The organism is Pseudoalteromonas sp. 2CM28B (genome assembly GCF_023161935.1).
The window spans coordinates 1-45,691 of the sequence record NZ_JALNTH010000050.1; the positions used below are offsets into that span (position 1 = coordinate 1).

Consider the following 45,691-nt stretch of genomic DNA (forward strand, 5'->3'; position numbering starts at 1 on the left):
TGGCTGGGATACCAGGATTTGAACCTGGGAATGCCAGGATCAAAACCTGGTGCCTTACCGCTTGGCGATATCCCAACAGAAAACAATTGATAGTTTAGTTCATATCAGAACATGGTGCGGAAGGAGAGACTTGAACTCTCACATCCTAAGATACTGGAACCTAAATCCAGCGCGTCTACCAATTCCGCCACTCCCGCATTTTCACTTTGAATAATCAAAGGAAGGTAGTTATTTTAAACTCTTCATTGAGCAACAAAAGAAAAATGGTGGCTAAGACGGGATTTGAACCTGTGACCCCATCATTATGAGTGATGTGCTCTAACCAGCTGAGCTACTTAGCCATCTCTTTTGTTATCACTTCATCGCTGAGTGCGGGGCGTATTATGCTGATATGACCCAAATCCGTCAACACCTTTTTTGCAAAAAAACACTTAACAGGGTTTGTTTGCAGGAAAATTAAGCTAAGAGGCTAAATTTTAATAAATTTGCTGTTTTTTTAACTGTAAATCAACTGTCAAAGTACACTAAGTAATAACAACTTAAAACCGTTAATATAAAAACTGCTGAGTATTTCAGCAGTCGCTTTGCGATCAAGTTGTATTAAAACCGAGTTTATTGAGTATTTTAGCTATTGAATGAAGTTATGATACTTAACAACCAGGCTATGTAATTATTTTAAGTAGGCATAACTTGCACTAGTTGCGTTAAAAATTACATATTAATCATCGGGTGGGGGTAGTTGGTAGGGCAATTTGCTTATTAATGATGCGTATTTCTTATGTTAAATAAAGTATTTAACTTAGCTCGTGAGTATAATACCAATTCGTAATAATACTTATATCATTTTGCGGGACTAAACGTGTCGCTATTTGTGTTAAAAAATTCTCTTTTAGAACAACTAAATAGCGAGTTTTTTCTAGCTATCAACAGGTTTTTACATCAACAAAATAGATCGCTTAATTATTCTAATTGCTATAAAAAGCCAAAAGTGATTAAGGCCATTTATCTTTTAGGATAAAACTTACCTGGTTAAAGGCATAAAAAAACCCGCATTAAGCGGGCTTTTATAAACAGATTGTTTAGGCGTAATTATACGTTGAACAAGAAGTTCATTACATCGCCATCTTTAACAATGTACTCTTTACCTTCTTGACGCATTTTACCGGCTTCTTTAGCGCCACTTTCGCCATTAAAGGCAATGTAGTCGTCATAAGCAATGGTTTGTGCGCGAATAAAGCCACGTTCAAAGTCGGTGTGAATTTTACCAGCCGCTTGCGGCGCAGTTGCACCTACTGGAATAGTCCACGCGCGTACTTCTTTTACACCTGCTGTGAAGTAGGTTTGTAAATGCAATAGCTCGTAACCACCGCGAATAACACGGTTTAGGCCTGGTTCTTCTAAACCTAGGTCTGCCATAAATTCAAGCTTGTCTTCTTCATCTAGTTCAGAAAGCTCAGATTCGATTGCAGCACACACCGGAATTACTACAGCATCTTCAGACTCTGCAATAGCACGTACACGGTCAAGGTGTGGGTTATTTTCAAAGCCATCTTCTGCTACGTTAGCAATGTACATAGTTGGCTTAATAGTTAAGAAGTTTATTGAGCTAATAGCTGCTTTTTCTTCTTTAGTAAGCTCTAAAGAGCGAAGTGTTAACCCTTCGTCTAAGTGTGCTTTTACTTTTTCAAGTACTGCATTTTGCTCTTTAGCGTCTTTATCGCCGCCTTTCGCTTTTTTAGCGTTACGGAAAATTGCTTTATCAGCGCTGTCCATATCGGCAAGTACTAATTCGGTATTGATAACGTCAATATCGTCAGCAGGGTCAATAGTACCTGCAACGTGAATTACGTTTTCGTCTTCAAAACAGCGAACTACATGGCCAATTGCATCCGTTTCACGAATGTTTGCTAAAAATTGGTTTCCTAAACCTTCACCTTTTGATGCGCCTTTTACTAAACCAGCAATATCAACAAACTCCATACTGGTAGGTAGAATACGTTGAGGATTTACAATTTTTGCTAGCTCGTCTAAGCGAGGATCGGGTACCGGTACTACACCTGTGTTAGGTTCGATGGTACAAAAAGGAAAGTTAGCGGCTTCAATACCCGCTTTAGTTAGTGCATTAAAAAGCGTTGATTTACCAACATTAGGCAAGCCAACGATGCCACATTTAAAACCCATAGTAAGATACCTTGTTAAGATTCGTTTAAACGATTATGGTTTAAAAGAATGTAGTCTGTTTTGTGCTTTTAACACACCATCTTTTGCAAGTATTTCCATACAACGAACTGCTTCATCAACCGCTGCATCCATTTTTTCTTGGTCTTCTTTGGCTGCTTTTCCAAGCACCCAACCGGTAACCATTTCACGATGCCCTGGATGACCGATACCTATGCGTAAACGCATAAAATCTTTTTGGTTTGCCATTTTTGCAATAATGTCTTTTAAGCCATTATGACCGCCATGACCGCCACCTTTTTTAAGTTTGGCAACGCCTGGGTCTAAATCCATTTCGTCATGGGCAACAAGTATGTTTTCCACGGGGATTTTGAAAAAATTGGCTAAACTACCGACCGCTTTACCACTTAAGTTCATGTAGGTGGTGGGGATCAATAATTTGAATTCTTGGCCTTGGATGATCACTTTGCCAGTTAGGCCGTGATATTTAGGATCGTGTTTGAGCGTGCAGTTGTAGCGTGCTGCGAGTTCTTCAATGAACCAAGCACCTGCATTGTGGCGTGTGTTTGCGTATTCGGGGCCTGGATTAGCCAGGCCCACAAGCATTTGAATAGAATTCAAGGTGCAAGACCTTAAATATTATTCAGCAGCGTCTGAAGCTTCTTCTTCAGTAGGAGCTGCTTTGTTAGCTTTGATTGTAACTACTGACAGGTCGTGGCCTTCGCCTTTACCTAGTTCAACAGACTGAACACCTGAAGGAAGTTCAAGGTCAGAAATGTGAACTGAATCACCAACTACTAAATTAGAAACGTTAACTTCAACGAATTCTGGAAGTGCTTTAGGAAGACAAGAAATCTCAACTTCAGTTAACTGGTGAACAACAGTTGCGCCAGCTTTAGTAACTGCTTCTTCACCGATGAAGTGAAGAGGAACTTTAGTTACTAATTTGTGAGTTGCATCTACACGTTGGAAATCAAGGTGAGTGATTTTTGGCTTGAATGGGTGACGTTGAATATCTTTTAAGATAGCTTCAACAGACTCGCCGCCAACATTTAGCGTAAGAATGTGCGTGTAAAAACCTTCGCTTTCTTGTGCTTTGATCATGTCTTTATGAGCAAGAGTAAGCGATACCGCTTCTTTATCTGCACCGTAAAGGATAGCAGGTACTTTGTCTTCGCGACGTAGGCGGCGGCTCGCACCAGTACCAGTTTCTACGCGAAGTTCAGCGTTGTAAGTATAAGTTTCGTTAGACATAATGTCTCCAATAATTAAAAGTGTTAGGGCCTTTGCGACCAAGGTCCCTACCCAAAAGGCGCGCTATCATAACACCGCCCCCCGATAAAATAAACAACACATACAAAAAAAGCGCCAAAAGGCGCTTATATGTTCCAACGAATGTGTGATTTTAGTGTTCAAACATCGCTGAAATAGATTCTTCATTGCTGATGCGACGAATTGTTTCGGCTAACATGTCAGCAAGAGTCAGTACTTTTACTTTATCAAGCGCTTTTAATTCATCAGATAACGGAATTGAGTCAGTTACAATTACTTCATCAATTACTGAGTTACGAATGTTCTCTGCAGCTTTGCCAGATAAAATAGGGTGCGTTGCATAGGCAAATACGCGTTTAGCACCGTGTTCTTTAAGTGCTTCTGCGGCTTTACATAAAGTACCACCGGTATCAATCATATCATCTACGATAATACAGTCGCGGCCTTCAACATCACCAATAATATGCATTACTTGAGAAACGTTTGCTTGAGGGCGACGTTTATCAATAATAGCAAGGTCTGTGTCGTGAAGTAGTTTTGCAATAGCACGGGCACGTACTACACCACCAATATCTGGTGATACTACAACAACGTCTTCAAACTCACGCTCTTCCATATCTTCAAGTAATACAGGGCTACCAAATACGTTATCTACTGGTACGTCAAAGAAACCTTGTATTTGCTCAGCGTGTAAATCAACCGTAAGAACGCGGTCAACACCTACACTTGATAAGAAATCGGCAACAACTTTAGCGGTAATTGGAACGCGCGCAGAACGTACTCGACGGTCTTGACGTGCATAACCAAAATAAGGAATGACGGCAGTAATACGACCTGCTGATGCACGACGTAGAGCATCAACCATAACGATAAGTTCCATTAGGTTATCGTTAGTAGGGGCACAGGTTGATTGCAAGATAAAAACATCCGAGCCACGAACATTTTCATTTATTTGAACACTGATCTCACCGTCGCTAAAACGGCCAACAACAGCATCGCCTAATTCAATATACAAACGTTTTGCAACTTTTTGAGCTAACTCAGGTGTTGCGTTACCAGCGAAGAGCTTCATGTCAGGCACGGTAGGGTTCCTCAGGCACTGAATTTTTGGACTAACGGGTAAATAGGTAAAACCCACTACGCGTTAACTTATGATTACTTGTACGTTACTTCATTGATCGAATATGGCGGCAAGCTCCGTATGAGCAGGTGAGACATTTGCGCTAGAAGCAACAAAACCCTGCCAAGTATGGGGGAGGTTATCAAGTACATCTTGTGCTTGAACTTGGCTAGCAAATTCGACAAAACAACATGAACCTGTTCCGGTCATCTTCGACGGGGCGTATTTTAGCAACCACTGCAGGGTTTTTTCAACCTCGGGGCAGAGCTTTTTAACTAAAGGCTCACAATCGTTGGTTAATTTATGGGTTCGCCAATCACCTGAAATTTTTGGTGTATCGCGTTTTAAATCTGGGTGAGTGAATATTTTAGCGGTACTGACATGCTGATTAGGGTGCACAACGCAATACCATTTTTGTTCAAGCTCTACGTCAACCAATTGTTCGCCAATACCGTGTGCTATGGCGCTTTTACCACGAATAAATACCGGTACGTCGGCGCCTAATTGCAAGCCTAAGTTTGCTAATTCATCAATATCTAGTTGTGTATTCCACATTTTATTAAGTGCAAGTAACGTGGTGGCTGCATCAGATGAACCGCCTCCTACACCGCCACCCATAGGTAAACGTTTAGTGAGATTTATTTTTACACCTGATGAAATGCCACAGTGATTTTTAAGCAATAACGCGGCTTTATAGATGAGATTATCGCAATCTGCTATGCCTTTCGTATCACCCGTTATTAAAATAGTGGGCGCTTCGTTAACTGAAAAGTCGAGTGTGTCGCCAAAATTTAAAAAGGTAAATAAGGTTTCTAGTTCGTGATAACCGTCATCACGGCGCGCATTGATGTGTAAAAATAAGTTAAGTTTTGCCGGTGCAATGACCGAAAAAGCTGTTTTAGTATTCATACTTAATTAAATTGCCAATTGTAGAGTTGAATTTTGATTTTAATTTGCTGATGTTTTAGCGTGACATTGCCAGGAACCCAAAAGCCACCTTGCTGTTTATAGTTTGAATACGTTATTTGCCACTTTTTATTGCTGTTATCGTACCAAATAACTTGTTGTGCACGGCCAAGTTCGTCTACTTTTAATGTTTGTGACGTTAACGTGCCTTTTAACCAGTTATCGGCGTTATCAACTGGCAGGTCAAAACCGGTTAAGCGTTTTAATAATAACGCGGCGTTAGTATCTGTGTATGTTTTATCGTCGTAATCAAGTACCGCACCTGTGCGGGTTTGTTTAAGCGACAATATACGAGTACCAATAAACGTAGTGAGCACTAAGTTGTTTTGTTTTTCGTCTTGTTGCCAATTTAAGTTTGCAGATTGGCGCTCATCAGGGCTTATAAACGCTAATTTACCTTGTGCTTGCCAGGTTTTTTGCGCTGCTAAGCGTGGTTTCCAATCATCGTAAAGCGTTGTTTTTGTATCAATTTGGTGGGCGCAGCCCGCTAAAAACAAAAAAAGAGTGAATAAAATTAAATAATGTCGAATCAAATGTTGTTCCTTACTTTCCATATTCCGCTGATTTTTGGTAAAATTGCCGCCTTTAAAGTAGGGCGCAGCAATATTTGGCAAATATGACCATCATAGCACTTGGTATAAATCACAAAACCGCATCCGTAGAATTACGTGAAAAAGTGGCTTTTTCGCCTGAGCAAATGTCTGAGGCGCTCCAGCAATTAAGCGGTCATGCCGACTTTAACGAAGCCGTTATTGTATCTACCTGTAACCGTACCGAAATCTATTGTAGCCTTGAGCAGTCAAATTCCCAAGCACTGCTAGCATGGCTTGCCAGTTTCCATGGTTTGGATGAACACGAACTGAGCAAAAATATATATTGCCACCAAGGTGATGCAGCCATTAATCATTTAATGCGTGTTGCGTGCGGCTTAGATTCGTTGGTATTGGGCGAGCCGCAAATTTTAGGGCAAATTAAGCAAGCTTATCATAGCGCCAAAACACACGATGCTGTAGGCGTTAAGTTTGATAGGTTGTTTCAAAAAACCTTTTCGGTAGCTAAGCAGGTCCGTACAGACACTGATATTGGTGCCAGTGCTGTGTCGGTGGCGTTTGCTGCGGTTAATTTAGCAAAACATATTTATGGCAAGCTTGATAAAACCAATGTGTTATTAATTGGTGCCGGCGAAACAATAGAGCTTGTAGCTAAACATTTATATCAAAATGAGCCGCAACAAATTACGGTTGCCAATAGAACCATTGAGCGTGCACGCGGTTTAGCGCAGGAAGTGTCGGCCGATGTGATTGCGCTGGCACAACTACCTGAGCGTTTACACAAAGCGGATATTGTTATTAGCTCAACCGCCAGTACGTTACCAATAATAGGTAAAGGGGTGGTGGAGCAAGCATTAAAACAGCGCCGCCATAAACCTATGCTGTTTATTGATATTGCCGTACCGCGCGATATAGAAAGCCAAGTAGGCGAGCTTGACGCAGCCTATTTATATTCCGTTGATGACTTACAAGCCATTGTAAGCGAGAATATGGCCGCGCGTGAACAGGCGGCAGAGCAAGCACAATTAATAATAAGCGAGCGCGTAAAAGAATTTGAAATGTGGGTTCGCTCTCTCGATTCGGTTGATTTAATTCGCCACTACCGAAACGACGTACAAACCATTAAGTCAGAACTTGTTGAGCGGGCGGTTAGCCAGCTAAATACAGGTAAAGACGCAGAAAAAATTATATTAGAGTTGGCCAATAAATTAACCAACCGCTTAATGCACGCGCCTACCCGTGCAATTCAAGATGCGGCTAAAAAAGGTGAAGTGGCACAACTAACTCAGTTGAAAAAAATGTTAGGTATTGATCAGGAATAACAGTTAAATGAAAGAGTCTGTATATCGTAAATTAGAAACCTTAGTAGAGCGCTACGAAGAAGTACAAGCGCTACTGAGCGATCCGTCGGTCATTAGTGATCAAAACCGCTTTCGTGCTCTTTCAAAAGAATACTCTGAGCTTGAAGAAATTGTAAAAACATTTTTAGCATACCAACAAGCACAAGACGATGTAGCGACTGCTGAAGAAATGCTAAAAGATTCAGACCCAGATATGCGTGAAATGGCGCAAGAAGAATACAAAGAAGCTAAAGCGCAAATTTTATCATTAGAAGATGAGCTACAAGTGCTTATGCTTCCTAAAGATCCTAAAGATAACAACAATGTATTTTTAGAAGTACGTGCGGGTACCGGTGGTGACGAAGCGGCTATTTTTGCAGGCGATTTATTTAGAATGTACAGCCGTTACGCCGAAACACAAAAATGGAAAGTTGAAGTGGTGAGCACCAACGAAGGTGAACACGGCGGCTACAAAGAAGTTATAGCAAACATTAGCGGTGAAGGTGTGTACGGTAAGCTTAAGTTTGAATCGGGCGCTCACCGTGTACAACGTGTACCAGAGACTGAGTCGCAAGGGCGAGTACATACCTCTGCGTGTACGGTCGCAGTAATGGCCGAAATTCCTGAAGCTGAAGCCATTGAAATAAACACCGCCGATATAAAAGTAGATACCTTTAGAGCCTCTGGCGCTGGTGGTCAGCACGTAAATAAAACCGACTCGGCAATTCGTATTACTCATATTCCAACGGGTGTTGTGGTTGAGTGTCAGGATGAGCGTTCGCAACATAAAAACCGTGCTAAAGCGATGTCGGTACTTGCCGCGCGTTTACAGCAAGCCGAAGATGAAAAACGTCATGCGGCTGAGGCCTCTGAGCGCCGTAACCTAGTGGGCAGTGGCGATCGCTCTGAGCGTATTCGTACTTACAACTACCCGCAAGGGCGTATTACCGATCACCGTATTAATTTAACGCTTTATCGCTTAAACGAAGTGGTAACTGGTGATTTAGGCGCAATTATCGATCCATTAATGCAAGAGCATCAAGCTGATTTACTTGCCGCAATGGGCGATGAGTAATTGTGAGCCACACGCTTGAGCAGGCAATAGCGGTTGGTGCAACTAAACTTGCACCAACTAGCGACAGCGCTAAATTAGACGCACAAGTACTGCTGTTACATATTCTTCAAAAACCCCGCAGTTACTTATTTACCTGGCCAGATAACCTACTTAGCAGCGACGAACAGCGCCAATATGATGAATTTTGTGAACGGCGTTTAAATGGTGAACCCGTAGCGCATATTATTGGCCAGCGCGAATTTTGGAGCTTAGCGCTCGAGGTGAATGCCACGACGCTTATTCCTAGGCCTGATACCGAAACACTCGTTGAGCAAGCTTTAGCACTTACCGTGCCTGAGCAAGCAAAAGTGCTTGATTTAGGCACTGGCACCGGCGCTATTGCACTTGCACTTGGTAGTGAAATGCCAACATGGCAAATTACAGCAGTCGACAAAGTAGCAGATGCGGTGGCCTTAGCGACTCGGAATCAGCAGCGTTTAGCCATTAATAATGTGCAAGTTAAGCAAAGTAACTGGTTTAGCGCGCTGAAAAATGAGCAGTTTAATTTAATTGTGACCAACCCCCCGTACATTGAACACGACGATAAACATTTAAAAGAAGGGGATGTGCGCTTTGAACCTCTTTCTGCGTTAGTGGCCGATGAGGCAGGAATGGCTGATATAAAACAAATAATTACACAATCACGTGACTATTTGCTCCCTAGTGGCTATCTTTTAATAGAACATGGTTTTGAACAGGGTGAAGCTGTTCGGCATTTGTTTAAGCAAATGGCGTATATAAATATTAAAACAGTAAAAGACTTGGGAAATAACGATCGTGTAACGCTCGCACAGTGGCCTTAATTTGATAATAAACAGCCATGATTGTGTGTTCTATAAATGCATTAAGGAACCTTTAATATGATGGGTGATTTTTTATTTTCAGATGAGCCAGATGAGTTAGAAAGTGAAGTAGAGCTTGGCACTTGGAAAGTATTAATCGTTGATGACGAACCTGAAGTTCATGCTGTTACAAAGCTTGCGTTGAGTGATTTTGAATTTCAGAACAAACGTTTAGAATTTTTAAGCGCATACTCGGGCGCTGAAGCAAAAGAATTAATAAATGCGCACCCAGATGCCGCTATTGTACTGCTAGATGTGGTAATGGAAACAGATGACGCTGGGTTACAGGTTGCTAAATTTATTCGCGAAGAAGCTAATAATAATCATATTCGCATTATTTTAAGAACCGGTCAGCCCGGGCAGGCGCCTGAGCGCCAAGTCATTATTAATTACGATATTAACGACTATAAATCGAAAACAGAGCTAACAGCGCAAAAGCTGTTTACTGTGATTATGTCGAGCTTACGCTCGTATCGCGATATTATTTCTATAGAGCAATCTCGCGAAGGGCTTGAAAAAATTATTGTTGCCTCGCGCGATATATTTGCCACACGTTCAATAGAGCAGTTTATTGAAGGGGTGATGCAGCAACTTACCTCATTATTAGGCATTGCCGATCAAGCGGTGTATGCCACTACGTTAGTGGCGCAAAATACGCAAGAAAATAGTAATGATAAGCTAATAGTACGCTCTGGTACGGGTGAGTTTGAGCAAAGCGAGGGTAAAGAATTAGATGCTGTGCTGCAAAACGAGCAACTAGAGGCGTGTCATCAAGCACTTAAAGATAAAAGCATAATTTATAAAGATAACTATTTATTTGCTTATTGTAGTAGCGAGTACAATCACAATTCGATGTTATTTATATCGGGGATCCCTAAAAATATAACCGATACGCAACGTAATTTAATTGAGATTTTTTCGCAAAATGTACAACTAGCATTTGAGAACGTGCAACGACAACAACGTTAATCGTTACTATAAATTTAAAAAGCACATAGCCTTGCGACTATGTGCTTTTTAGTTTGTGAGGCATAATAGCCAAAGCAGTGCGTAGTACTTGGTATTATACCAAGCAGCAATAATACTTAATCATTTTGAGGGGGCTAAACGTGTTGCTATCAGCGTTAAAAAATTCTCATTTAGAACAACTAAATAGCAAATTTTTTGCCTAGCTATCAACACTTTTTTCCATCCTCAAAATAGATCACTTAATTAAGCGGATTGGTATTAAACGCACTTAACTAATTTTAACAAAACAAAAAGTACTGAGGCTTATGGATTATTTAGCAGTAAAACACTCACACATGGCAATTGCTATGCTAAGCGTTATCTTATTTTACATCCGCTCTTTTTCGCGTATGGGCAGTGGCAAGCTTGCCAAAAATAAACTGGTTTTTATTGGCAGTCACAGCATTGACACTTTATTACTTATTTCTGCAATAACATTGGTGTTCATGGCAAAAATAAACCCCTTTGAGCAACTATGGTTATTAGAAAAAATAGTGCTTGTAGTGATTTATATTGCGATAGGTATTATTAGTGCAAAACAAACTAATACGCTGCCAAAAATTATGTATGTGGTAGTTAACACGGTTGTGATTTTAGCGATAGGGTATTTGGCAACGGCAAAATCGCCGCTACTTTTATAATACCTACTCTGTTGCAAGTTAAGTGTCGGTGCGTGTATATAACTTTTTAAACACGCACGATACTTATAAGTAAGGGGCTTATACGTAAGGAACTTAAACCCCCAAGGAACTTAAGTAACAGTTAATACACCTCTGCACGCTTTATAGCCTTCACCATTTTTCAGCCAGGCTGGCCACTCCTTTTACTATAAAGTAACCCTATGGGGTATAATTACGGGTGGGAGCTTCGCTGTATTGGTAACTATCCGTAAAATTAGGTAAACTACGCCTTCGTTTTTTAATAAATGTTGTAGTATTGATGACCACCCTCGGGTATGACGAACACGACGAATCTTATTTAGATGATGCATATGATGAATTTACTCCACCGCCACTTTATCGGTGTATTAATGCAGAGTCGAAATGGGACCCTCAAATAGATTTAGCGCCAACTTTTTCTGTATTAACTGACTTTGAGCAGCAGATCACTGCTATGTGCGCAAAGCAAAAAGACCCACACGATAGATTAGAAGCCCTTCTTGATATTTTTTATAGCAAATGGCTATTTAGCGCCTCTGGGCTAAAGGTGCCAGAGCATAAAATAAATAGCTTAAGCTATACACTCACTATGCGCAGCGGCTCTATAACCACATTAGGTATTTTATTGAGTCATTTGCTTGAGCAAGCGCAATTAGATGCCAGTGTGTGTATTAATCAGGGCGATATTAGCGTGCATGTCGCAATAAGTGATGAAGAAGGCTACATTATTGAGCCTAGCAGTGGGCAACAAAGCTGGTACATCATTCCTGAAAATGCGGATGAAGAAAATGGCCAAGAGCAAGAGCCACTTGAACTTATTTATAACGATGAAGTTTATAAATTGTTTTTAGCGCAGCAAAAATGGTCGTTTATTAGCGAAAATAAATTTGGCCACGCGCTGGTATGTGTTGAGTTGCTAATGGAGCTATTAGGCGATGATCCGTACGAGAGACGCGACAGAGGTTACTTACTCAATCAGTTAGATTGTCCTAAAATGGCACGCGATGATTTACAGTTTTTTATTGATGAGTGCCCGGACGATCCGGCAATTGAAATTATTCAGCATCAACTAGAAGAACTTGAAGATAATAATAAAACACACCATTAATAATAGGAACAAATATGGCTGATACTCACACTGCATTAATTACTAATGATGCTGTTGTACTGGGTTTGCTTGCTGTAATTTTAGGGTTCATTTTTAAAACCTCTAGCAGCGAAAACCCCAAACTAAAAGCATTTTATAAATATGTACCAGCATTATTGCTGTGTTACTTTTTACCTTCTTTACTCAATACGTTTGGCATTGTAGATGGACATAGTTCAAATGTTTACTATGTTGCTTCGCGCTATTTGCTGCCAGCATGTTTAATCTTACTTACCATTAGTATTGATTTAAAAGCGATTATTAATTTAGGCCCCAAAGCGCTAATTATGTTTTTAGTGGGCACGCTGGGTATTGTGATTGGTGGGCCTTTATCTATTTTAGTGGTTAGTGTATTTAGCCCTGATTTAGTAGGCGGCCACGGCCCAGATGCTGTTTGGCGTGGTATGACAACGGTTGCCGGCAGCTGGATTGGCGGCGGCGCTAACCAAGCTTCAATGAAAGAAATGTTTGAAGTGGGCGGCGATATATTCTCGGTTATGGTGACCGTTGATGTGATTGTGGCGAATATTTGGATGGCTGTTTTATTACTCATGGCTGCAAACCATAAAAAAATTGATGCTGCAACAGGGGCTGATACAACCGCCATAGAAGATTTAAAAAACCGTGTTGAGCAATACCATGCAGAGCATGCCCGCATGCCGACACTCAATGACTACATGAGCATTATTGCCATAGCATTTGGTATAACGGGGCTTGCTCATTTTTGTGCTGACTTTTTAGGGCCGTTTTTTGCAAACAATTATGCGTGGGCTAAAGAGTACAGCTTAAACAGTAAATTCTTTTGGCTAATTGTTATTTCAACCACTATTGGTATTAGTTTATCATTTACTAAAGTAAGGCAAATAGAAGCGTTTGGCGCATCAAAAGTTGCTTCAAGCTTTTTATATATTTTAGTGGCATCAATTGGCTTACATATGAACGTAACCGCTATATTTAGTAACCCTGGGTTATTTTTAATTGGGGCTATTTGGATGCTAACACACGCAAGTTTAATGCTGATTGTAGCCAAAGTAATAAAAGCCCCGTTATTTTATATGGCGGTGGGCTCGCAAGCTAACGTTGGCGGCGCTGCGTCGGCGCCTGTGGTGGCTTCTGCGTTTCACCCTTCGCTTGCGCCAGTGGGCGTTTTATTAGCTGTACTAGGGTATGGTGTAGGTACATATATGGCCTACATTTGTGGATTAATGATGCAAGCAGTAGCACCTTAAGGAATTTAAATGAACAACCAAGTAATTAATATTAATAACATTGAGCTGGCAAACGACAAACCATTTGTATTATTCGGTGGTATGAATGTTTTAGAGTCGCGCGATTTAGCAATGCGTATTGCAGAGCACTATGTAGAAGTAACGTCTAAATTAAATATTCCTTATGTATTTAAAGCCTCGTTTGATAAAGCGAATCGCTCATCAATAAATTCATACCGCGGCCCTGGTATGGAAGAAGGCTTAAAAATATTTGAAGAGATTAAAAATACCTTTAATATTCCGCTTATAACCGATGTGCACGAACCACACCAAGCAGCGCCTGTTGCTGAAGTGGTTGATGTAATTCAGTTACCTGCATTTTTAGCACGCCAAACCGATTTAGTGGTAGCTATGGCTAAAACGGGTGCCATTATTAATGTGAAAAAACCACAGTTTTTAGCACCGCACGAAATGCGTCATATCATTACTAAATTTAATGAAGCAGGTAATGATAATGTTGCACTGTGTGAGCGCGGCTCAAGCTTTGGCTACAACAACTTAGTTGTTGATATGCTAGGTATGGATGACATGAAAGCCATGGCACCAGTTATTTTTGATGCCACTCATGCACTACAGCGCCCAGGCGGGCGAGCAGACTCTGCTGATGGACGCCGTGCACAAGCTGCCGAGCTTGCTCGCAGCGGCATGGCACTGGGCATTGCGGGCCTATTTATTGAAGCGCACCCTAACCCTAATGAAGCAAAGTGTGATGGTCCATGTGCATTAGCACTTAGCAAGCTGGAAGGGTACTTATCGCAAATGAAAGCGGTAGATGATTTAATTAAAAGCTTTGCACCACTTGATACAAGCGCAAGCGATTTATAATTTAACACCTATTTAGGTAATAGTTAAAAAGCGACTTAGGTCGCTTTTTTTATTCCATTAATATACACACACAACGATGCTGTATATAATCTTAAGCATAAGAAAAACTAATTCTAAGCTTGGTTACTATGTCAAGACGAGTTCCCCCATTAAACGCACTTAAAGCTTTTGAAGCCGCGGCACGCCATTTAAGCTTTACTAAAGCAGCGGAAGAGCTGTATGTAACGCAAGCGGCAGTGAGCCATCAAATTAAAACACTTGAAGAGCATTTAGGCTTAAAATTGTTTTTACGTAAAAATCGCTCGTTATTATTAACCGAAGAAGGCCAAGGCTACTTTTTAGATATTAAAGAGATTTTTACCCAGCTGATAGATGCCACCGAAAAGCTACTTGCTCGCGGTGCAAAAGGCTCACTTACCGTAAGTTTGACCCCGAGTTTTGCTATTCAGTGGTTGGTACCTCGATTAAGTTTATTTAACGAACTCCACCCCGAAATAGATGTGCGTATAAAAGCGCAAGACCAAGACGAAAACTCGTTAACCGATGATGTAGATATTGCCATTTACTACGGCCGAGGGCACTGGAGTGGGGTTCAAACTTACAAATTGCACACCGAGTATTTAGTGCCTTTATGTAGCCCACTGTTATTAAGCGGGCATAAACCGCTTAATCAACCGAGTGACTTAGCTCAGCACACTTTGTTGCACGATACCACGCGCCGTAACTGGAAAACCTGGATGAAAACGGCGGGTGTACGTAATGTACAAGTGAATCAAGGCCCTATATTTAGCCACTCATCAATGGTGCTCCAAGCCGCGGTACACGGCCAAGGTGTAGCAATAGGCAATAGTGTGCTTGCCAAACCCGATATTGACGCGGGCCGTTTAGTGATCCCATTTAGCCACAGCTTAGAGAGTAAAAACGCGTATTACTTAGTGATAAGAGAGTCGCAAACAGAGCTGGGTAAAATAGTTTCGTTTAAAGATTGGATGCTGAGCTTAGTTGAACAAGAACAAGAGTATTAATAATGATTGAATGGTTTAAAAGCGCAACGCAGCCGGCTATTGCACAGTTTATATTTGCACATGGTGCCGGAGCTGGATCAGATTCTGATTTTATGCAGCATATGGCTAAACTCATTAGTGCGCAGGGTATTGATGTAGGTTTATTTGATTTTGAATACATGCAGATTGCTAAACAAACACAAAAACGTAGGCCGCCAGAGCGAGCCCCTAAACTGTTAGCTTATTACGAGCAAGTACTAACAAATGCGCAACCTAATTTACCGTTATTTATTGGCGGCAAGTCGATGGGCGGGCGGATGGCATCTATGCTTGCTTGTAGCTCTACACAACCGATTGCAGGTGTATTAGCGTTTGGCTATCCGTTTCATCCGCCCGGTAAGCCAGAAAAACTACGCACCGATCATTTTGCAGACATACCTTGCCCGTTTTTAGTCTTACAAGGCGAACGAGATACCTTTGGCACCCGTGAAGAGCTTAAAACGCTTTCTATGCCAAAACAGCCAAGCTATGTGTGGCTTAGCGATGGCGACCATTCACTCAAACCACGCAAAAAAAGTGGTGTGAGCGAGCTGCAAAACCGTGAAACTGCAGCGCTTGAAGCAAGTAAATTTATAGCCAATAGAGTTGAGCAATTATGATTAAATTATTTTTACTCACGGGCAGCTTTTTTTGCATGCTGTCGGTTATGTTAGGGGCGTTTGCCGCGCATGGCTTAAAAAGCCGTTTAACGGAGTATTCACTCGGGGTATTTAAAACCGCAGCTGAGTATCAAATGGTGCATGGTTTAGCGCTTATAGCCGTGGCGATTCTTATTAAGTGGGGTATTAATTTAACCGTGGCGGGAGGTTTTTTTATTGCCGGTACACTGCTTTTTAGTGGCAGTTTATATTTACTAGCCCTAAGCGGCATGAAGTGGTTAGGCCCAATAACCCCATTAGGTGGGTTATGTTTTATAATTGGTTGGGTTGTTATTTTAGTGCAAGTTGCACGATTTAAGTTTTAAAGAGTTTAAGGGTTAATATGTCTAGTGTTGTGATTTATTGTCGTAGTGGTTTTGAAAACGATGCGGCTGCTGAAATAACGTTTCATGCTGCCGAGCAAGGTTTTGCCGGCTATGTAAAAGCCAAACCAAATACCGGCTACGTGATTTATGAATGTTTTGAAGCGCAACACAGCGACGAAATAATCAAAAAGGTCGACTTTAAAAATATGGTATTTGCGCGCCAGTGGTTTGCTGGCACGTTAATCGAAAATATGCCGGTAGAAGATAGGGTCACTGCATTAAAAGAAGCCGCAAAGGATTTTCCTTTGTGTAGTGAATTGCGCGTAGAAACTCCCGATACTAACGAAGGCAAAGAGCTACTGACCTTTTGTAAAAAAATATCAACGCCGTTAAAAAAAGCACTCGAAAAGCAAAACACGGTATTACGTGAGCCAAAGGCAAACCGCCCGGTAATGCATGTACTATTTTTAGCAAACAATGCCGCGTATGTAGGGTATTCGTATAGTTATAATAATTCGCCGTTTTTTATGGGCATTTTACGTTTACGTATGCCAAGTGACGGACCGAGCCGCTCAACGTTAAAACTTGACGAAGCCTTTAATGTTTTTATCCCTGAAAAAGAGCGAGAAGCGCGAGTACAACCAGGCATGCGAGGGGTTGATTTAGGCGCTTGCCCAGGCGGTTGGACCTATCAATTAGTACGCAGAGGCATGTTTGTTAGCGCAATAGATAATGGCCCAATGAACGATAGTTTGATGGAAACAGGCCAAGTTAAACACTTTAGAGCCGATGGTTTTAAATACCGCCCAGAAAAAAGAAATATTAACTGGTTAGTGTGCGATATGGTGGAAAAACCAACCAAAGTGACTAATCTAATGATTGACTGGGCAGTAAATGCATACGCCAAAGAGCTGATATTTAATTTAAAGCTGCCTATGAAAAAACGCTTTGATAGTGTTTATGAATGCCTAACGATGATCAAAGAAGAGCTTACTAAGTACGGTATAACCTATGAGTTGCAAGCTAAGCATTTGTATCATGATCGTGAGGAAATTACCGTTCATTTAAACGTTGTTAAGGTGCCCCAAAATTTGTATAGCTAAATCATAGAGGCATAAAAGTGGTATTAAATAATGTTTATAAATGGCTAGGATTACTTTTTTTATCACTTTTAATAGCCGGTTGCGGCGGCGGTGGCAGCGATAGTGACGCCACCGATAGTGGCTCAACTGGCAATACCGCCCCTACTGTGAGTGTTGATGTAAGCAGCAGCGTTATTGTTGCTAACCAAACCTTTACTATTACGGCTCAGGCAAGCGATAGTGACGGGCAGGTGTCTAGTTATCAATGGCAGCAGCTGTCGGGGCCTGAATTTACCTTTACTGCCAATGGCAACATACTCACAGCAACGGCCCCCAGTGTAGAGAGCGACACTGATTTTAGCTTTTCGGTGCTAGTAACCGATAATGACGGCGCCACTACAGAGCAAGTGTTCTCTGGGACTATCACGGTTCAAAACACTCCTCCCACAGTTAATATTACAGGCCCAAGCAGTGCACTGGCTAATACCCAAGTGAGTTTAATTGCTAACGCACAAGATATAGATGGCACAATTAGCACCATAGTGTGGGTACAATCTGCTGGCTCCTCCATCGAATTTAGCCAAACTGAAGGTGAATTAAGCTTTACCGCCCCAAATGTAAGTGAAAATGAAACGCTTGGTTTTAGTGTCACTGTAACCGACAATGCCGGGGGCACTGTACAAAGCAGTGCGACGGTACTTATTACGCAATTAAATAGCGCACCTAGTGTTACCTTAGCTGGGCCTGACGAGGCAATGCAAAATGAGTCAGTGACAATAACAGCTACAGCGCAGGACAGCGATGGCACCATTAGCGAGCTAAGCTGGCAGCAAACAAACGGCCCCGTGGTCGAATTTACGCAAACCGACTCCAGCATTACGTTTAATGCCCCAACGGTTGCTCAAAATACCAATATTACCTTTTTAGCCACCGTTAGAGATAACGACGATGCTACTAATAGCGCCCAAAAAACGGTGATTGTGGTGCCACTCAACAATCCGCCTGTGGCAGACGATGTAACCGTTGAGGTGCAATATAACTTAAGTGCTGAATTTAATTTGACGGTAAATGATGCCGATGGCGATACGGTACAAATTACTTTTCCAGATGACTTAGAAGGGGCGCAGGTGAGCGTTATTGATGCCCAAGCGCTGCGCTTTAGCTATACACCGCCTGTAAATAGTATTTCTGCAAAAAGCTATACACTGACTGCTAGTGATGGTGAAGACAGCACCAACTTTTTACTTAATACGACAATTATTGATACCAGCGCTGCAACGGTGACAGAAATAACGCCTAATGGGGCAGATGAACCGGTATTGGTTGACACCCCCATTAGCATTACGTTTTCTGATGTGATGCTGAGCAGTTCGTTAACCGTAAATAGTAGCGCGGGGAGCTGTGAAGGCAGTGTTCAGGTATCAAGTGATGATTTTTCAAGCTGTGTTGCACTTAATGTAGAGAGCTTATCTGGAGCGCCTGATGAGACGAGTGACTATTTTAAAAACGTTAACTTAAGCGCTGATTTTTCAGAAAACACGCTTTACAAAGTGCGTGTAAATGATCAATTAGTTAATTTTTCTGGTACTGCTGCGACAGCAGGCCAAGTGAGTGAATTTACCACCTCAACCCAAGATTTAAAAATAACCGAACTCATATCGGTGCAATTTACTAATGATACGCCCTGGGTAGAGATTTATAACGGCACTGGAGAGGCTGTTAATTTACAAAACTATTCATTAAAAACGCGCGCAATTAATATGCTTGATAGCTCAGTGAGCGCAGAGCAAGTATTTACATTACCCAACAAAGTATTAGAAAACGGCAGTTATATTTTACTGCAAAGTCGTTTTGGTGATGAGTTTTTAGCAAGTGCGGCACTTAATAACCCTAAAATTGTGCTGGTGGGTAACCAAAGCGATGCGCTACGTCCTTACTGGTATATAAATGGCTTTGCAGAGTTATTAAATAGCGCCGCCACACAAACAATCGACTTTGTTAAATTTGGTAATTCTACCCAGCAACCGGTTAGTGCCACGCAATGGCAAGGCGATAACGCACCTCAAATGCAGGCCGAACAAGGCTCAAGCTTAAAACGTGCGCTTAATGCAACAGATACTAATCAAGCAAGTGATTGGGTTTACTCAGTGTTTAATACGCCGGCAGGGCAAAATGATATTAGCTGTGATACCGATACAGATTTAGATGGGATCCCTGATTGCAGTGAGCAAGAAGGCGCAACGTTTGGCGGGCTGCCTTTATATGAATGGGGCGCACGGGTAAATCAAAAAGATATATTTATAGAAATTGATTATATGGACAGTACCGATATAGGTATTACGCCACAGCGTACAGCATTAGAAAAAGTAGTAAGCGTATTTGCAAGTAACGGCTACACAGTGCATTTTGATGTAGGCGATTTGTTTGACCAAAGCACGGGTATTTCCACCGCTAACTTTGATTTAGGAGGCGGTACAACCGTACCGTTTAACAGCTACACGCCCTTTGAATATGACCAAGGTACTGCTAATTTATTTTCCTATAAAATGGAATATGCCGATACAACGCGCCGCCCAATTTTTCATTATTTATTAATGGCAAACAGTGGTAACGAAGATGGCAGCATTAGTGGCTCAGGTATTGCCGAAATAAATGGTAATGACCTAATGCTGACTATGGGCGGATGGGGGTTATCGGTTGATGATCAAACATCACAAAATGTGACGAATAATTACCAAGCGTCTACTATTTTTCATGAGTTGGGGCATAATTTAGGGCTTTATCATGGCGGCGACGAAGAAGTGAACTTTAAGCCAAATCATTTAAGCTCAATGAATTATCTATATCAATTAACGGGGCTTGCAAGCATAGGTAATAACGAAGGTGACCGTTATTACGACCGGTTTTATACCAACAACATTAACTGCGACCTTGTGCCAAATACCAATAATCAAACAGGATCAACGGATGATTTTATCATTGATTATTCAAACGGCAGCGCTGCAAATATAAATGAAAGTGCTATTGATGAAAGCGCAGGATTAAACAGGCCTGGCTCTGAAGCGGTCGATTATAATTGTAATGCAATTTTAGGCGATACATTAACTAACTTTGATGCAAACCAAGACTCGCAAATTACTGTATTAACGGATACCGATGAGTGGAGCATGATTAACTTACAGTTTTACTCACAAAGTGCAGGTAACCGATTTGGTGTGGCAAATACAATGAGCCATAAGCTGTATCAACAGCAGCGTGCTCAAGCTGTTTCTACTTCATTGCCTAGCTATATAAAAGAAGCAGCGCCAAGCGAGGCTATAATTAATCAAATTAAAGCAATTAAAGAGCGCTAAATGAGCTACCGATTTATAAAAGCTGCACTTTTACAAGGAGCTATTATTTGTTTAGTTGCTGCCTGTAGCCAAGGTGCTATTAATAAAGCCAGTAGTAGCCATAGTAGTGAATGGTTACTAACTGATGCGCTTTATTATAATAACAAGCCAGTAAATTGGCAGCAAAGGCGTGTAAACGGGTGCAGCACGTGTTTAATACAAAACGACTCTGTACTTCAGCCCGAGGGCATAACGCGTTTTAATACGCTTTATAAAGATGGGGAGTGGGTTGCAGTACAGGAGCAAAGCAGTTTAAATGTTATAAGGTTAAAACTGCCTTTGCACACCCCCTATTTGTATGTTGAGCAATTAGCAAACGGTGAACTTAAACTGTTTAATCAGCAACACACTTATAAAACTAAAATAGGCGAAGTCATTAACATTACTTTTAAAAAGCAGTTATTCTCGATAGTGATCACAGCGTTTACTTTACAAGATGAAAAAAGTGCAACACTGCCACGGCGCGCAAGACTAAATTACACTGCACTTAAGTTGATATAGATAAAATAAAAGCACCAAAAGGTGCTTTTATTATTTGCTATAGTGTTTGTTAGCCCGCTCGGTATTTAGAGCGATAATTATCTACCCACAAACGAGTAGCGCCACACACAGCAACGGGCATAACAATTAGGTTAATAAATGGGATTGCAGTGAGCAGCATAACAGCAAAGCCAAAACCATAAGATAAACCTTGTTTAGACTTTAAATCGTCTTTCATTTGCTTAAAGCCTACTTTATGGTTATCGAAGGCAAAATCTTTGTATTGCACAGCATACATCCAACATGTAAATAAAACCCATAACACTTGTCCAATAACGGGTAAAATCCACAACAAAATAAAAAAGCCAATAGCGCGGGGTAAGTAATAGCAAAGCTTTGTCCACTCTCTGCCTACCATGCGTGGAATGTCTTTTACTAAATCAGCAAAACCGTCGTCATTTATTTTTTGACCCGTTAAATAAAGCTCTACTTTTTCGCTGAGTAGTCCGTTAAAAGGGGCTGCAATAAAGTTGGTTATTACCGTAAATAGCATGCTGTAACTAAATAGCACCACAAGCACGGCAATGGGCCACATTAACCATTCAAGCCAGCTTAGCCACTCAGGTAACATGTTGTTTATATAATTAAAGCTGTCGCTTAACCAACCAAATAAAAAGAATAATGAACTACCAAACAATAAAATATTAAGTAAAAGTGGAATAAGCACAAAGCGCTTAAGGCCTTTTTGGCTAATTAATTTAAAGCCTGAAAAAAAATATTCCATACCTTGTATGATCTGCACAGTAACCTCAAAAAAGACTCATATCTGCATGCAGTATAATTAGACTGATAATTTTGAACAGCCTTTTTAAGTAACAAAGTGTTAAACCTGCAAAATTTTTAAAAAGTTTTAGAGTGTGTTGGCTGGATTGTTTTTGTTATGGATGTTTATTTTTTGTTGCAAAATAATGTAGGCTTAACGCATACTAAAGTTGTTTTTTTACCTATTTTATTAAAAAACAATTTCCATAATCGTAATAATAAAACTCGCGCTGTAAGTTTATTAACTATACTCATTTTAAATATATGAACTAAGAGCAGGAATTTGTTGATGCACTGCACTTTTTTAAAGTGCGTAGCAACATAAAAGTACCTAGATGCATGGTGAAGTATGAATACTGCAAAACTAAAACAATTGTTATCTCACCAGCAGGATATATTATCTAAAATCGCGTTAGGCATTGCCTTAGACGATATTTTACAAGATATTTGTTTAGCTATAGAGCAAGTTATTGAAGACAGCTCTGCAAGATGCTCAATACTGTCTTTAACAGGTAATCAGTTATTTCATCGTGCTGCCCCAAATATTGACGATGAATATTTAAAGGCCATTAATGGTGTGTTTATAGGCCCTAATGTAGGGTCTTGTGGCACCGCGGCTTATAAAAATGAGCAAGTTATTGTGCAAAATATTGACCTTTCGCCCTTGTGGGAAGGTTACAAAGATTTAGCGCACAGCTACGGTTTATATTCTTGTTGGTCAACCCCGATTATTTCAACCACCAGTGAAATATTAGGCACTTTTGCTATTTACCACGGCGCCCCTAAAGCGCCTACACAGCAAGATTTAGAACTCATTGACTATTTTGTACACTTTTCTAGCATAGCACTTGAAAAAAGCGCAGAGTCGCTCAAAGCTAGGCAGCTAGTGGCAGACCTGCAAAAAAGTAATGAAAAATTTAAAGCATTTACGCAAGTGATGCCCGATCTTATTTTGATTTTGAACGAAGAGGGCGTCTATACCGATATTTACGGAACCTCGAGTGACTTATTACTTGAATCGCCCACCGATTTAATTGGTCAAAATGTGCAAGACTTGTTCCCAGTTAAAGATGCCGACATGATCATGGGGATTATTAAAAAAACCATTCGCACCAATGAAATGCAAATATTTGAGTACGATTTAGCCGTGCCCAAAGGCCACATAACCTTTGAAGGAAGAGCGGCTGCACTTACTAACTATCAGCCAGAAAAACCAGAACTTAAGCACGTAGTGTGGATGGCAAGAGATGTGACCCTTCGCAAAAAAGCCGAGCAAGAAGTTCAACGGCTTGCGTTTTTTGATCCGCTAACAGGGCTCCCTAATAGACGAATGCTCAGCGACAGCCTAGCAAAGTGTGTGGAGCGTATTAAACGCACCAAAAAAACGGGCGCATTGCTGTTTTTAGATGTTGATAACTTTAAAAGAATAAATGATTCATTAGGCCACGGCGCCGGAGATCAAGTATTAATAGAATTAGCAAAACGCTTAGGTGGCGTAATACGATCATCTGATACTTTAGCTAGAGTGGGCGGTGACGAATTTATTATTTTACTCGAATACATTGGCGAGCATAACCACCAAGCCTGTATTGAATCTGAAATAGTCGCTAAAAAAGTACAAGGCGTGTTTAATGATAAGTTTGCAATAGGGGAGCTGGCATTTCAAGTTAGTTGCAGTATAGGTATTTGCTTAATTAATGAAGAGCACACAGCCACCGATAACATATTAAAATTTGCAGATACTGCCATGTACCGCTCTAAGGCAAAAGGCGGCAATAGCTGCAGCTTTTATGACCCTAAACTGCAAACTTTACTCGAAAACCAAGCCGAATTAGAAACGGATATTGTAAGAGCAATCGCAAATAACGAATTTTGTGCGTATTTTCAGCCGCAAATTAGTATGCAAGGAAAGATAGTAGGTGCAGAAGCCCTGATAAGGTGGATACACCCTAATAAAGGGGTTATTGCGCCTAATCAGTTCATTCCTATTGCAGAGCAATATGGCCTGATTCAAAAACTGCAAAACATAGTGCTTCGCAATATATGCAGCCTTATTAATCAACTTAATGAAAAAAAAATGATAGATGAGCACTTTAGCGTATCTATAAATATTAGTCATATACAGTTTAATTCTGCGCAGCTTACCCGTGAGCTCTGCTCTACAATTAAAGAGTTCAACATAAAACCGCAGCATATTAAACTTGAGATCACCGAAACCATGCTATCGGGCGATATTGACAGCACAATAAAGCAAATGACGGAGCTACAAGAACAAGGTTTTGTGTTTTCTATTGACGACTTTGGTACAGGGTATTCCTGTTTAGCCCATTTAAATGCTTTCCCCGTACAGGAAATAAAAATTGATAAAAGCTTTATCGATAAGATTTTAGATAAAGGCAAAGGCTTTAATATTGTTAATACGATTATAAGCCTGGGCAAAAGTTTAGACATTACTGTTGTTGCTGAAGGTGTAGAGCAAGAGGCGCAATTTGAGTTACTAAACTTGCTCAATGCAGATTGTATACAAGGCTATTTAGTCGCAAAACCTATGAATGCCAGTAATTATATTAAGTGGCATGCCCATCAATTAAAAAAGCAAAGCCTAAGTGCTTAGCAGGCTGTGCGTCGTTTTTGTAAATTAAGCTAACGTTTTAATAAAGCTATTTTTACCTTATTAAAACATTTTGTTTAAACAACACTAGGAACACGCGTATTAAGTATATATTATGAAGCCACTATAACGATTCAAAATAATAAAATGGACGACAAGAGATGCAGTTAGTCGAATTAACCCCTAAGGATCCTGATGTAGTTAATGTGTTTGCAGATATAGATAGACTGATAAACTCCTTATACCCCGTGGCTACAGCCCAATCTCTCAAATTAGAAGAATTAAGCAAAGACAACGTTTACGCAATTGGTTTAAAAAACGAAGATGGCATTATTGCCTGTGGCGCTATTGTTAAGCAAAATGACGGCGCGCTATATGGCGAAATAAGGCGTTTATACGTAAAACCAAGTTACCGTGGTAGAGGTTTTTCAAGACGCATAATGCAAAACCTCCTGCATTACGCCGGCGAAACAAAAATTCCACTTATCCGATTAGAAACAGGCCCAAAGCAAACCGAATCAATTAGTTTATATGAAGATTTAGGTTTTGCTCGCTGTGCAAGCTTTGGCTCGTATCAAGATAACCCACAAAGTGTATTTATGGAGCTTGCTCTGAGCCCTGAGCCAGAATAAATAAGCTATTTACTACTGTGTGCCTATAGCTGACTCTGTAGGCGCAAAAAATACTTCACTGTTTTTCACTGCTATCTTCGTATAAAATTCGCCACGTATATTTAATACCTGTGCACAGTAATACTTAATGATTTTAAGAGGCAAAACCTGGCTATAAACAAGCTTTTTTGCTTCAAAATAAATTACTTGATTAAGCAAACGGGTATAAACCTTTATTTAGCACTTCATAAGTGAGAATTTTATCTTTTTTAAAAGTAGCCCAAAACCAATGAGCGATTTAACAGTAGTAACCCACAGTGGTAATTTCCATGCCGATGACGTGTTTAGTATTGCGGTACTTAAGCATGTATTGCCTGCCTTTAACTTGGTACGAACCCGCGATAAAGCAGTAATAGAAAGTGCCGATATTGTTGTTGATGTAGGTGGTGAATACAACCCTGACACAGGACGCTTTGATCACCACCAACGCGGCGGCGCAGGCGAGCGCGAAAATGGCACGCCATACTCGTCATTTGGCTTAATTTGGAAAAAGTATGGTTTAGCACTGTGTGATAATAACCAAGCGGTGGCTGATAGAGTTGACGCTGGTTTAGTCTCTACAATTGATGCCATAGATTGTGGTTACGTTAAGGGTGTGGTTGAGGGCATAACGCTTAGCCAAACGCTATCTATGTTTAATCCAACATGGGAAGAGGAAGGCAATTTTGATGAATGCTTTGATGAAGCCGTTGAGTTGGCAGCGCGTTTATTAACCCGTTTTATTGCCTCAGCAAAAGGAAGCATTAACGCCAAAGATATTGTTGCAAAAGCAATAGAAGAGGCAAAAGATCCCCGCGTGATTATTTTAGAAAAATACACACCATGGAAAAAAACAGTACACCATTTATCAAGCGACGCTTTATTTATGGTTTACCCTTCGCAAAACGGCCAATGGATTATTCAAACTGTACCAGTAGAGCCCGGCTCGTTTGAAGACAGAAAGTCACTGCCTAAAGCGTGGGCTGGTTTATCTGACGAAGAGTTTCAAGCTGAAACAGGCTTAGACGACGCTGTATTTTGCCACAATGGTTTATTTATAGCCGGTACTAAATCGTTCGAAAGTACAATGAAGCTGGCCGACGCGGCCTTAGCTGAGTAACCTGTTTTACTTAAATATGGGTAAAAATTTTTTACCCAGAATTCGCACTATTTTAGCTAAGTAACTAGTTTGCAGTTACTTAGCTTTATTATGCTCTCGTTATTTAAATCACGTGAGGTTTTATGTTTGAAGTAAAAACTATCGCGCTATTTATTATTACCGCACTGGCAGAAATTATTGGCTGTTACTTACCTTATCTTTGGCTTAAAGAAGATAAATCCATATTCCTTTTAATACCTGCAGCAATCAGTTTAGCGCTATTCGCGTGGTTGCTTACGTTACACCCCGCAGCCGCTGGACGGGTGTATGCCGCGTATGGCGGTGTGTACATATGCGTGGCTTTACTGTGGTTATGGGCAGTTGATGGCGTAAAGCTTACAATGTGGGATGTAGTGGGCGGGGCGGTTGCCTTACTGGGCATGGCTATTATTATTTTTGCACCTAAAAGCGCTTAAAAAGTACGCCATATTAAAGGTAAAAAACGCCTTGCAGGCCACTGTTAACGCATATATCGCGCAATTAAATTGCCAACTACTTTTTTATAAGTAAGCGTTAAAGCTGGATTATCTATTAAGCTTGTTTGTACAACATGCCCGGTATATAAGCCATAAAACTCATACGCAAAAATGCTCGGCTCTTTGTCTTGGCTAAAGTAGCCTTGTGCTTGGCAGTTAACTGCAAGTTTAGTGAGGTAGTTAATCATTTTTAAGTGTTGGTCTTGCATAAACTGCCTTACCAAACAGTTGGGGCTTGCTTTAAACTCTACCGACGCTTTAATGAGCGGGCAACTTGCCTGCTTACCAGGCGATACCGTATCTAAAAAATTGAGCCACTCAAGCCAGCGTTGCTGAAAATTATTTAAATGAATTAACGCATCTTCATCAGCAGATATATCAACAACCTGTTTTCTAAACTCTTCTTCGGTGTAGGCCAAAATAGCCACTTGCATATCTTCTTTATTGGCAAAGTGTGAGATCACCCCAGTACGCGACATGTTAGTCACTGCCGCTATTTTTCCTATCGACAAGCTATAAAAACCATGTGCAGCCGCATAGGCCATTCCTTTGTGCAAAATATTGCGTTTTGTGCTCTCACTTTTTTTCATCGTTAATCCATAAAGCGTGTTATTTGGTCGTACACGTATTGGCTTTTTAAAATGCGCACGTGCCCCAGCTCTTGTGTGGCCACAAGTGTTGCGGGTGTGTTCTCAGTTAATAATTTTATTGCCTCAAAGCTTGCCACTGAGTCATTTTTATCATGAATAAACAACATGTTTTCGTTAATTTTATCTTTAGAATGATCAGGGTGAAGGTTTTGCCAGTTAATACCATATTTGTCTGACACCTTATTAAGCATATTTTCTAGCATGAGCTCAGAAATACCCACTTGCCTGACCTTAGCAAACATGGCTTCAAATATTTGTGCAGGGGCAGAGATCATCACAATTTTTTTATTCTCTAAATAATGAGGCGCTAAGTTTAACAAAGCAACACCGCCCATAGAGTGTGTAACGACTCTATTAATTGTAATATTTTGCCCATTAAAGTACTCAAAAGCCGCTGTTAGCCCCTGCATATACCCGTATAAGTGCGAGGTATTGCCGTGCGAATAGCCATGGCCTATGTGATCAATTGAGTAAACATTAAAGCCTTTTTCAAGCAATTCATCTATTCAAGCAGTAAACCGATTAGTGCTATCGGCCCAGCCATGAGATAAAAATACCGTTTTAGTGTTTTCGGCTTGGCTAAAATAGTACAGGTTTACAGCGCCAAGCTCGGTAGTAAGTTTAATATTAATTGGCTGTATACATGTTCTAAATTCGTATTGGCGTCGGCTATGCGGGTTACAAAATACCTTCATGGCAAGGCGGGCACTGAGTTTAGGAAATGTTTTGGTCAGACCAAAAGTGGCAGCCTTTGTTATTTTAGAAAATTTAGGTGGCTTGTTTTGATTAAAATAAATTTGTTTCATGCTTATACCAAATAAGTACAGTTGTTCTATTTTATCTTAAAAAAGTACAGCTGTACTTATTTTTTTAGCCGCATAACCAGCTTGCTTTACTAAAGGCGGTTAGCTGTAAAAGCTAAGGTGTAGGTGTTTTTTCTCTCAACACTAAAAATCACTCGTTACGAGTAAAAATACTTGTTGGACTTAAAAGTCTATTTTTCTTTTAATGCGCGCAACTAGCCGAACCGGCATTCATTAAATACAAGAGAAAGATAAATGAAAGAGACAACATCACTAGAACAAGCTCGCACGAGTTACAATGTTCGTCATTGGAGCCAAGGTTTTTTTGGAATTAATGATCAAGGTGATGTGTATGTTGCGCCAAAGGCTCACGCCCCAGAGCAAACTATTGCACTTACAGATATTGCAAAACAACTTCAAGAAAAAGGCTTAAGCTTACCGGCTTTAGTGCGCTTTCCACAAATTTTACATCATCGTGTGCACAGTTTATGTGGCGCGTTTAATACCGCGATTGAAAACTATGGTTATCCAAAAGATTACCTATTAGTTTACCCAATTAAAGTAAACCAACAACGCGAAGTAGTTGAAGAAATAGTAGCAAGCCAAGCCGAATTAGAAAAAAAACAATTAGGCCTTGAGGCGGGCAGCAAACCAGAGCTATTAACTGTTTTGGCAATGGCAGAAAAAACCAGTGCAGTAATTGTATGTAATGGCTACAAAGACAAAGAGTATGTGCGCTTAGCACTGATTGGCGAAAAGCTAGGCCACAAAGTATACATAGTGCTTGAAAAACTCTCTGAGCTCGACATGGTACTTAGCCAAGCAAAAGCGCTAAATGTTAAACCACGTATTGGTATTCGCGTTCGTTTAGCATCGCAAGGCAAAGGTAAGTGGCAAGCAAGTGGCGGCGAAAAATCTAAATTTGGTTTATCAGCGTCGCAAGTTTTACATGTAGTAAATCGTTTAAAAGAGGCCGGCCAGCTTGATTTAATGCAACTTGTGCATTTTCACTTAGGCTCGCAAATGGCAAACATTCGTGATGTACGTTTAGGTGTGAGCGAAGCCGCGCGTTTTTACTGTGAGTTACGCAAATTAGGTGCAAGCATTGAGTGCTTAGATGTAGGGGGCGGTTTAGCTATTGATTACGATGGTACCCGCAGCCAATCGCATAACTCAATGAACTACAGCTTAGCTGAGTATGCAAATAATATTGTGTACACCATAGGCGATACTTGTAAGCAGTACGCGCAGCCCATGCCGACGATTATTTCTGAATCGGGGCGTGCACTAACGGCGCACCATGCAGTACTTATATCAAACGTGATAGGCACAGAAAGTTACACGCCAGAAGAGTTAGTAGCGCCTGCTGGCGATGCACCGCTTTTATTAAATAATATGTGGGCATCTTTTGTGCAGTTAACCGATTTAACGGATGACCGCGCACTGATTGAAATTTACCACGACAGCCAAGGGGATTTAGCAGAGGCGCATAACCAGTTTGCACTTGGGCTTTTAGATTTAACGCAGCGTGCGTGGGCAGAGCAAGTTAACTTACGTATTTGTTATGAGCTTAACAAACACATGGATAACAAAAACCGTTTTCATCGCCCGATTATTGACGAGTTGAACGCACGTTTAGCCGATAAATTTTTTGTAAACTTTTCGCTTTTTCAATCATTGCCTGATGCGTGGGGGATTGATCAAGTGTTTCCGGTATTGCCATTAAGTGGCTTAACCGAAGCACCAAAAAAACGTGCTGTATTACTTGATATTACCTGTGATTCAGACGGCGCGCTTGAGCACTATGTTGATGGCCAAGGCATTGAAAGCACATTACCCGTGCCTGAGTACAGTGCTGATAAACCTTACTTAATGGGCTTTTTCTTAGTGGGTGCGTACCAAGAAATTTTAGGTGATATGCACAATTTATTTGGCGATACGCACAGCGCCATTATCAATATGGATGAGCAAGGCGTTGCCAGTATTAGTGAAATAAACCAAGGTGATACCGTAGCCGATATGATGCGTTATGTACATTTAGATGTTGAGAGCTTTCAACATTCGTACGCACAGTTAGTGGCTGCAAAAATAGATAAAAATGAACAGCAAAGCGTTTTAGACGAGTTGCAAAGCGGCCTTAATGGCTACACTTATTTAGAAGAGTTATAAGCAATGTCTAGCTTATTTGGTCATGTTGACCACTCATTGTATTCAAATGGGATGACGTTTTTACGTCGTCCTATGGTGCAAAACATTAATGCCATTGATGCAGATGTCGTTGTACTAGGCTTACCCTTTGATTTAGCAACATCGGGCCGCCCCGGTGCACGCTTAGGACCCGATGCCATTCGCCGTGCGTCGGTACATTTAGCCTGGGAAGATACTAAATACCCGTGGACATTTCCTTTGTTTGAGCGTTTAACGGTTGCTGATGCGGGGGACTTTACTTATCCGGTAGGCGATCCTGAATATTTTACGGCACAGCTAGAAATGGCTGCAGAGCAAATACTTCGCCAAGGGGCAACGCTGTTAGGACTTGGTGGCGATCACTTTGTAACGCTTCCGCTATTGCGCGCGCATGCAAAGATACATGGCAAAATGGCACTGGTTCACTTTGATGCGCACACTGATACATACAGCAATGGCTCGCGCTTTGATCACGGCACTATGTTTTATCATGCACCCATGGAAGGGCTGATTGATGTAGAGCACAGTATCCAAATTGGTATTCGTACCGACTTTGACCAATCAAAGCATGAGTTTGCAGTGATTGATGCAATGCAAGCTAACGATTTGCACGCTAATGAAATAGCAGCGCAAGTACGCGAGCGAGTAGGCGACTTACCCGTTTACTTAACATTTGATATAGATTGCTTAGACCCTGCATTTGCACCAGGTACAGGCACACCTGTATGCGGTGGTTTAACATCAGATAAAGTGCTTAAAATACTGCGCGCACTCAAAGGCATAAATATGGTGGGTATGGATGTGGTAGAAGTATCACCTTCGTACGACCAAAGTGAGCTTACCGCGATTGCTGCAGCAACAATTGCCAGTGAATTATTGCACCTGTGGACACATAAAAATAAGTACTAACGCTATAAGTTAAGCACTACAAAAAAGGTATGCGCAGGCATACCTTTTTTATTTTAGAGGTGTCGATTATTTTGCAGCTTAATTTCTTTTAACCAAATAAAACTTAACCCAATCAGCGGCAGGTTAGTGGTTACTGGGTTAAATGCTTCAATGAGTAATGGTGGCTGCATTACTACAACCGCGAACAAAAGCCCTACAAGCGCTAAAATATTTAAAATAACGATGTGCTTATTTTTATAAAACACTAATAAGCATAACCCAAATATAATTTCGCCAATACCCGCCGAACGTGTAATTAAGTAAGACACTTCTGCTGAAAAACCCGCACTACCAGTCATTAGTTTTTCAAGCGGGGCAATATGATAAAGCTTTGGAAAAAAGCCGTGGTATACCCAACTCAGCCCCACAATATAGCGAGCAATTTGTATATAACCGGGGTTATTTCCTCGCATTGTCTATTCGCTCTTGTGCGCTTGGGTGGCTAGATAAATATTCGAGCAAATTATTTACCTTTTCAAGGTGTTCGTTTTCGCTGGTATGCGCGCCTTGTAATGCTTCAATGGCATCGGCAAAGTCGTTGCTTGAATACCCTAAGTTTTCAAGTTGAATGAGTGCATAGCTATCTGCCTCGCGCTCCATATCACGAGAAAACCCTTGCTGTGCAAAAGATGCCCCCGTACCTAGTACCACTTCTGCTATGCCTTCTAAATCACCAAATATAACTGCAAGTACAATGGTACTGGCTGCCGATTGCGCAGTCATGCGTACGCTATGCTGGTGGACTACGTGGCCAATTTCGTGAAGTAATACGGCTTTTAATGCGTTGGGCTTATCGGCTAATAAATTTGCTAACTCATCGGTTACGACAATACGTCCATGGGGCATTGCAAACGCATTCGCTCCAAAGGCCTCTGATTTATAAAACGATAACCTATAAACCGATGGCTCAAGCGAGAGCGCATTAAGCATGGTATTAAAATGTTGTTGTACTTTAGTTTGTTGCTCATTAGGCAGCTCACTGTCATCAAGCGCGAGCTTTTCAATTAGGGTAAAGCTTTGTTCACCCATTTGCTCTACTACACTGCGCGGCAGGGTATCAACACTGTAAACAGCAATAGCGGGCACAACTTTATAAAGCATTAGCCACATAAAAAGCGGTGTAAAAATAACGGCCGCGATAATAGCCCATTTACTTTTTTCAAGGCGCTCTAGTAGGTCATGCTTATTTGCTTTAAAAGGCCAGCGATAATTTACATCAGTAGGAATAAAGCGGCTGCCATCATTAAAATTTAGTTCATCAGCAAGCCCAGCTAGACCAGAAGTGAGTGTTATATCGCTTATTGCATGGCTTGAAATAAGCTGGTCATCGTAGCTAATCTCAACACAGGTGTCGCTAATGTTAGCGACACCTTGCTGGTAATTGCTTGATGCTTTGGGGAAGTAATGTCCCTGTACGTGCATAATAAGCTCTTAGGTTAGCGATAGGTCAATATCAAATACATTGGCTGCTTCTTCAGCAAACGATGACTGCTCTTGCTGCGCGGTATCCACTAAATTTAGCGCACTTGGGTAAATATTAACGGTTGTAACCTCGGCAAGCATTCTCGATGTACGCACTTTGGTCCACGGGTAGGCAAGCCCTAAAGAAAACACAATGGCCAGCATATTGGTTAATAGTAATATGGCAAAAGGAATAGGCTTAAGCTCTGATTTAAATGATGCTACGTCTTCAAATTGACTGTTATCAAAAATATGGTTACGAATAGCCGCAGCCCACACAGCGGTTACTATCGCAATCATAAATACGTAAGCAACCATTAATCCACCAAACATAATGCCCATTTTGGCTGGATCTTGTGCAGCTTGTTGGTTTTCTACATTCATTAAATCAAGCCCAAATAAGCCTAATACAGCCATAAATATCACCATAGTGATAGAGCTCACCACAAAGCAAATAAGGGCGGTTAAGTAGTAGGTTTCACCTTTAAGGTTTACGGTTAATGGCGTGTCACCGTAGCTAATATTGCTATGTATGTATGTGTCGATACGTTTTAAAACATACGGCATTAATAAATAAAGGGTAAAAATACTGGCAATAGGTAAAAGAATAAAGTTAATGAAGGCTTCGCCGTAATCGCCTTTAAATGCAAAGCGTACATTTCGATGACGGGACATACGCATATTAAAGCGCAGACCTTGGTTAATAATCCACGGCATTAAAAAGATAAAAGCAACCGCAAATAATAAGCCTACAAGAGGAAAAAAGCTGCTACCAAAGGAGTAAATTAAAAATACAATAACCGCTAAAATACGGCCTTTTAAAATTTGCATAGGGGTGGCTAAGTAGTCAAAGCTGTGTCCGTCAATGCGGGTGTGGCCATAAAAGTATCGCATTGTGCGCACTTTTGCCCAAGCCGAGTAAATACCTAAAGTAAGTACGCTCAGTAAAATATTGACTATCCAAATACCAAAAAACTCACCGCCTTTACCGCTAAACTGTACTTTACCGCTAAAAATAGGGGCAGCAGGTTCATTTACTGCAGGGGTGGTTTCTGGGGGAGTAGGGTGTATTGATTCCATTAAAATTATATCCATGTTGTTTTTTTGTTAATTTACCTAAATTTGGTGCAAAGCTCAATCTTTAAAAGCCTTACAGCCTATAATGGCGCTGCTTTTAATATATGTGGTGCTGCACTTTAAATCATCTCTGGTATACTAGGGCGATAATTTTATGGGGCTGTTATGATTTCAAAAAACCAACTCAAGCTTATTCGCCAACTTGGCCAAAAAAAGTACCGAAAGCAATATAATCAATACCTTGTACAAGGTGAAAAAAACGTACTTGAGTTGTTAAACAGCCCATTAAAGGCGGTTGATATATTTGCAACACAGGCGTTTATAAACACTCACCAAAACCAGTTTCCACATGTAGATTTTACGCCAGCAGAAGAAGAGTCGCTGACTAAAGCCAGTACCTTAGTGAGTAATAACGCGGCCATTGCAGTGGTTGATATGCCAAAGGCTGATTTACCTAATAATACCGGCTTAATATTGGCGCTTGATGGAGTTTCTGATCCGGGCAATTTAGGCACTATTATCAGAGTTGCCGACTGGTATGGCATTAAACATATAGTAACAAGTACCGACAGCGCCGATGCTTACAACCCTAAAACAATTAGCGCTACCATGGGCTCATTTGTCAGAGTATCGGTAAGCCAAGTAGAGCTACCTGAATACTTACAAACATTAAATATGCCTATCTATGGGGCATTTTTAGATGGGCAAAGCGTACATACAACGGACCTTAGCGCAAAGGGTGTATTGCTTATGGGCAGTGAATCGCATGGCATACGCGAGCAGTGTGCAAAATTAGTAAGCGACAAAATAACCATACCGGCTTTTGGTGAGGCAGAGTCACTTAATGTGGCAATGGCTACAGGTATTATTTTAGATAACTTTAAACGCCAAGCTTAACTTTTTAACTGTTTATGAGTTAAATTGTTTGTAAGTAATAACAATAATAATCGGTAATAACAATAAGATGCGCTTAAGCACTATTAAATTAGCGGGCTTTAAATCGTTTGTAGAGCCCACTAAAATTCCATTTCCTGATCAAATGACGTGTGTTGTTGGGCCTAACGGCTGTGGCAAATCAAACGTGATTGACGCTGTGCGATGGGTGCTTGGTGAAAGCTCAGCTAAAAACTTACGTGGCGATGCCATGACCGATGTTATTTTTAATGGCTCAACTAATCGTAAACCTATCTCGCAAGCCTCAGTAGAGCTTATTTTTGATAACACCCAAGGTGATTTACCTAATACATTTGCCGACAGAAACCAAATAGCAATTAAGCGTTTAGTAACACGCGATGGCCAATCGCTGTACTTTTTAAATGGGAGCAAATGCCGTAAGCGCGATATTACCGATATATTTTTAGGCACCGGGCTTGGCCCGCGTAGTTACGCAATTATAGAGCAAGGGATGATCTCGCGTTTAATCGAGAGCAAACCTCAAGAGCTGCGCGTATTTTTAGAAGAAGCCGCGGGTGTGTCTAAATACAAAGAACGCCGCCGCGAAACGCAAACCCGAATTAAAAGTACCCGCGAAAACCTTGAGCGTTTACTTGATGTGCGCAAAGAATTACAAGCGCAACTAGATAAACTGGCTGTGCAGTCGGTTGATGCGAAAAAATACCGCGATTTAAAAGCGCAAGAGCGTACCTTAAAAGGCCAAGTGGCTGTATTAAAATGGCAAAAGCTGCATCAACAACAGATTGAAAAAAGTGAGCAAATCAAAAAGCTTAATGAGCAAATCGCCTTTTTTAAAACGGCCCATTCAGGCCACGACGATGTGCTTGCAAGCCTAGAGGCTCAAGTAAATGCAGAGCAAGATGCGCTTAACGATGCGCAGCATCAGCAACACGTTACCCACACAGAGTTGACCCGCGCCGAACAACAACACATTAATATTAAACAGCAAACGCAAACCCTTAAACAAAGTGTGGTTAAGCTTGAGCAGCGAAAGCTGCAAAGTGAAGCGCTAAAAACACAGCAGCAAAATGTGTGTGAGCAGTTAGCAGTGAGCCACCAAGAGATAAGCGAGTACAGTTTAGAGTGCAGCGAACAAGTTGAAGAGCTTACCCTTACACTTGCAGATTTAGCTGATGAAAAAAATAAGCACACAGCCGCATGGCAAAGCCTTAATCAACAACAGCACGCGCTTAATAATAAAGTACAGGCGCAGCAAAGTAGTGTTAAGCAAACAGAGCAAGCCTTAACCCATGTAAACACACAGCTAAGCCAACTAAATAGCCAAATTGACGATATTAAAAGTAGCCAATTAGAGCAGCAACTAGCCGAGCAACAAAAATACAAACAAACCCTTACTCAAGAGCTTGCCAGTAAGCAAACGGCGCAAACACACTGCACCGCAGCGCTTAAAGAGCAAACCGATTTAGTAAATGACGCTGAGCAACAGCATCAGCAAAGCTTACAGCACGTTAATGAGCTAAAAGCTCGCATTGCTGGGCTTAAAAGCAGTTTAGGGATTGAAGATGACAATAAGCAGCACACTTTATTTAATCAATTACAAGTAAAGCAAGGGTTTGAACATATAGTTGAACAGGCACTGCAAACGCTTGAGCACCTAAACGTAGCTGATGTGCAAAGCAACAATAGTGTGTGGCCGCATAAAAGTGAAATACCAGTCAATAGCGTTGCGGCGTTGATTACTGAGGGTGTTTATCCAGATTTACTGACCCGCATTGCGTACAGTGAAAACGCTGAACTCGCTGCGTTAAATGATACGTTTTATATTGCGGTTATGGATAAAAGCGGTGCTTTACATGCTCGAAACTGGCACCGTAGCGCAGACAAAAACGCCGAAAACTCACAACTTTTAAAACACACACAGTTAAAGCAAAAAACAGCGAGCTTAGTAGAGGCCGAAAATACCCTTGCAAGGGATTTTGAGAATCTTAATGCGCTAAAAACACAGCAGCAAAAGTTAAGTGATGAGTTAGCGGTACTTAAAAGCGCAATTCATCAATTAGCACAAAACATTGCCGTGGCCACTACGCGCAGCGACATGTTAAAAGAGCAAGTAGCACAATTTTTACAGCAACTAGAAAAGTACCAGCAACAAAAGCGTGCATTAACCACTGAGCAATCACAATTATTAAAAACGCGCGATGAGCACAACACTGCGCTTGAAGCGTTACATCAACAGCAACGTAATTTAGCTGACGAACTGGCAAGCGCCGACGCTGCTTGCACACGCAGTAATACTGCATACAGCCAAGCTGCAGCTACACTTGAGCAATATAAAACACAAGCGCATCAAGCCACGTTAAAAGAGCAAAAAGCACACAGTGAGTGGCAGCTTAGTCAAACAAAGCTTAATCATGCTGAGCAAGAACTCATGAGTGCGCAAGAAGAAGCGCAAGAGCTGCAATCGCAAATGGAAGCGTTGCTAATACCCGAGCAAGAGCTCACTGAGCAAATAGCACAGCTTTTAATAAAACATCAGCAGGGCGAAGCTAGCTTGGTCGCGTTACAAAAAAAGCTTAACGAGGCAAAGCAAACACTTATAAGTAAACAAGCCAGCCTTAAGCACTCTCAAGGTGAGCTGACAGGTTTGCAAGAACAACATCAAAAGCTAAGCATTGAAGAGCAAAGCCTAATTATAAAAGCGCAGGCAGCACTTGAGCCGCTTGAAGAATTAAAGCAAAGTTTAAAAAGTGTTTTAGATACACTACCTGATTCACTGAGTTTAAATGCAGCGCAAAATCAGATCAGTGGGCTTGTGCATCAATTAGATAAGCTAGGTCCAGTTAATTTAGCCGCAATAGATGAGTTTGAACAAGCTAAAGAGCGCAGTGATTATCTGAATAATCAACTTGAAGATTTAACCAAAGCGCTAAATACGCTTGAAGGGGCGATTCGTAAAATTGACAGCGAAACCAAAACACGCTTTAAAGCTACCTTCGATCAAGTGAACAACGACTTTGCCGAGCTATTTCCAAAAGTATTTGGCGGTGGTAGCGCGTATTTAGAATTAACCAGTGACGATTTACTCGAAAGTGGTGTTAGTATAATGGCACAGCCGCCAGGCAAGAAAAATTCGACAATTCATCTGTTAAGTGGTGGAGAAAAAGCGCTGAGCGCATTATCATTGGTGTTTTCTATATTCAGGCTCAATCCAGCTCCATTCTGTATGCTGGATGAAGTAGATGCGCCGCTTGATGATGCTAACGTGGTACGTTTTTGCCGTTTGGTTGAAGAAATGTCACAATCGGTGCAGTTTATTTATATTAGTCATAATAAAATTGCGATGGAAATGGCAGGGCGTTTAACTGGCGTTACTATGGCAGAGCCAGGCGTATCACGCATGGTAGCAGTAGATATAGAACAAGCAGTGCAACTTGCACACACATAACAGTTTATTTTAAGCGTATTAGTGTTAATTAATACACGGGTTTAGGCATAACAAATAATAAAAGGTGAGGGGATGGCCGAAGAACTAAGATTGGTTTTAATTGTGATCAGTGTACTTGTCATAGGTGGCTTATTAGTACATGGTTTATGGTCAGTTAGAAAAAAAGACAGCCCAGAGGTAGCGCCTTCAGAGCGGGTTGAACCAATGCAAGATACACCTTCGCATACACCAGTTGAACCTAAAGAGCCGGTTGTTGCCCAGCGAGATGAGCCGCAATTTGGTGAGCTAAACTTTGATGCAAACGAGCCGCAAATAGATACTAGCGTGGCGCAAACACCCATTGAAGACGACCTGCAAGTAGTTCAAGAGCCAGAGCTAGAACCAGAGCCAGAGAGCGAAAAAGAAGCGCCAGCAGATGTGTCTGACTTTGTTATTGTGCATATTCAAATGCCTGAGGGACTAAGCATGCAAGGCAGTAAGTTATTGCCTGCAGTAAATACCTTAGGATTTAAATATTCAGAAGAAGGCTTTTTTAATCGCCACATAGACCCTGCAGGGCAAGGTCCAGTGTTATTTAGATTAGTAAATATGTATAACCCAGGTACGTTTGATATTGATAATATGGAACAGTTTAGCACCGCAGGGGTTAGCTTATTTATGACTTTACCTTGTGAAGGCGACGGGCTAGCTGCTTTTAATATGTTACATAGCGCAGCTAAGAAAATTGCCGATGAATTTGGTGCACAAATTTTAGATGCCGAGCGTGAAGAAATGACCGTTGAGCGCGTTCGTCAATATGTTGAGCAGGTTCGTGCATTTTCTGCGTAATTTATACGCACACATTATTTTTATTAAGCCACTTACCTAAAAGTGGCTTTTTTTATGTTTTTTGAGGTTTAAATGTCTAGCAGCATTAGTGAGCAAATTAATCATCTTCGTAGTACGTTAGAGCAACACAACTACAATTATTATGTCCTTGATACACCCAGTATTCCTGATGCAGAATACGATAGACTATTGCGCGAGTTAAGCGCCCTTGAAAGAGAAAACCCAGAATTTTTAACGCCAGACTCACCCACTCAAAAGGTAGGAGGCGCTGCGCTGAGTAAATTTGAACAAGTTGCTCACCAAGTGCCTATGCTATCGCTTGATAACGCCTTTAGTGAAGAAGAATTTAGCGCCTTTAACCGCCGTATTAAAGAGCGTTTAATGAGCCAAGATGAGCTCACTTTTTGTTGTGAGCCTAAGTTAGATGGCTTGGCTGTGTCGATTATTTACCGTGACGGCGTGCTTGTGCAGGCCGCAACTCGTGGCGATGGTTTTACTGGCGAGAATATTACACAAAATGTAAAAACAATCCGTAACGTGCCCCTTAAGCTGCGTGGCGATTACCCCGCAGAGCTTGAAGTACGTGGCGAAGTATTTATGGATAGCGCAGGGTTTGAAAAACTAAACAGCGAAGCCGAAAAACGTGGCGAAAAAGTATTTGTAAATCCTCGAAATGCAGCCGCAGGTAGCCTACGCCAACTTGATTCAAAAATCACCGCTAAGCGCCCGCTAATGTTTTATGCGTATAGCACTGGGCTGGTGGCCGATGGCTCAATCCCTGAGGATCACTACCAACAATTGGCAAAATTAACCGATTGGGGTTTACCGCTGTGCCCAGAAACAAAGTTAGTTGAAGGCACGCAAGCGGCTTTAGATTACTACAGTGATATTTTAACGCGCAGAAGCGAGCTTAAATATGAAATTGATGGTGTAGTAATTAAAATAAACCAAAAAGCCTTACAAGAGCGTTTAGGGTTTGTTGCACGTGCGCCGCGCTGGGCAATTGCTTATAAGTTTCCTGCGCAAGAAGAAATAACCCAGTTACTTGATGTAGAATTTCAGGTTGGCCGCACAGGCGCTATAACGCCGGTTGCGCGTTTAGAGCCTGTATTTGTAGGCGGAGTTACGGTATCAAACGCAACGCTGCACAATGGCGATGAAATAGCCCGTTTAGGCGTAAAGGTAGGCGATACAGTAATTATACGCCGCGCCGGCGATGTTATTCCGCAAATTACACAAGTAGTACTTGAGCGCCGCCCAGATGATGCACGCGACATTGTATTTCCTGCCAGTTGCCCCATTTGTGACTCACACGTTGAAAAAGTAGAAGGCGAGGCCGTGGCTCGTTGTACCGGTGGCTTAGTGTGCCAAGCTCAGCGTAAACAAGCGATTAAGCATTTCGCATCACGCAAAGCGCTTGATATAGATGGCTTAGGCGACAAAATAGTTGATCAGCTGGTTGATAGAGAGCTGGTTAAAACCCCCGCAGATTTATTTATATTAAAACAAGGTCACTTTGAGTCACTTGAGCGTATGGGCCCTAAGTCGGCTAAAAACTTAGTCGATGCGCTTGAAACTGCAAAAACAACTACGCTTGCAAAGTTTTTATATTCGCTGGGTATTCGTGAGGTTGGCGAGGCCACAGCGCAAAACTTAGCAAATCATTTTTTAACACTTGAAAAGGTAACCCAGGCAAGTATTGAAAGCCTTACACAAGTGAGCGATGTAGGGGTTATTGTAGCAACTCATGTTCGTGGCTTTTTTGATGAGCAACATAATGTAGATGTGGTTAATGCTTTAATTGAACAAGGCATTAATTGGCCAGCGCTAACGCCGCCTTCAGAGGATGAGCAACCCTTAGCTGGGCTAACCTATGTATTAACTGGCACTCTTAATACTTTAAACCGAAACGATGCTAAAGCACGCTTACAACAGTTAGGTGCAAAAGTAGCCGGTAGTGTGTCGGCTAAAACAGATGCATTGGTGGCGGGCGAAAAAGCCGGCTCTAAATTAACTAAAGCACAAGATTTAGGCATAGACATACTTAGCGAAGATGACTTAATTGCACTGTTTGATAAGTACAATGCTTAGGGTAATAAAATGAGCCGATATGGACCCGAGTACTGGGATAAATACGGAAGCTACCGTACGCCGATTGCATTTCATCTAAGTTTATTGGTGTTACTACGTGCGTATTTTATTTGGGTTATAGCGGCGCTGAGTCGTCGCCCTGAGCTTGATTTAATGTCGTTATTTTTTAAATCTAAAAACGATTTTTTTATCGCAATTTCGATTGGCGCTATTGCGATAGTGCCCACTTTTTTATTTTGCTTAAGACGACCGCGCGACTCTCATAAGCAAAGTGCGCGTTTAGCGATGGTGTGGCGCTACATGCGCTGGCCGTTACTTGTGTGTGCAATAACCGACTTAAGCTGGTTAACAATACAAGCTGCACATAGTCATTACAGGTTTTCACTGTTTTTAGCTGTGCAAATGGTGATTGTGTTTTGGGTAATGTGGTACTTGGCAAAGAGTCGTTATTTGCAGGTGTTTTTTAACGATTGGCCAGAGCCTACTGAAAAAGCAGATGATAAAAACGCTAAATAAAAGGGAGCTAAATGGATAACATTAATAAAAAAATTGCCATTGTAATGCTTGGTATTGGCATTATTTTAGGCGCTTTGGTGTTGTTTACATCGCTAACTGATCATATTTGGTTTTCTGCCGTAATAGGATTATGGTTATTTGTGTTTTGTTCGTGTTGTTACAGGCTGACACCCGCCTTTAAAAAGCGCAATACGCTTGATAATTTTATTCAGCGCGATGCACAGCACTTAATGTTATTTAGCTTGGCAGGTTTCTTTGATAAAAAATTTGGCCCGCAATGGCTTGTTATTGGCAACATTGAACATATAGAAAGTAAGAACGATGAGCTTATTATTCATAGCAATAACGAGCGACAATTTAGTGTAAGTTTACCCGCACAAAAAAATGACATAGACGCCTTCATGAAGCGCATACTTTCAGATCACGAAAAGCAAACTATTCGCTTTAGTTAGGGGCTGTTGAACTTTGCGGATTAAAGTTTGTTCAAACTAGGGGCTATTTAATCGCGGCGCGAAGTTTGTAACCTAGTGGGCTAAGTAAAAGCTGAGCAAAGCTTCCGCGTCCTGCTCACGCCCTTTACCTACATCCATGTAGGCAACAAAGAGTAAATAGCCCCTAGGAAGAACCCGTTGGGCAGCGCCTGTTTGGCATTAATACTACGTTATCGCCCAATTATGGGGAATAACCACACTGCATAGGCTCTGTCTTGCCTAAATACTAAACAGACTGCTGCAAATTTAACCTTAAAAGATCAACAGACCCTAATCACTTATTAATACCGAAGGAGGCTATTATGCTTACTTGGAATGATGTTATAAATTTTGCCAATAATGGCAATCCTACGCCACGCGAAAAGGTTGTAAAAACAGACGCGCAATGGCAGGCAATGCTAAGTGATGAGCAATATTATGTGACACGTAAAAAGGGCACAGAACGCCCTCACAGCTCACAAAGTTGCACATTACTAGAACCGGGTAAATACGCGTGTGTATGCTGCGATAATTTACTTTTTGATGCCGATGAAAAGTTTGATAGCGGCACAGGCTGGCCATCATTTACGCAGCCTGCAACTGTCGATGCAATTGGTTATGTGAACGATTTAAGCCATGGTATGCAGCGCGTTGAAGCGGTGTGTAATGTGTGTGATGCACACTTAGGGCATATTTTTCCTGATGGGCCAGCACCGTCGGGTTTGCGCTATTGTGTAAATGCCGCTGCAATGAAAAAGCTTTAATTATATAGTTAGCCTTCAATCAAGATAAAACAGCTATTTTAGCCGCTAGTTAGCGCTAGGGGGATTGAATATCGAGTTTCATTTCTTTTGCCATATGCAAAATCTTATCTAATCGCTGCGACTGATCTGGCTGCAGTGTAGAGTTACTCAAAAGGGCGTAACACTTTTTAGCAATAACCAAGTTAAAAGTGCCGCCTTTTTGTTTTGTCGAATCAAACAAACACTGTAATAAATTAAGCGCAATGCTTGGGTTACGCGGCATTACTCTAAATGCTTGCGTAAACGCCTCTAGCGCCGTATTTAATTGCCCTCTATTAAATTGAGTTACTGCATGGTTGTTAAGCTCTTTAGGGCCCATTTTAATATCGCGACGCTCACTTTGCTGCTGTTGAATGTAACGCAGGTAAGTTGTATCACTCATATTGGGGTGGCGCTCACAATGGCTAATTATTTGGCTAAATAATGTTTGTGCTTTTTGATGAAAACCCAGCTCGTGAAACGCTTTTGCTTTATCAAGCGCCCCATCTACAGAGCGTATTAACGTATCGTCATCGTCGAGTTGCTCTATCAAGCGCTTGGCTTTTTGGTGCTCGTCTTTTAAATAGTGCAAACGCGCATTAAGTACATCAATTTGAGATTGGTTTGCGTTGTTAGGAAACTGCTTTTTTAAATCATTTATGTATTTATTAGTCTGACGCGAAATACGTTGTATTTGGTCTGTTTGATCTGTGGTTAAAGCAAAGTCTATACCGGCACGGGCAGCATTGAGATAGATGTCGGGGCTGTCATGAATAGAATGACGCGCATAGCTGGCTATGTCTTTTTGGGTTAAATAGCTTTTTTCGTAATCGTGGTTTATTAACGAAACATTGCTTAACGATTTTTGTCTTTGAATATTACGTGGCGCAATATCGACTGCTTGGCTTAAAAAATCTTGCGCCAATTCAAATTGGTTTAGTTTTATTTCTAATCGGCCGAGTAAATCCAGTGCAACTAAACGTGTTTCATGGCGTTCAAGCATGGTTTTTAACATGCGCTGAGCAAGAATATGCTCATTATTAGCAATCAGCGCTTCTACTAAACCAACTTTGGCCCAGGCAAATTTTTGTATGTCTAGCACCGAGGTAAAAAAGTCTTTAGCTTCCTCACTGCGGTTTAGCCTAAGCAATGCATCTCCTTTTAAGCGAAGGAGGATAGGGCTGTATATATTGTTTTTTTTATTTAAAGCGGCATCGATTACTTTTATTGCTTTAGAGTCGTTGCCATCATCTACTAATGTATAAATGCTCTGAAGCTCATTTTTACGTTTTAGAATACGCTCAATCCGCGTTTTTAACTCTTGTACCGTAAATGGCTTTACCAAAAAGTCGTCGGGTTGAAGCTCTAAAACGCTATGCACTAGCGCACCACTGGTTTCTGCAGAAATAAAAATAAACGCGGTGGAGTTTTTTATCAGTTGCTTAACACGGAGTTCTTCGTAGAGTTGGTAGCCGTCTTGGTGTTTGCTTAAATTAAATGAACATACAATTAAATCAAATTGCTCAACCAAACATTGCTCTTTTGCTGCAATTGCATGGTCGGCAAAGTGCAATTGCCGAAAGCCAAGCCTTTCTAGCGACTGTTTCATATAGCTTTGAGCGAGGGGCTGCTCTTCCACTATCAGTATTTTGGCTTTGGCGTAGATCTTAGTTGGCATTGGCTTACATGTTGTTTAATTTATCACAGACTATAATCAACAGTTTAGCTGCTTACAAGGGAATTTAACTATTAGCCGAGGTTATTAGAAGATTAAGTTATTTTCATACGTTTAGATGGCTTCATATTATCCTTGCCTTAGCGTTTTAAAATCAATGTTTAATTAATAGGTAAAAAGATGCTCTAAATGAGCGATTAACTATATGTTTGCTCATGGCGCAGTTTATAACCCATATAGAACTTTACATGTTACAGATTAATCGTTTTGCAAAAGACAAATTAAGAGTGATATTTTTGGAAGTTTTTAACTTAGGTATTTTGAAGTGTTTATATGTGGTGGGTGATACTGGACTGAACCAGCGACCCTCGCCATTATTTGTAAAGGGCGGCGATGCTTTCTTTTTTGTTACAACTGGATTAATTACCCAAATAGGATTTTATAATAATTATTAAGAAGAGTTTAGATGCTTTAGAAGTGTTTATATGTGGTGGGTGATACTGGACTTGAACCAGTGACCCTCGCCTTGTAAGGGCGATGCTCTCTTTTTCTTACAACTGGATTAATTACCCAAATAGGATTTTTATAATAATTATTCAGAGGAGTTTAGATGCTTTAGAAGTGTTTATATGTGGTGGGTGATACTGGACTGAACCAGCGACCCTCGCCATTATTTGTAAAGGGCGGCGATGCTTTCTTTTTTGTTACAACTGGATTAATTACCCAAATAGGATTTTATAATAATTATTAAGAAGAGTTTAGATGCTTTAGAAGTGTTTATATGTGGTGGGTGATACTGGACTTGAACCAGTGACCCTCGCCTTGTAAGGGCGATGCTCTCCCAACTGAGCTA

The 45,691-nt window shown here is 41.1% G+C and carries 40 protein-coding genes, 6 tRNA genes and 1 pseudogene; 27 read left to right on the plus strand and 20 right to left on the minus strand.

Annotated features, from left to right (window positions below; genetic code table 11):
- From MTN96_RS33030 to lolB, 9 genes are all read right to left on the minus strand, one after another.
- Nucleotides 1–75 (minus strand) — tRNA-Gln (locus tag MTN96_RS33030).
- Between the two features lie 37 nt (nt 76–112).
- Nucleotides 113–197: transfer RNA gene (locus MTN96_RS33035), tRNA-Leu, on the minus strand.
- Nucleotides 198–264: 67 nt separating this feature from the next.
- Nucleotides 265–341, minus strand: a tRNA-Met gene (locus tag MTN96_RS33040).
- Between the two features lie 748 nt (nt 342–1,089).
- Complete coding sequence (ychF, locus tag MTN96_RS33045) at nt 1,090–2,181, minus strand: redox-regulated ATPase YchF (protein ID WP_248534269.1); 1,092 nt, start codon at nt 2,179–2,181, stop codon at nt 1,090–1,092.
- A gap of 33 nt (nt 2,182–2,214) precedes the next feature.
- On the minus strand, nt 2,215–2,799 hold the full coding sequence (gene pth, locus MTN96_RS33050; RefSeq protein ID WP_024033868.1) for an aminoacyl-tRNA hydrolase: 585 nt from the start codon (nt 2,797–2,799) through the stop codon (nt 2,215–2,217).
- Between the two features lie 18 nt (nt 2,800–2,817).
- On the minus strand, nt 2,818–3,432 hold the full coding sequence (locus MTN96_RS33055) for a 50S ribosomal protein L25/general stress protein Ctc (RefSeq protein WP_004588831.1): 615 nt from the start codon (nt 3,430–3,432) through the stop codon (nt 2,818–2,820).
- 151 nt (nt 3,433–3,583) lie between these two features.
- A complete protein-coding gene (locus MTN96_RS33060; protein WP_004588832.1) occupies nt 3,584–4,531 on the minus strand; it encodes a ribose-phosphate pyrophosphokinase in 948 nt (315 codons plus the stop codon).
- Between the two features lie 90 nt (nt 4,532–4,621).
- Nucleotides 4,622–5,479 (minus strand): 4-(cytidine 5'-diphospho)-2-C-methyl-D-erythritol kinase, encoded by an 858-nt coding sequence (gene ispE / locus MTN96_RS33065; protein ID WP_064384843.1) that lies wholly within the window; start codon nt 5,477–5,479, stop codon nt 4,622–4,624.
- Nucleotides 5,480–5,481: 2 nt separating this feature from the next.
- Nucleotides 5,482–6,069: a lipoprotein insertase outer membrane protein LolB gene (gene lolB / locus MTN96_RS33070; protein WP_004588834.1), complete on the minus strand. Its 588-nt coding sequence runs from the start codon at nt 6,067–6,069 to the stop codon at nt 5,482–5,484.
- Nucleotides 6,070–6,152: 83 nt separating this feature from the next.
- Here lolB and hemA point away from each other — a divergent pair, with 83 nt between their 5' ends.
- From hemA to MTN96_RS33140, 14 genes and pseudogenes are all read left to right on the plus strand, one after another.
- The gene (hemA, locus tag MTN96_RS33075; RefSeq protein WP_004588835.1) at nt 6,153–7,409 is read left to right on the plus strand and encodes a glutamyl-tRNA reductase; all 1,257 of its coding nucleotides are present in this window, start codon (nt 6,153–6,155) and stop codon (nt 7,407–7,409) included.
- A gap of 7 nt (nt 7,410–7,416) precedes the next feature.
- Nucleotides 7,417–8,502, plus strand: coding sequence for a peptide chain release factor 1 (prfA, locus tag MTN96_RS33080; protein WP_004588836.1), 1,086 nt, complete (start codon nt 7,417–7,419; stop codon nt 8,500–8,502).
- A 2-nt stretch (nt 8,503–8,504) separates the two neighbouring features.
- A complete protein-coding gene (gene prmC / locus MTN96_RS33085) occupies nt 8,505–9,344 on the plus strand; it encodes a peptide chain release factor N(5)-glutamine methyltransferase (RefSeq protein ID WP_248534271.1) in 840 nt (279 codons plus the stop codon).
- Between the two features lie 57 nt (nt 9,345–9,401).
- A pseudogene (locus MTN96_RS33090) lies at nt 9,402–10,343 on the plus strand (DUF3369 domain-containing protein); the annotation flags it as partial.
- Nucleotides 10,344–10,657: 314 nt separating this feature from the next.
- Nucleotides 10,658–11,032, plus strand: a complete 375-nt coding sequence (locus MTN96_RS33095) for a SirB2 family protein (protein ID WP_064384853.1) — start codon at nt 10,658–10,660, stop codon at nt 11,030–11,032.
- 298 nt (nt 11,033–11,330) lie between these two features.
- Nucleotides 11,331–12,158 carry a tetratricopeptide repeat protein gene (locus MTN96_RS33100; RefSeq protein WP_004588840.1) on the plus strand — a complete coding sequence of 276 codons (828 nt, stop codon included), beginning with the start codon at nt 11,331–11,333 and terminating at the stop codon, nt 12,156–12,158.
- 14 nt (nt 12,159–12,172) lie between these two features.
- A complete protein-coding gene (locus MTN96_RS33105) occupies nt 12,173–13,426 on the plus strand; it encodes a DUF819 domain-containing protein (protein WP_248534273.1) in 1,254 nt (417 codons plus the stop codon).
- 9 nt (nt 13,427–13,435) lie between these two features.
- The gene (gene kdsA, locus MTN96_RS33110) at nt 13,436–14,290 is read left to right on the plus strand and encodes a 3-deoxy-8-phosphooctulonate synthase (RefSeq protein ID WP_054983446.1); all 855 of its coding nucleotides are present in this window, start codon (nt 13,436–13,438) and stop codon (nt 14,288–14,290) included.
- Nucleotides 14,291–14,418: 128 nt separating this feature from the next.
- Nucleotides 14,419–15,315: a transcriptional regulator GcvA gene (locus MTN96_RS33115; protein WP_004588843.1), complete on the plus strand. Its 897-nt coding sequence runs from the start codon at nt 14,419–14,421 to the stop codon at nt 15,313–15,315.
- Between the two features lie 2 nt (nt 15,316–15,317).
- Nucleotides 15,318–15,953 (plus strand): alpha/beta family hydrolase, encoded by a 636-nt coding sequence (locus MTN96_RS33120; RefSeq protein ID WP_248534276.1) that lies wholly within the window; start codon nt 15,318–15,320, stop codon nt 15,951–15,953.
- Nucleotides 15,950–16,318 (plus strand): DUF423 domain-containing protein, encoded by a 369-nt coding sequence (locus tag MTN96_RS33125; protein ID WP_024034182.1) that lies wholly within the window; start codon nt 15,950–15,952, stop codon nt 16,316–16,318. The genes MTN96_RS33120 and MTN96_RS33125 overlap by 4 nt, the downstream gene beginning before the upstream one ends.
- Before the next feature lie 17 nt (nt 16,319–16,335).
- Nucleotides 16,336–17,421, plus strand: coding sequence for a 23S rRNA (cytidine(2498)-2'-O)-methyltransferase RlmM (rlmM, locus tag MTN96_RS33130; protein WP_004588846.1), 1,086 nt, complete (start codon nt 16,336–16,338; stop codon nt 17,419–17,421).
- Nucleotides 17,422–17,438: 17 nt separating this feature from the next.
- Nucleotides 17,439–20,753, plus strand: coding sequence for an Ig-like domain-containing protein (locus tag MTN96_RS37220; RefSeq protein WP_248534278.1), 3,315 nt, complete (start codon nt 17,439–17,441; stop codon nt 20,751–20,753).
- Nucleotides 20,754–21,293 (plus strand): hypothetical protein, encoded by a 540-nt coding sequence (locus MTN96_RS33140; RefSeq protein ID WP_248534280.1) that lies wholly within the window; start codon nt 20,754–20,756, stop codon nt 21,291–21,293.
- A 49-nt stretch (nt 21,294–21,342) separates the two neighbouring features.
- Here the strand turns inward: MTN96_RS33140 and cysZ are convergent, their stop codons facing one another.
- Entirely contained in the window at nt 21,343–22,056 is a 714-nt protein-coding gene (cysZ, locus tag MTN96_RS33145; protein WP_004588849.1) for a sulfate transporter CysZ, read from the minus strand.
- A gap of 387 nt (nt 22,057–22,443) precedes the next feature.
- On the opposite strand from cysZ, the gene MTN96_RS33150 reads away from it, so the two are divergent.
- The 4 genes from MTN96_RS33150 (at nt 22,444) to MTN96_RS33165 (ending at nt 26,930) form a co-directional block, all read left to right on the plus strand.
- The gene (locus MTN96_RS33150; RefSeq protein ID WP_248534282.1) at nt 22,444–24,708 is read left to right on the plus strand and encodes an EAL domain-containing protein; all 2,265 of its coding nucleotides are present in this window, start codon (nt 22,444–22,446) and stop codon (nt 24,706–24,708) included.
- A 158-nt stretch (nt 24,709–24,866) separates the two neighbouring features.
- Nucleotides 24,867–25,337, plus strand: a complete 471-nt coding sequence (locus MTN96_RS33155) for a GNAT family N-acetyltransferase (RefSeq protein ID WP_004588851.1) — start codon at nt 24,867–24,869, stop codon at nt 25,335–25,337.
- Between the two features lie 268 nt (nt 25,338–25,605).
- Nucleotides 25,606–26,475 carry an MYG1 family protein gene (locus MTN96_RS33160; protein ID WP_248534284.1) on the plus strand — a complete coding sequence of 290 codons (870 nt, stop codon included), beginning with the start codon at nt 25,606–25,608 and terminating at the stop codon, nt 26,473–26,475.
- Nucleotides 26,476–26,597: 122 nt separating this feature from the next.
- On the plus strand, nt 26,598–26,930 hold the full coding sequence (locus MTN96_RS33165; protein ID WP_029772735.1) for a YnfA family protein: 333 nt from the start codon (nt 26,598–26,600) through the stop codon (nt 26,928–26,930).
- Nucleotides 26,931–26,974: 44 nt separating this feature from the next.
- On the opposite strand, the gene MTN96_RS33170 is transcribed toward MTN96_RS33165, so the two are convergent.
- The 3 genes from MTN96_RS33170 to MTN96_RS33180 are packed head-to-tail and all read right to left on the minus strand — an operon-like array spanning nt 26,975 to nt 28,446.
- Entirely contained in the window at nt 26,975–27,580 is a 606-nt protein-coding gene (locus MTN96_RS33170) for a TetR/AcrR family transcriptional regulator (RefSeq protein ID WP_248534286.1), read from the minus strand.
- Nucleotides 27,581–27,582: 2 nt separating this feature from the next.
- Entirely contained in the window at nt 27,583–28,137 is a 555-nt protein-coding gene (locus MTN96_RS33175; protein WP_248534288.1) for an alpha/beta hydrolase, read from the minus strand.
- 9 nt (nt 28,138–28,146) lie between these two features.
- The gene (locus tag MTN96_RS33180) at nt 28,147–28,446 is read right to left on the minus strand and encodes a hypothetical protein (RefSeq protein WP_248534290.1); all 300 of its coding nucleotides are present in this window, start codon (nt 28,444–28,446) and stop codon (nt 28,147–28,149) included.
- A gap of 252 nt (nt 28,447–28,698) precedes the next feature.
- On the opposite strand from MTN96_RS33180, the gene speA reads away from it, so the two are divergent.
- Both speA and speB read left to right on the plus strand, forming a co-directional pair.
- Nucleotides 28,699–30,612 carry a biosynthetic arginine decarboxylase gene (speA, locus tag MTN96_RS33185; protein WP_248444007.1) on the plus strand — a complete coding sequence of 638 codons (1,914 nt, stop codon included), beginning with the start codon at nt 28,699–28,701 and terminating at the stop codon, nt 30,610–30,612.
- A 3-nt stretch (nt 30,613–30,615) separates the two neighbouring features.
- On the plus strand, nt 30,616–31,539 hold the full coding sequence (gene speB, locus MTN96_RS33190) for an agmatinase (protein ID WP_004588858.1): 924 nt from the start codon (nt 30,616–30,618) through the stop codon (nt 31,537–31,539).
- Nucleotides 31,540–31,592: 53 nt separating this feature from the next.
- On the opposite strand, the gene MTN96_RS33195 is transcribed toward speB, so the two are convergent.
- From MTN96_RS33195 to MTN96_RS33205, 3 genes are read right to left on the minus strand one after another with little or no spacing between them, the layout of a single operon-like run.
- Complete coding sequence (locus MTN96_RS33195) at nt 31,593–31,991, minus strand: DoxX-like family protein (protein WP_248444008.1); 399 nt, start codon at nt 31,989–31,991, stop codon at nt 31,593–31,595.
- A complete protein-coding gene (locus MTN96_RS33200) occupies nt 31,978–33,000 on the minus strand; it encodes a M48 family metallopeptidase (protein WP_248534292.1) in 1,023 nt (340 codons plus the stop codon). The genes MTN96_RS33195 and MTN96_RS33200 overlap by 14 nt, the downstream gene beginning before the upstream one ends.
- Nucleotides 33,001–33,009: 9 nt before the next feature.
- Nucleotides 33,010–34,119 carry a YjgN family protein gene (locus MTN96_RS33205; protein ID WP_248534294.1) on the minus strand — a complete coding sequence of 370 codons (1,110 nt, stop codon included), beginning with the start codon at nt 34,117–34,119 and terminating at the stop codon, nt 33,010–33,012.
- A gap of 162 nt (nt 34,120–34,281) precedes the next feature.
- Between MTN96_RS33205 and MTN96_RS33210 the strand changes: the two genes are divergently transcribed.
- The 7 genes from MTN96_RS33210 (at nt 34,282) to msrB (ending at nt 43,145) form a co-directional block, all read left to right on the plus strand.
- Nucleotides 34,282–35,013: an RNA methyltransferase gene (locus tag MTN96_RS33210; protein WP_248444011.1), complete on the plus strand. Its 732-nt coding sequence runs from the start codon at nt 34,282–34,284 to the stop codon at nt 35,011–35,013.
- Nucleotides 35,014–35,080: 67 nt separating this feature from the next.
- Complete coding sequence (locus tag MTN96_RS33215; RefSeq protein WP_248534296.1) at nt 35,081–38,476, plus strand: chromosome segregation SMC family protein; 3,396 nt, start codon at nt 35,081–35,083, stop codon at nt 38,474–38,476.
- A 72-nt stretch (nt 38,477–38,548) separates the two neighbouring features.
- Nucleotides 38,549–39,304 carry a cell division protein ZipA gene (gene zipA / locus MTN96_RS33220; RefSeq protein ID WP_004588864.1) on the plus strand — a complete coding sequence of 252 codons (756 nt, stop codon included), beginning with the start codon at nt 38,549–38,551 and terminating at the stop codon, nt 39,302–39,304.
- Between the two features lie 72 nt (nt 39,305–39,376).
- Nucleotides 39,377–41,395: an NAD-dependent DNA ligase LigA gene (ligA, locus tag MTN96_RS33225; RefSeq protein WP_248534298.1), complete on the plus strand. Its 2,019-nt coding sequence runs from the start codon at nt 39,377–39,379 to the stop codon at nt 41,393–41,395.
- A 9-nt stretch (nt 41,396–41,404) separates the two neighbouring features.
- On the plus strand, nt 41,405–41,911 hold the full coding sequence (locus tag MTN96_RS33230) for a DUF2919 domain-containing protein (RefSeq protein WP_248450699.1): 507 nt from the start codon (nt 41,405–41,407) through the stop codon (nt 41,909–41,911).
- Nucleotides 41,912–41,922: 11 nt separating this feature from the next.
- Complete coding sequence (locus tag MTN96_RS33235; RefSeq protein ID WP_248534300.1) at nt 41,923–42,363, plus strand: hypothetical protein; 441 nt, start codon at nt 41,923–41,925, stop codon at nt 42,361–42,363.
- A 341-nt stretch (nt 42,364–42,704) separates the two neighbouring features.
- On the plus strand, nt 42,705–43,145 hold the full coding sequence (gene msrB, locus MTN96_RS33240) for a peptide-methionine (R)-S-oxide reductase MsrB (protein WP_248534303.1): 441 nt from the start codon (nt 42,705–42,707) through the stop codon (nt 43,143–43,145).
- A gap of 55 nt (nt 43,146–43,200) precedes the next feature.
- Here msrB and MTN96_RS33245 read toward each other — a convergent pair whose 3' ends face one another.
- The 4 genes from MTN96_RS33245 to MTN96_RS33260 form a co-directional block, all read right to left on the minus strand.
- A complete protein-coding gene (locus MTN96_RS33245; RefSeq protein ID WP_248534304.1) occupies nt 43,201–44,841 on the minus strand; it encodes a response regulator in 1,641 nt (546 codons plus the stop codon).
- 333 nt (nt 44,842–45,174) lie between these two features.
- Nucleotides 45,175–45,267: transfer RNA gene (locus MTN96_RS33250), tRNA-OTHER, on the minus strand.
- 59 nt (nt 45,268–45,326) lie between these two features.
- Nucleotides 45,327–45,410: transfer RNA gene (locus MTN96_RS33255), tRNA-Leu, on the minus strand.
- 60 nt (nt 45,411–45,470) lie between these two features.
- Nucleotides 45,471–45,563, minus strand: a tRNA-OTHER gene (locus MTN96_RS33260).
- Nucleotides 45,564–45,691 lie beyond the last annotated feature (128 nt).

Excerpts from the sequence above, each read along its gene's own strand:
- MTN96_RS33205 (WP_248534294.1), bottom strand. The coding sequence starts at position 34,119 with ATGGAATCAATACACCCTACTCCCCCAGAAACCACCCCTGCAGTAAAT.
- hemA (WP_004588835.1), top strand. The coding sequence starts at position 6,153 with ATGACCATCATAGCACTTGGTATAAATCACAAAACCGCATCCGTAGAA.
- MTN96_RS33115 (WP_004588843.1), top strand. The coding sequence starts at position 14,419 with ATGTCAAGACGAGTTCCCCCATTAAACGCACTTAAAGCTTTTGAAGCC.
- MTN96_RS33165 (WP_029772735.1), top strand. The coding sequence starts at position 26,598 with ATGTTTGAAGTAAAAACTATCGCGCTATTTATTATTACCGCACTGGCA.
- ychF (WP_248534269.1), bottom strand. The coding sequence starts at position 2,181 with ATGGGTTTTAAATGTGGCATCGTTGGCTTGCCTAATGTTGGTAAATCA.
- MTN96_RS33245 (WP_248534304.1), bottom strand. The coding sequence starts at position 44,841 with ATGCCAACTAAGATCTACGCCAAAGCCAAAATACTGATAGTGGAAGAG.
- MTN96_RS33170 (WP_248534286.1), bottom strand. The coding sequence starts at position 27,580 with ATGAAAAAAAGTGAGAGCACAAAACGCAATATTTTGCACAAAGGAATG.
- MTN96_RS33160 (WP_248534284.1), top strand. The coding sequence starts at position 25,606 with ATGAGCGATTTAACAGTAGTAACCCACAGTGGTAATTTCCATGCCGAT.
- MTN96_RS33215 (WP_248534296.1), top strand. The coding sequence starts at position 35,081 with ATGCGCTTAAGCACTATTAAATTAGCGGGCTTTAAATCGTTTGTAGAG.
- kdsA (WP_054983446.1), top strand. The coding sequence starts at position 13,436 with ATGAACAACCAAGTAATTAATATTAATAACATTGAGCTGGCAAACGAC.
- MTN96_RS33055 (WP_004588831.1), bottom strand. The coding sequence starts at position 3,432 with ATGTCTAACGAAACTTATACTTACAACGCTGAACTTCGCGTAGAAACT.
- msrB (WP_248534303.1), top strand. The coding sequence starts at position 42,705 with ATGCTTACTTGGAATGATGTTATAAATTTTGCCAATAATGGCAATCCT.
- ispE (WP_064384843.1), bottom strand. The coding sequence starts at position 5,479 with ATGAATACTAAAACAGCTTTTTCGGTCATTGCACCGGCAAAACTTAAC.
- rlmM (WP_004588846.1), top strand. The coding sequence starts at position 16,336 with ATGTCTAGTGTTGTGATTTATTGTCGTAGTGGTTTTGAAAACGATGCG.
- speA (WP_248444007.1), top strand. The coding sequence starts at position 28,699 with ATGAAAGAGACAACATCACTAGAACAAGCTCGCACGAGTTACAATGTT.
- prfA (WP_004588836.1), top strand. The coding sequence starts at position 7,417 with ATGAAAGAGTCTGTATATCGTAAATTAGAAACCTTAGTAGAGCGCTAC.
- ligA (WP_248534298.1), top strand. The coding sequence starts at position 39,377 with ATGTCTAGCAGCATTAGTGAGCAAATTAATCATCTTCGTAGTACGTTA.
- MTN96_RS33210 (WP_248444011.1), top strand. The coding sequence starts at position 34,282 with ATGATTTCAAAAAACCAACTCAAGCTTATTCGCCAACTTGGCCAAAAA.
- MTN96_RS33200 (WP_248534292.1), bottom strand. The coding sequence starts at position 33,000 with ATGCACGTACAGGGACATTACTTCCCCAAAGCATCAAGCAATTACCAG.
- MTN96_RS33120 (WP_248534276.1), top strand. The coding sequence starts at position 15,318 with ATGATTGAATGGTTTAAAAGCGCAACGCAGCCGGCTATTGCACAGTTT.
- MTN96_RS33180 (WP_248534290.1), bottom strand. The coding sequence starts at position 28,446 with ATGAAACAAATTTATTTTAATCAAAACAAGCCACCTAAATTTTCTAAA.
- MTN96_RS33150 (WP_248534282.1), top strand. The coding sequence starts at position 22,444 with ATGAATACTGCAAAACTAAAACAATTGTTATCTCACCAGCAGGATATA.
- MTN96_RS33140 (WP_248534280.1), top strand. The coding sequence starts at position 20,754 with ATGAGCTACCGATTTATAAAAGCTGCACTTTTACAAGGAGCTATTATT.
- MTN96_RS33105 (WP_248534273.1), top strand. The coding sequence starts at position 12,173 with ATGGCTGATACTCACACTGCATTAATTACTAATGATGCTGTTGTACTG.
- MTN96_RS33125 (WP_024034182.1), top strand. The coding sequence starts at position 15,950 with ATGATTAAATTATTTTTACTCACGGGCAGCTTTTTTTGCATGCTGTCG.
- MTN96_RS33100 (WP_004588840.1), top strand. The coding sequence starts at position 11,331 with ATGACCACCCTCGGGTATGACGAACACGACGAATCTTATTTAGATGAT.
- MTN96_RS33235 (WP_248534300.1), top strand. The coding sequence starts at position 41,923 with ATGGATAACATTAATAAAAAAATTGCCATTGTAATGCTTGGTATTGGC.
- MTN96_RS33095 (WP_064384853.1), top strand. The coding sequence starts at position 10,658 with ATGGATTATTTAGCAGTAAAACACTCACACATGGCAATTGCTATGCTA.
- speB (WP_004588858.1), top strand. The coding sequence starts at position 30,616 with ATGTCTAGCTTATTTGGTCATGTTGACCACTCATTGTATTCAAATGGG.
- zipA (WP_004588864.1), top strand. The coding sequence starts at position 38,549 with ATGGCCGAAGAACTAAGATTGGTTTTAATTGTGATCAGTGTACTTGTC.
- cysZ (WP_004588849.1), bottom strand. The coding sequence starts at position 22,056 with ATGGAATATTTTTTTTCAGGCTTTAAATTAATTAGCCAAAAAGGCCTT.
- MTN96_RS33195 (WP_248444008.1), bottom strand. The coding sequence starts at position 31,991 with ATGCGAGGAAATAACCCCGGTTATATACAAATTGCTCGCTATATTGTG.
- MTN96_RS33155 (WP_004588851.1), top strand. The coding sequence starts at position 24,867 with ATGCAGTTAGTCGAATTAACCCCTAAGGATCCTGATGTAGTTAATGTG.
- MTN96_RS33230 (WP_248450699.1), top strand. The coding sequence starts at position 41,405 with ATGAGCCGATATGGACCCGAGTACTGGGATAAATACGGAAGCTACCGT.